At 72.8% G+C, this 43,358-nt stretch carries 38 protein-coding genes and 1 rRNA gene; 7 read left to right on the forward strand and 32 right to left on the reverse strand.

Annotation, left to right across the window (positions count from 1 at the left end; genetic code table 11):
• Positions 1 to 111: 111 nt before the first annotated feature.
• The 4 genes from ACIP2X_RS29000 to ACIP2X_RS29015 all read right to left on the reverse strand — a co-directional run bounded on the left by ACIP2X_RS29000 (position 112) and on the right by ACIP2X_RS29015 (position 4,526).
• A complete protein-coding gene (locus ACIP2X_RS29000; protein WP_401678193.1) occupies positions 112 to 321 on the reverse strand; it encodes an I78 family peptidase inhibitor in 210 nt (69 codons plus the stop codon).
• A gap of 400 nt (positions 322 to 721) precedes the next feature.
• Entirely contained in the window at positions 722 to 2,896 is a 2,175-nt protein-coding gene (locus ACIP2X_RS29005; RefSeq protein ID WP_401678196.1) for an acyltransferase family protein, read from the reverse strand.
• A gap of 245 nt (positions 2,897 to 3,141) precedes the next feature.
• The gene (locus tag ACIP2X_RS29010) at positions 3,142 to 3,744 is read right to left on the reverse strand and encodes a transglycosylase family protein (RefSeq protein WP_401678199.1); all 603 of its coding nucleotides are present in this window, start codon (positions 3,742 to 3,744) and stop codon (positions 3,142 to 3,144) included.
• A 116-nt stretch (positions 3,745 to 3,860) separates the two neighbouring features.
• Positions 3,861 to 4,526 carry a transglycosylase family protein gene (locus ACIP2X_RS29015; protein ID WP_401678202.1) on the reverse strand — a complete coding sequence of 222 codons (666 nt, stop codon included), beginning with the start codon at positions 4,524 to 4,526 and terminating at the stop codon, positions 3,861 to 3,863.
• 546 nt (positions 4,527 to 5,072) lie between these two features.
• Between ACIP2X_RS29015 and ACIP2X_RS29020 the strand changes: the two genes are divergently transcribed.
• Positions 5,073 to 5,855 carry a hypothetical protein gene (locus ACIP2X_RS29020; RefSeq protein ID WP_401678205.1) on the forward strand — a complete coding sequence of 261 codons (783 nt, stop codon included), beginning with the start codon at positions 5,073 to 5,075 and terminating at the stop codon, positions 5,853 to 5,855.
• Between the two features lie 132 nt (positions 5,856 to 5,987).
• Positions 5,988 to 6,365: a hypothetical protein gene (locus tag ACIP2X_RS29025; protein WP_401678207.1), complete on the forward strand. Its 378-nt coding sequence runs from the start codon at positions 5,988 to 5,990 to the stop codon at positions 6,363 to 6,365.
• 38 nt (positions 6,366 to 6,403) lie between these two features.
• On the opposite strand, the gene der is transcribed toward ACIP2X_RS29025, so the two are convergent.
• The 16 genes from der to ACIP2X_RS29105 all read right to left on the reverse strand — a co-directional run bounded on the left by der (position 6,404) and on the right by ACIP2X_RS29105 (position 24,295).
• Positions 6,404 to 7,888: a ribosome biogenesis GTPase Der gene (gene der, locus ACIP2X_RS29030; protein WP_401678210.1), complete on the reverse strand. Its 1,485-nt coding sequence runs from the start codon at positions 7,886 to 7,888 to the stop codon at positions 6,404 to 6,406.
• A gap of 120 nt (positions 7,889 to 8,008) precedes the next feature.
• The gene (locus ACIP2X_RS29035) at positions 8,009 to 8,620 is read right to left on the reverse strand and encodes a lysophospholipid acyltransferase family protein (protein ID WP_401678316.1); all 612 of its coding nucleotides are present in this window, start codon (positions 8,618 to 8,620) and stop codon (positions 8,009 to 8,011) included.
• A gap of 56 nt (positions 8,621 to 8,676) precedes the next feature.
• On the reverse strand, positions 8,677 to 9,357 hold the full coding sequence (gene cmk / locus ACIP2X_RS29040; protein WP_401678213.1) for a (d)CMP kinase: 681 nt from the start codon (positions 9,355 to 9,357) through the stop codon (positions 8,677 to 8,679).
• A 103-nt stretch (positions 9,358 to 9,460) separates the two neighbouring features.
• Positions 9,461 to 10,546, reverse strand: a complete 1,086-nt coding sequence (locus ACIP2X_RS29045; RefSeq protein ID WP_401678215.1) for a prephenate dehydrogenase — start codon at positions 10,544 to 10,546, stop codon at positions 9,461 to 9,463.
• A complete protein-coding gene (gene aroH, locus ACIP2X_RS29050) occupies positions 10,543 to 10,905 on the reverse strand; it encodes a chorismate mutase (RefSeq protein ID WP_401678218.1) in 363 nt (120 codons plus the stop codon). The genes ACIP2X_RS29045 and aroH overlap by 4 nt, the downstream gene beginning before the upstream one ends.
• Positions 10,906 to 11,024: 119 nt before the next feature.
• Complete coding sequence (locus ACIP2X_RS29055; RefSeq protein WP_401678221.1) at positions 11,025 to 12,047, reverse strand: ADP-ribosylglycohydrolase family protein; 1,023 nt, start codon at positions 12,045 to 12,047, stop codon at positions 11,025 to 11,027.
• On the reverse strand, positions 12,044 to 12,763 hold the full coding sequence (locus ACIP2X_RS29060) for an NUDIX hydrolase (RefSeq protein ID WP_401678224.1): 720 nt from the start codon (positions 12,761 to 12,763) through the stop codon (positions 12,044 to 12,046). The genes ACIP2X_RS29055 and ACIP2X_RS29060 overlap by 4 nt, the downstream gene beginning before the upstream one ends.
• Before the next feature lie 67 nt (positions 12,764 to 12,830).
• Positions 12,831 to 13,898 carry a pseudouridine synthase gene (locus ACIP2X_RS29065; RefSeq protein ID WP_401678227.1) on the reverse strand — a complete coding sequence of 356 codons (1,068 nt, stop codon included), beginning with the start codon at positions 13,896 to 13,898 and terminating at the stop codon, positions 12,831 to 12,833.
• Positions 13,898 to 14,554, reverse strand: a complete 657-nt coding sequence (scpB, locus tag ACIP2X_RS29070; protein ID WP_401678230.1) for an SMC-Scp complex subunit ScpB — start codon at positions 14,552 to 14,554, stop codon at positions 13,898 to 13,900. Before scpB ends, ACIP2X_RS29065 begins: the two co-directional genes overlap by 1 nt.
• Positions 14,551 to 15,438: a segregation and condensation protein A gene (locus tag ACIP2X_RS29075; RefSeq protein ID WP_401678319.1), complete on the reverse strand. Its 888-nt coding sequence runs from the start codon at positions 15,436 to 15,438 to the stop codon at positions 14,551 to 14,553. The genes scpB and ACIP2X_RS29075 overlap by 4 nt, the downstream gene beginning before the upstream one ends.
• A gap of 783 nt (positions 15,439 to 16,221) precedes the next feature.
• Positions 16,222 to 16,794 (reverse strand): hypothetical protein, encoded by a 573-nt coding sequence (locus ACIP2X_RS29080; RefSeq protein ID WP_401678233.1) that lies wholly within the window; start codon positions 16,792 to 16,794, stop codon positions 16,222 to 16,224.
• The gene (locus ACIP2X_RS29085) at positions 16,779 to 17,828 is read right to left on the reverse strand and encodes a ParA family protein (RefSeq protein ID WP_401678236.1); all 1,050 of its coding nucleotides are present in this window, start codon (positions 17,826 to 17,828) and stop codon (positions 16,779 to 16,781) included. The genes ACIP2X_RS29080 and ACIP2X_RS29085 overlap by 16 nt, the downstream gene beginning before the upstream one ends.
• 489 nt (positions 17,829 to 18,317) lie before the next feature.
• Positions 18,318 to 19,442 carry an alanine dehydrogenase gene (gene ald / locus ACIP2X_RS29090; RefSeq protein ID WP_401678239.1) on the reverse strand — a complete coding sequence of 375 codons (1,125 nt, stop codon included), beginning with the start codon at positions 19,440 to 19,442 and terminating at the stop codon, positions 18,318 to 18,320.
• Between the two features lie 131 nt (positions 19,443 to 19,573).
• Entirely contained in the window at positions 19,574 to 21,637 is a 2,064-nt protein-coding gene (locus ACIP2X_RS29095) for a tetratricopeptide repeat protein (protein WP_401678241.1), read from the reverse strand.
• Positions 21,638 to 21,923: 286 nt separating this feature from the next.
• On the reverse strand, positions 21,924 to 22,550 hold the full coding sequence (locus tag ACIP2X_RS29100; protein WP_401678244.1) for an NUDIX domain-containing protein: 627 nt from the start codon (positions 22,548 to 22,550) through the stop codon (positions 21,924 to 21,926).
• 95 nt (positions 22,551 to 22,645) lie between these two features.
• Positions 22,646 to 24,295: a CTP synthase gene (locus ACIP2X_RS29105; protein ID WP_401678247.1), complete on the reverse strand. Its 1,650-nt coding sequence runs from the start codon at positions 24,293 to 24,295 to the stop codon at positions 22,646 to 22,648.
• A gap of 504 nt (positions 24,296 to 24,799) precedes the next feature.
• On the opposite strand from ACIP2X_RS29105, the gene ACIP2X_RS29110 reads away from it, so the two are divergent.
• The 3 genes from ACIP2X_RS29110 to ACIP2X_RS29120 all read left to right on the forward strand — a co-directional run bounded on the left by ACIP2X_RS29110 (position 24,800) and on the right by ACIP2X_RS29120 (position 29,759).
• Entirely contained in the window at positions 24,800 to 26,602 is a 1,803-nt protein-coding gene (locus ACIP2X_RS29110; RefSeq protein WP_401678250.1) for a glycoside hydrolase family 15 protein, read from the forward strand.
• Positions 26,603 to 26,647: 45 nt separating this feature from the next.
• Positions 26,648 to 28,024 carry an FAD-binding oxidoreductase gene (locus tag ACIP2X_RS29115; RefSeq protein ID WP_401678253.1) on the forward strand — a complete coding sequence of 459 codons (1,377 nt, stop codon included), beginning with the start codon at positions 26,648 to 26,650 and terminating at the stop codon, positions 28,022 to 28,024.
• Positions 28,025 to 28,112: 88 nt separating this feature from the next.
• Complete coding sequence (locus ACIP2X_RS29120) at positions 28,113 to 29,759, forward strand: PucR family transcriptional regulator (RefSeq protein ID WP_401678255.1); 1,647 nt, start codon at positions 28,113 to 28,115, stop codon at positions 29,757 to 29,759.
• 12 nt (positions 29,760 to 29,771) lie between these two features.
• Here the strand turns inward: ACIP2X_RS29120 and ACIP2X_RS29125 are convergent, their stop codons facing one another.
• From ACIP2X_RS29125 to ACIP2X_RS29145, 5 genes are all read right to left on the reverse strand, one after another.
• Positions 29,772 to 30,908 carry a glycosyltransferase family 4 protein gene (locus ACIP2X_RS29125; protein WP_401678257.1) on the reverse strand — a complete coding sequence of 379 codons (1,137 nt, stop codon included), beginning with the start codon at positions 30,906 to 30,908 and terminating at the stop codon, positions 29,772 to 29,774.
• A 266-nt stretch (positions 30,909 to 31,174) separates the two neighbouring features.
• Positions 31,175 to 32,917 (reverse strand): DNA repair protein RecN, encoded by a 1,743-nt coding sequence (gene recN, locus ACIP2X_RS29130; protein ID WP_401678260.1) that lies wholly within the window; start codon positions 32,915 to 32,917, stop codon positions 31,175 to 31,177.
• A gap of 143 nt (positions 32,918 to 33,060) precedes the next feature.
• Positions 33,061 to 33,966 carry an NAD kinase gene (locus ACIP2X_RS29135; protein ID WP_401678263.1) on the reverse strand — a complete coding sequence of 302 codons (906 nt, stop codon included), beginning with the start codon at positions 33,964 to 33,966 and terminating at the stop codon, positions 33,061 to 33,063.
• Complete coding sequence (locus ACIP2X_RS29140; protein WP_401678266.1) at positions 33,963 to 34,778, reverse strand: TlyA family RNA methyltransferase; 816 nt, start codon at positions 34,776 to 34,778, stop codon at positions 33,963 to 33,965. The genes ACIP2X_RS29135 and ACIP2X_RS29140 overlap by 4 nt, the downstream gene beginning before the upstream one ends.
• Positions 34,779 to 34,785: 7 nt before the next feature.
• Complete coding sequence (locus tag ACIP2X_RS29145) at positions 34,786 to 35,064, reverse strand: hypothetical protein (protein WP_401678269.1); 279 nt, start codon at positions 35,062 to 35,064, stop codon at positions 34,786 to 34,788.
• 42 nt (positions 35,065 to 35,106) lie between these two features.
• Here ACIP2X_RS29145 and ACIP2X_RS29150 point away from each other — a divergent pair, with 42 nt between their 5' ends.
• Positions 35,107 to 35,454 carry an SCP2 sterol-binding domain-containing protein gene (locus ACIP2X_RS29150; protein WP_401678272.1) on the forward strand — a complete coding sequence of 116 codons (348 nt, stop codon included), beginning with the start codon at positions 35,107 to 35,109 and terminating at the stop codon, positions 35,452 to 35,454.
• On the opposite strand, the gene ACIP2X_RS29155 is transcribed toward ACIP2X_RS29150, so the two are convergent.
• From ACIP2X_RS29155 to ACIP2X_RS29170, 4 genes are all read right to left on the reverse strand, one after another.
• The gene (locus ACIP2X_RS29155) at positions 35,438 to 36,301 is read right to left on the reverse strand and encodes an ABC transporter ATP-binding protein (protein ID WP_401678275.1); all 864 of its coding nucleotides are present in this window, start codon (positions 36,299 to 36,301) and stop codon (positions 35,438 to 35,440) included. The genes ACIP2X_RS29150 and ACIP2X_RS29155 overlap by 17 nt on opposite strands.
• Positions 36,298 to 37,317, reverse strand: coding sequence for a FecCD family ABC transporter permease (locus tag ACIP2X_RS29160; protein ID WP_401678322.1), 1,020 nt, complete (start codon positions 37,315 to 37,317; stop codon positions 36,298 to 36,300). The genes ACIP2X_RS29155 and ACIP2X_RS29160 overlap by 4 nt, the downstream gene beginning before the upstream one ends.
• A gap of 110 nt (positions 37,318 to 37,427) precedes the next feature.
• Positions 37,428 to 38,471: a FecCD family ABC transporter permease gene (locus tag ACIP2X_RS29165; protein ID WP_401678278.1), complete on the reverse strand. Its 1,044-nt coding sequence runs from the start codon at positions 38,469 to 38,471 to the stop codon at positions 37,428 to 37,430.
• Positions 38,472 to 38,552: 81 nt separating this feature from the next.
• Positions 38,553 to 39,581 (reverse strand): HAD-IIA family hydrolase, encoded by a 1,029-nt coding sequence (locus ACIP2X_RS29170; protein WP_401678281.1) that lies wholly within the window; start codon positions 39,579 to 39,581, stop codon positions 38,553 to 38,555.
• 83 nt (positions 39,582 to 39,664) lie between these two features.
• Here ACIP2X_RS29170 and ACIP2X_RS29175 point away from each other — a divergent pair, with 83 nt between their 5' ends.
• Positions 39,665 to 40,951: a DUF1015 family protein gene (locus ACIP2X_RS29175; RefSeq protein WP_401678284.1), complete on the forward strand. Its 1,287-nt coding sequence runs from the start codon at positions 39,665 to 39,667 to the stop codon at positions 40,949 to 40,951.
• An 83-nt stretch (positions 40,952 to 41,034) separates the two neighbouring features.
• On the opposite strand, the gene ACIP2X_RS29180 is transcribed toward ACIP2X_RS29175, so the two are convergent.
• The 3 genes from ACIP2X_RS29180 to rrf form a co-directional block, all read right to left on the reverse strand.
• Positions 41,035 to 41,820 carry a hypothetical protein gene (locus tag ACIP2X_RS29180; RefSeq protein ID WP_401678287.1) on the reverse strand — a complete coding sequence of 262 codons (786 nt, stop codon included), beginning with the start codon at positions 41,818 to 41,820 and terminating at the stop codon, positions 41,035 to 41,037.
• Positions 41,742 to 43,169, reverse strand: coding sequence for a hypothetical protein (locus tag ACIP2X_RS29185; RefSeq protein WP_401678290.1), 1,428 nt, complete (start codon positions 43,167 to 43,169; stop codon positions 41,742 to 41,744). The genes ACIP2X_RS29180 and ACIP2X_RS29185 overlap by 79 nt, the downstream gene beginning before the upstream one ends.
• 84 nt (positions 43,170 to 43,253) lie before the next feature.
• Positions 43,254 to 43,358: ribosomal RNA gene (gene rrf, locus ACIP2X_RS29190) — 5S ribosomal RNA — on the reverse strand; the annotation flags it as partial.

Consider the following 43,358-nt stretch of genomic DNA (forward strand, 5'->3'; position numbering starts at 1 on the left):
CGGGGGGGGCGCCCGGCCCGGGGCCCCCCCGGGGGGGCCCCCCCCCCCGGGCCCCCGGGGGGGGGCGGGGGCCCCCCCCCCGCCCGGGGCCCGCGCCGGGATCGACGCCGCTCAGCCCTTCCAGGACCGGGCCACGGTGCCGTCCCTCACCTCGAAGTTCAGCCGGCCCACCCGGTACTCCATGGTGATGATCGCCCCCGGCGGCAGCGAGCGCACCGTCGTCCAGCCGTGCCCACGCGCGCGTTCCTCGGCGTCGGCCTGGGCGAGGCCGACGTAGGTCTCGGGATCGTCATCGGGTTCGGATGTCGAGAACGGTGCCATGCCGCCACGCTAGGGCCTGCGGGACGGGCGGGGAAGTCCGAGCCGTGCACCGTCCGTCACTGATCCCCCTCCGGTCACGCTTCTGTCACAGGATCACGACACGCGTTTCGGTGCCCCTTCTTCCCGCGGACGGGCGGTTCCGTATGCCTTGCGCACGTATTCGAACGCAATTCCCGAGAGCCGGCACGGCACTCCGAATTGTCGGCGGAAAGCGCGCGGATGACCGCTCCTGGACGGTCCGGCGACCGCCATTCCTTTCCGATACGGACCCGGTCCGCGAGACGCCGGGACGACACGGGAAACACACGCATTCCCCACAGAATCCCCGTACACCCGCCACGACACGGCGCTGCCTGGCATCAGCATCACGTGGATCACCACCACGGTCCAGGCGCGGGTATCACGCGCCCGGGCGCCGGCTCAGATCCTCTCCGTACAGCCCCAGCAGGTAGTCCTCCACGACCGGGGTGAGCGCCTCGACGTAACCGTCCGCCAGGTGTCCGAAGTCGCGGTAGACCATGGTGTTGCCGACCACGGTCGGGCAGGTGCCGGACGGGGCGCAGATCCAGTCGTAGGGGTCGAGGACGGTCACGTCCTCGGCGGCGGCCGCCTCGCGGATGGCCTGGGTGACTGCGGGCTTGCGGTCGGCCTGCGAGCGGTGCCGGGCGCAGTCGCTGAGGCTGTCCGGGTGCGCCACCGCGCAGTCCACCGCGTTGTTCTTCGGCCACGGGGTGTCCAGCACGGTGAGCACCCGCGTGCCGCCCTCCTTGAGCATCCGGTACGTCTCGGCCTGGCCCTTGCCCCAGACCTCGGCCATGTCGCCCTCGCCGTACAGCTTCGCCGAGTTGGAGCTCGACGTGATGACGAGCTCTGGCTTCATCTCGCGGATCTTCTCGATGGTGACGGCCCGCCAGTCGTCACAGGTCGAGTACGGGCCGCCGTTCCATTCGATGGTGATCTGGGAGATCTTGCACGCGTTCTTGGTGAGCGAGTACAGCTTCCAGTGGTGCTTGCGCGCGATCGCGTCGAGCGCCGGGAACCACTGCGCGACGTGCGAGTCGCCGAAGAGGACCACGGTGCGTTCGGCGTCCTTGTCGCCGTACAGGCAGGGCTGGGTCTGCTCGGTCCCGGTCATGGTCAGCGCGCAGTCGTCGGTGTAGACCGCGGACCGCTTGTAGGCCGTGTCCCGCATGCTCGGGGTGAGGTTGGACGGCAGCTTCTCCACCGGCTGCCGCAGCAGTTCGGTCAGCGCGGCGCTCGGGTCGGACGCGGTGGCGATGGTCTCCTTGGTGTCCGGCCGTGCCACGCCTTCACTCAGGGTCGGCGGGAACTGCACGGCGAGCACGGCCGCCGCGGCCGCCGCGGCCGACAGGCCGAGGCCCAGCGTCAGACCCCGGCGGGCCCGGGCCTTGAACGCGCGGTGGAAGCGCATCGGGTTCTCCACCAAATGGAGGGTGGCCCAGGCGAGGACGATGCCGCCGAGCGCGGCGATCAGCCGCAGCGGCCCCTCGTGCTCGCCGAACCCGAGCGCGGCCGGGACGATGATGATGAGCGGCCAGTGCCAGAGGTACCAGGCGTAGGAGATCCCGCCGATCCAGACGGCCGGACGCAGCGCGAGGACCGCGCCGGCGCCCCAGCGGCCGGCCGCGGCGCCCCCGGCGAGGACGGCGGCGGCACCGGCGACCGGGATCACGGCGTTGTAGCCGGGGAAGGGCGTGCTCTCGTCGAAGGAGACGGCCGCGTAGGCGATGGCGGCCAGACCGGCCCAGCTGACGACGGCCGCGACGGGGCGCGGGATGTCGTCCAGGCGGTGTGCCGCGAGGGCCAGCAGGGCGCCCACCGCGAGTTCCCAGATCCGCGTCTGCGAACCGAAGTAGGCCCAGGACGGGGAGGTTTCGGTGAGGTGGAGGCTCAGGGCGAAGGAGGCGGCGGCCAAGGTGAGCAACGGGATCGCGAGCAGCACCCGGCGCCGGAACAGTTTGAGCCCGACGATCAGGACGATGGGCCAGATCAGATAGAACTGCTCCTCCACCGCCAGCGACCAGAAGTGCTGGAACGGCGAGGGAGGCACATCGGTGTTGAAGTAGTCCGTGCCGACCTCGGCGAGCCGGAAGTTGACCACGTACCAGGCGGAGGCGATGGCGTCCTTGGCGTAGTCCGCGAAGCGCAGCGGCCCGAGGAAGAGCCAGGAACCGGCGAGCGTCGCCAGCACCACCAGGGTGGAGGCGGGCAGCAGGCGCAGCGCGCGGCGGGCGTAGAAGCGGCCGAGCGATATCCGGCCGTCGCGGCCCCACTCGCGGAGCATCAGCGAGGTGATCAGGAATCCGGATATCACGAAGAAGACGTCGACGCCGACGAACCCGCCGGCCACCGAGGACACTCCTGAGTGCCCGAGCACCACGAGGGTCACGGCCACCGCGCGCAGGCCCTGGATGTCGAGTCTGAGTCCCGCGCCACCCGCCGCCGGAGCCGACGGCTTGCCATGGTCCCCGGGAGCACCGTCCCGTGGTCGCGCTACGGAGGGGACGTCGTCGGAACTGGGCCGCGGGGGATCGGCGAGGCGGCGGACGGGCACCGTGAGGATCTCCTTGCTCGTGGGGCGTCACCCGGCCGGCGCTGGCTGTCGCCCCGGAGCCGGTCGATCGAACTTACCCTCGACCGGGTCCGCGAATGATGACGTTGCCGTCACATCAGCACAACGGGCAGGTGAACCGGGTTTGAATCGAAACCGACGGCGTGGGACACCTTAGGCCTTCCGGTCCAGGTGAGGCACGTCGGCCGTTCGCCGCACCGCGCACAAGGGGTTCGAAGTGGCGTACGTCATCGCACGGGGAGCGGCGGGCCGAACACCGCGGGGGCATCCTGCGTGCGGGCCGCGCTGCCCGGGATGATCAGGGTGAGCCCGACCTCGATGCGGCCGGGACTCGGCCCGATGGTCTCCCTGTTGGCGTCGTAGAGGGCCTTCCAGCCGCCCCCGATCCGGTACTCGCGGGCGATCGAGGCCAGCGTGTCGCCGCGCTTGACGGTGTACCAGCGCCCCTGGAGGCCGTACCGCTTCGCACAGACCGGCCAGGCGCCCCAGCCCTGCTCGGCGACCACTTCCCGTGCGACGGTGATCTGCTCCGCCCGCGTGGCGAGGTCCGCGCGCGGGGCGTACTTCAGGCCACCGAACGCCCTCCAGGTGGGCTGCGAGAACTGCAGGCCGCCGTAGTAGCCGTTCCCGGTGTTGAGCTTCCAGCGCCCGCCGCTCTCGCACTTGGCGACGCAGCCCCAGGGCCACTGGTCGTCGGCGCACGCGAGGGCGGTGCGCGGGGCGGTCCGCGCGGTCGCCGGTTCTCCCGGGGCGGCCGCCTGGGCGACGACGGGGGCGAGGACGGTGAGGAGGGCCGCGGTGAGGCCGAGCGTGAGTGATTTTCTGTTCATCGGATCACGCTAGGCAGGGTGCCGCACCGGCCGGCCGAGCCGCGCCCGGCAGGCGTGCGGGCCCCACCCGGTCGGCGGACCGGGCGGGGCCGTGCTGCGTCAGCAGGGCGCGCGGCTCAGAGGACGAGACGCTGCCCGGGCACGATCACGTCGGGATCACCGCCGATGACCGCCTTGTTGGCGGCGAAGAGCCGCTGCCAGGTGGTGCCGTTGCGGGCCGCGATGGCACTCAGCGTGTCGCCCTGGCGGACGGTGTGGTCACCGCGGGACGCGTCCCGGCCGGTGTGCCCCGCCTCGCGCGCCGGCGCCTGCGACGAGGGCGACGACTGCGACGGGGACGGCTGAGACGGCTGGGTCCGCGTCGGGGCCGTGTTCCCGGCGGGCGCCTCGGGCGCGGCCGGCGCGCCGCCGTAGGCCCCGGCGCGTGTCGAGCAGGTCGGCCAGGCGCCCCAGCCCTGGGCGCTCTGGACCTTGGTGGCGACGGCGATCTGCTGTTCCCTGGACGCCTGGTCGGCGGTGGGCGCGTAGGCGGTGCCGCCGTAGGCGCGCCAGGTGTCGGCGGAGAACTGAAGTCCGCCGTAGTAGCCGTTGCCGGTGTTGATGTGCCAGTTGCCGCCGCTCTCGCACTGGGCGATGCGGTCCCACACCCCGCCGTCCGCCGCCGTGGCGGTGCCGCTCGCGGCCAGCAGCCCCAGCGGGGCCAGCAGTGCCGCCCCGGCGAGAGCCGCCGTCGTACGGGCCCTGCGCACGGTGTCGCGGGTGGTGTCGGCACAATCGGACATGTAATTCCCTCTCCACGTACCCGGGGTCCCCCAGGCCGGGCGCGCTCCCCACGCGAGGGCGTGGTCGTCGCGCCGGCCCCGTCCGCCGGCGGTGGTGGCGTGGACCGGCCTGCTGCGGCCGGTCCGGGCCGGTGGACGTACCCGAGCGGTGCTCGATGCACACGGCGCAGGAATGTACGGAGCTTGCCGAGCCGGGTTCAACCAACTGCCCGTCCCCCCAGGCCAGTTCATGGTTACCCCGGGTAGCGGAAATTTTCGGCCACCCACTTCATTCGCCGATTTCAGGATTTGTCGACCAGCGGCCTCCGATTTCTGTGACTCACCTCACCGAGCCAAGTCCCTTACGGTGACGACCACTTGACGCAGTGTGTTCGATTTCATGCCGGTCGTGACCGTGTGCGGTGGATGGTTCGATTCCGTTCGCCCTACTGCGTGACTACCGCCACAGCTCGGCCGTTGTCTTCTTCATGAGCCGGGGACCTGCCTCGGCCCACAGGCCGGGAGCCACCCGGCCTCGCCACGCACCGCATCCCGAGGGAGCCCCCCGTGCCGCGCATGCTCGACGTCAGCGACGAGGTACGCGCCGAGATCGGCGACGAAGAAGCCGACCGGCTGCTTGCCGGAGACAACGCCCCGGGCAGTTACGACTGCACGTCCTGCCGCACCCCGGGCGACTCCGAGCACGAGCGCACCAGCACCGTCCTGTTCATCGGCGACGAGACCGCCGTGCTCGCGTTCGCCCACGCCGGCTGCCTGCCCTCGCAGGTCGTCCAGGTCACCGAGGAGCAGCTCCAGGGCGCCGTGAGGTCCATCAGCGGCAACTCCACCGACCTGGAGCCCGCGAGGGTCGTGCCCGAGCAGGCCGTGCTCGGCGTGACCAGCGGGCTCGTCCTGATCGCCGGGGAGCTGCACCCGGCGCTGGTCGTCGAGCCCACCGGCCCCATCGTGCGCCCCGGCTCCATCGCCGCCGGGGACGACTTCCTGCCGCTGCTGATCGAGCAGGGCTTCATGCCGGTCACCGAGCTGAACTCCGTGCCGCCGGTGCTGCACGGCTGGTCCGTGCTGCTCGCCATGGGCCAGCTGCACGCGGTGCTCCAGCCCGGGATGAACGGCGGGCAGCCGGTGGCGTGGTGGCAGGCGCACCAGCCGCTGCAGGTCACCGAGGGCTGGCGGGCCGCCGCGAACAAGCACCAGCAGGTGCTGATGTTCGCCGCGCCGGTCGGGTCCATCGGACGCCAGCCCCGGGAGGACCTGCTGCGGGACGCGCTGGACAAGGCGGCGGCGGGCGGCAAGCTCGTCGCCAGCGTGCTGCCGCTCGCGGGGACCTGACGGCCCACGGCGTCCGGGTGGTGAGGGGCCCGGACGCGTGCGGGTCGTCCAGGGCCCGGCGGGCCGTTCGCCGCGCACCGTGAGGCGCCGCCGCGACCGCATCCCTTCCCGCTCGGGGTCGTTTGGACATACGTGCACGCATACGACGTTTCCCGCCGCCAGTCCTTGCAGCCGATTCCGTCCGCTCGGTCCGGTCAGGATCCCACCGGCGGGTCCTCGGCCACGCCGATCTACGACGCGCTCTACGCCGAGTACGTCAAGTCCTTCCGGGCGCTGCCGGGCGACCGGCGCGGCGAGGAGAACCTGGGATTCACCGCGTTCGGGATCCTCCCGCAGGGCCCGGACTCGCACAGCGGCTCCTACAGCGCCTACAGCGCGGGCGCGCAGACCACCCGGCACACCAGCGGGCAGCAGCCGACCTGGCAGCGGGTCGGCACGCTCGGGCAGCAGCACTCCACCGGGATGCATCACATCCCCGCGCTGCCACCCGGCCCCCGCCGGGGAATCTGAGAGGGCGGCCCCCGTCGGGGGCCGCCCTCTCGCTGTCGCTACTTCTTCTTCGCGCCGCGCTTCTCGCGCACCCGCACCGAGATGTGGATCGGCGTCCCCTCGAAGCCGAACTCCTCACGCAGCCGGCGCTCGATGAAGCGCCGGTAGCCCGCCTCGATGAAGCCGGAGGCGAAGAGCACGAACCGCGGGGGCTTCGTGCCGGCCTGGGTGCCGAACAGGATGCGCGGCTGCTTGCCGCCCCGGACCGGGTGCGGATGGGCGGAGACCAGCTCGCCCAGGAAGGCGTTCAGCCGTCCCGTCGGGACCCGGGTCTCCCAGCCCGCGAGCGCCGTCTCGATCGCCGGAACCAGCTTCTCCATGTGCCGGCCGGTGTGCGCCGAGACATTGACGCGCGGCGCCCAGGCGACCTGCGCCATCTCGGTCTCGATCTCCCGCTCCAGGTAGTAGCGGCGCTCCTCGTCGAGGGTGTCCCACTTGTTGTAGGCGAGGACGAGCGCACGCCCCGCCTCCACGGCCATGGTGACGATCCGCTGGTCCTGCACGGAGATGGAGTCGGCGCCGTCGATGAGGACGACGGCCACCTCGGCCTTCTCCACGGCGGCGGCCGTGCGCAGCGAGGCGTAGTAGTCGGCGCCCTGCTGCAGGTGGACCCGCTTGCGGATGCCCGCCGTGTCGACGAACTTCCAGATCTTGCCGCCGAGTTCGATCAGCTCGTCGACCGGGTCGCGGGTGGTGCCGGCGAGTTCGTTGACGACGACGCGCTCCTCGCCCGCGACCTTGTTCAGCAGCGAGGACTTGCCGACGTTCGGGCGGCCGATCAGGGCGACGCGGCGGGGGCCGCCGACGCCCGCGCCGCCGAAGCTCGCGCGCGGGGCTTCCGGCAGCGCCTCCAGGACCGCGTCCAGCATGTCGCCGGTGCCGCGGCCGTGCAGCGCCGAGACGGGATGCGGCTCACCGAGGCCGAGGGACCACAGGTAGGACGCGTCGGCCTCGCCGCTCGGGCCGTCCACCTTGTTGGCGCACAGGACGACGGGCTTGCCGGCCTTGCGCAGCAGGCGCACGACCGCCTCGTCGGTGTCGGTGGCGCCCACCTTGGCGTCGACCACGAAGACGACGGCGTCGGCCGCCTCGATGGCGAACTCGGCCTGTGCGGCCACGGAGGCGTCGATGCCGAAGACGTCCTGCTCCCAGCCGCCCGTGTCGACGACCTTGAAGCGGCGGCCGGCCCACTCGGCCTCGTAGGTGACGCGGTCGCGGGTGACGCCCGGCTTGTCCTCGACGACGGCCTCGCGGCGGCCGATGATGCGGTTCACCAGGGTCGACTTGCCGACATTCGGACGGCCCACGACGGCGAGGACGGGCAGGGGTCCGTGCCCCGCCTCCTCGAGGGCGCCCTCGACCTCCTCCAGGTCGAAGCCCTCTTCGGCGGCGAGCTCCATGAACTCCGCGTACTCGACGTCGCCGAGCGCCCCGTGATCGTGCTCGAACGCGTCCGAGCCGTCGGGCTGGATCTGGTCGTTCATGAAGTCCGTACCTCGTCGTTCATCGTGGTGATCGGTGGAGCACCCGGTTCAGGGTGATCCACTACTCAGTGTCGCCCAGCGCCCGGCCGGGCGCCTGACGTTTTCGGCCCGCTCCGGGCCTCAGGACCGGCCCCCGGGGGCGGACATCCGGCCGGTGAGCCGTCTGGCCAGCTCCAGGTGCTCGGTGAGCTGCTTCTGGATGCGCTCGGTCGCCTCGTCCAGCGCCGTGCGCGTCCGCCGTCCGCTGCCGTCGCCCGCCTCGAAGGGTTCGCCGAAGACGACGTCGATCCGCTGCCGCAGCGCCGGCAGCGCCTTGACCAGCCGGCCCCGCCGCTCCGCGCTGCCCAGCACGGCGACCGGGACGACCGGAGCGCCGCTGCGCACGGCGAAGTAGGCGAGCCCGGCGCGCAGCGAGGCGAAGTCGCCCTCGCCCCGGGTGCCCTCGGGGAATATCCCCAGCACCCCGCCGGCCGCCAGCACGTCCAGCGCCCGGGTGATCGCCGTGCGGTCGGCGCTCTGCCGGTCGACCTTGACCTGCCCGATCCGGGTCAGGAAGGGGTCGAGCGGGCCGACGAACGCCTCTTTCTTGATCAGGAAGTGCACCGGCCGGGGCGCGACGCCCATCACCATCGGGCCGTCGACGTTGTGGGAGTGGTTGACGGCCAGGATGACCGGACCGCTCGCCGGCACCTTCCAGGCACCGAGCACCCGGGGCCGCCACAGCGCGTGCATCAGCGGGAGGCCGATCCTTCTGCCGACCTCCGCGCCCCGCAGGGACGGTGCCTCGGTCACTTCGCCGCCCGCTTCTCCTCGACGAGGGTGACCACGCGCTCGATGACCTGCTGCAGCGTGAGGTCGGTGGTGTCCACCTCGACCGCGTCGCCCGCCTTCGCGAGCGGCGAGGTCTTCCGGCTGGAGTCGGCCTGGTCCCGCTTGACCAGGGCCTCGCGGGTGGCGTGCACGTCCGCGTTCTTCAGCTCACCGCTGCGCCGGGCGGCGCGGGCCTCCGGGGAGGCGGTGAGGAAGACCTTGAGGTCGGCGTCCGGCAGCACGGTCGTACCGATGTCGCGGCCCTCGACGACGATGCCCTGCTCCGCGTCGGTGGCGATCAGGCGCTGCAGCTCGGTGATCCGGGCACGCACCTCGGGCACCGCGCTGACCGCGCTGACCTTGGCGGTGACCTCCTGGGTGCGGATCGGACCGGCGACGTCCACGCCGTCGACCGTGATCGTCGGGTCGGCCGGGTCGGTGCCGGAGACGATGTGCGGCTTGCCGGCCACGGCGGCGATCTCCGAGGGGTCGGCGACGTCGATGCCGTTGGTCACCATCCACCAGGTGATCGCCCGGTACTGGGCGCCGGTGTCCAGGTAGCTCAGGCCGAGCCGCGCGGCCACCGCCTTCGACGTGCTGGACTTGCCCGTGCCGGAGGGGCCGTCGATGGCGACAATCACTGCCGGGACGCTTTCCACTGTGGGGACCTTCCTGGGCCGGGGTGGCGAGAGGGGGGCGAGACGGTGCCCCGCACAAGGTTACTGGGTGCGGGTCACTCGTCCGGCCCACCTGCCCGGCCTCCTAGCCCCGGATGCCCCAGCCCCGCTCCCGCAGTGCCGCCGTCAGGACGGGCACCGCCTTGGGCTCGACCATGAGCTGCACGAGACCGGCCTGCTGCCCCGTCGCGTGCTCGATCCGGACGTCCTCGATGTTGACGCCGGCCTGCCCCGCGTCGGCGAAGATGCGGGCCAGCTGGCCCGGCTGGTCGTCGATGAGGACGGCGACGACCTCGTACGCGCGCGGCGCGGAGCCGTGCTTGCCGGGGACGCGGACCTGCCCGGCGTTGCCCCGCCGCAGCACGTCCTCGATGCCGTCGGTGCCCGTACGGCGCTTGGCCTCGTCGGAGGACTGCAGGGCGCGCAGCGCCTGCACGGTCTCGTCGAGGTCGGCGGCGACGTCGCCGAGCAGGTCGGCGACCGGGCCGGGGTTGGCGGAGAGGATGTCGATCCACATCCGCGGGTCGGAGGCGGCGATCCGGGTCACGTCCCGGATGCCCTGCCCGCACAGCCGTACGGCCGCCTCCTCGGCGTTCTCCAGGCGGGCGGCGACCATGCTGGAGACCAGGTGGGGCATGTGCGAGACCAGCGCGACGGCGCGGTCGTGCGCGTCGGCGTCCATGACGACCGGCACGGCAAGGCAGTGCGAGACCAGTTCGAGGGCGAGGTTCAGCACCTCGGTGTCGGTGTCCCTCGTGGGGGTGAGCACCCAGGGGCGGCCCTCGAAGAGGTCGCCGCTGGCGGCCAGGGGGCCGGACCTCTCCCGGCCGGACATGGGGTGCGTGCCGAGGTACCGGGTCAGGTCCAGCCCCAGCGCCTCCAGCTCGCGGCGCGGGCCGCCCTTGATGCTCGCCACGTCGACGTAGCCGTGGGCGAGGCCGCGCCGCATCGCGTCGGCGAGCACCGCGGCGACGTGCGCCGGCGGGGCGGCGACGATCGCGAGGTCGACGGGCCCCTCGGGCGCCTCCTCGGTGCCGGCGCCGAGCGCGGCGGCCGTGCGGGCCTGCTCGGGGTCGTGGTCGGCGAGGTGGACGACGACACCGCGCTGCACGAGGGCGAGGGCGGCGGAGGTGCCGATCAGCCCGGTGCCGATGACGAGTGCGGTTCTCACTGGGCGATGTCCTTGCGCAGAGCGGCGGCGGCGCCGAGGTAGACGTGGTTGATGTCGGCGCGCGACCGCTCGGACTCGATGTGCGCCAGCAACCGGACCACCCGGGGCATGGCGCCCTCGATGTCCAGCTCCTGGGCGCAGATCAGCGGGACGTCCAGGATGCCGAGCTTGCGGGCCGCGGCGGCCGGGAAGTCGCAGTGCAGGTCGGGCGTGGCCGTGAACCAGATGCTGATCAGGTCGTCGGACGTCAGCCCGTTCCGCTCCAGGACCGCGGTGAGCAGGGCGCCCACCTGCTCGTCCATGTGACCCGCTTCGTCCCGCTCGAGTTGGACGGCGCCCCGGACCGCTCGTACCGCCACGGCTGCTCCTTGCTGGTGTGCGTCATCGGTTCCCTGTCCGTCAAGCCTAGTCAGCCCGCCACGGACGGGTGCGGGCCGCTCGCCCGCTGAGACGGCGCGCGCGGGGGCGGACCGGCGGCTCACTGGTCCCAGAGCGCGCCGAGCGTGACCAGCTCGCTCTGGTACTCGATCCGGTCCGCCCACTCCGTCGGCCAGGCCTCGGCCCCGAGGTGCGCTCCCGCGAAGGCCCCGGCGAGGCACGCGATCGAGTCGGAGTCGCCGGAGGTGCACGCGGCCCGGCGCAGGGCGGTCAGGGGCTCGTCCACGAACTGCAGGAAGCACAGCAGCCCGGTGGCCAGCGCCTCCTCGGCGATCCAGCCCTGCCCCGTGGCGAGGCAGGGGTCGTTCTCCCGGGAGAACGACCGTACGGCGTCGCGCAGCCGGTCGAGCACGCCCAGGCACTCGTCCCAGCCACGCGCGATGAACTCCTCCGCCGAGGCGTCCTGCGCCCGCGTCCACAGATCACCCAGCCACCGCTCGTGGTACCGGTCGCGGTTCTCGTAGGCGTACGACCGCAGCAGCCCGACCAGTCCGGTCGGCTCGGCGCCCTGCGCGAGCAGCCGTACGGCGTGCGCGGTGAGGTCGGAGGCGGCCAGGGCCGTCGGGTGCCCGTGGGTGAGGGCGGCCTGCAACTGGGCGGCGCCCGCGCGCTGTTCGTCGCTCAGCTGCGGGATCAGGCCGATCGGCGCGACGCGCATGTTGGCGCCGCAGCCCTTGGAGTGGATCTGGCTGGCGTCCTGCCAGGCACGGTCCGGCTGCTCCAGCAGGTCACAGGCCCGGAGGCAGGTGTTGCCGGGGGCCCGGTTGTTCTCCGGCGAGCGGTTCCAGGCGATGAACTCCTGCCGCACGGGCCCGGCCAGTTCGGCGGGCCCGAGCACTCCGCGGTCCGTCGCCGTGCGCAGCCCGCGCGCCAGCGCCAGCGTCATCTGGGTGTCGTCGGTGACGAGGGCGGGCGTGGGCAGTTCCATCCGCTGCCAGGGACCGAACTTGGCGAGGATCGACGGCACGTCGTTGAACTCGGTCGGGAAGCCGAGCGCGTCCCCGAGGGCGAGGCCGAGCAGGGAACCGGTGGCGGCGCGCTTGCGGACGGTGGTGGAGGTCATGCGGGGCGTCCTTCCCTGGACGGGCGGAGGAGGGGCGGGTGCAGGGCGGCGGCGCCGCCCGCGCGGTAGAGGGCGGCGGGTTTGCCGCGGCCCCCGGTCAGGCGCGCGGCGCCGGGCACCGGTTCGACGAATCCGGGGGTGGCGAGCACCTTGCGCCGGAAGTTGGGCCGGTCGAGCGGGGTGCCCCACACCGCCTCGTAGACCTGCTGGAGCTCGCCGAGGGTGAACTCGGGCGGGCAGAAGGCGGTGGCGAGGCCGGTGTACTCGAACCGGGCGCCGACCCGCTCGTGCGCGTCGGCCAGGATCCGGTCGTGGTCGAAGGCCAGCGGCCGGGCCGCGTCGTACGGCATCCAGCGGGCCTGTGCCGCGTCGCCGCCGCCGAGCGGCTCGGGCAGGTCGGGCAGCAGCGCCGTGAAGGCGACGGACACGACCCGCATGCGGGGGTCGCGGTCCGGCTCGCTGTAGGTCCGCAGCTGCTCCAGACGCAGGCCGGAGACGTCGGACAGGCCGGTCTCCTCGGCGAGTTCACGCCGGGCGGCGGTCTCGGCGGACTCGTGCGGCAGCACGAAGCCGCCGGGCAGGGCCCAGCGGCCGGCGTACGGCTCCTGTCCGCGCTCGACGAGCAGCACGTGCAGCGCGCCGGTGCGGATGGTGAGGACGGCCAGGTCGACGGTGACCGCGAACGGTTCGTACGCGTACTTGTCGTAGACCGGCATACAGCACCACCCCCCTTAATAGTCGTACTGACTATAAAGGGGGTGGCCGTCCCTCACAAGGGGCCGACTACAGGTCCACTTCCTGCATCAGCATGCCGACCTCGGTGTTGCTCAGCCGCCGCAGCCAGCCCGACTTCTGGTCGCCCAGCGTGATCGGCCCGAAGGCGACGCGCACCAGCTTGTCGACCGGGAATCCGGCTTCGGCCAGCATGCGGCGCACGATGTGCTTGCGGCCCTCGTGCAGGGTGACCTCGACGAGGTAGTTCTTCCCGGTCTGCTCGACCACCCGGAAGTGGTCCGCGCGCGCGTACCCGTCCTCCAGCTGGATGCCGTCCTTGAGCTGCTTGCCCAGGTCGCGCGGGATCGGGCCGACGATGTGCGCGAGGTAGGTCTTCTTCACGCCGTACTTGGGGTGGGTCAGCCGGTGGGCCAGCTCGCCGTGATTGGTGAGCAGGATGACGCCCTCGGTCTCGGTGTCCAGCCGCCCCACGTGGAAGAGGCGCGTCTCCCGGTTGGTGACGTAGTCGCCGAGGCACTGGCGCCCCTCGGGGTCCTCCATCGTGGAGACGACACCGGCGGGCTTGTTCAGCGAGAAGAACTGGTACGACTGCGTCGCGACGGTCAGGCCGTCGACCTTGACCTCGTCCTTCTCCGGGTCGACCCGCTTGCCCTGCTCCAGCACGATCTCGCCGTTGACCTCCACCCTGGCCTGCTCGATCAGCTCCTCGCAGGCGCGTCGGGAGCCGTAGCCGGCGCGGGCGAGCACCTTCTGGAGCCGCTCGCCCTCCTGCTCGGCACCGGGGAACGTCTTGGGCAGCTTCACGTCCTTGCGGCCCGCGTACCGCTCCCGGTTGCGCTCCTCGGTGCGCGCCTCGTACTCGCGCGAGCGTGCGGGGGCCGTACGGCCGTCCTGCTGGGGCCGCTTCGGGCCGCCCTTGGCGCCGCCCCGGGCCGCGCCGCCGCGTCCCGCCTTCGGGCCGTCCTTGGTCGCCCCGGGTCCCACGTCGTAGCGGCGCTCCTCGGGACGGGGCTTGCGGGGGCGGCCCTGCCCCTGCTGGTCCCGGTTGTCACCGGCGCCGCGGTAGTTGCCGCGTCCGCCGGTCCCGCCACTCTTGCCACTGCCGCTGCTTCGCATCAAAGTTCCGTCGTCTTGTCGTCTGCGTCCTCGGAATCCGGAGCGTCCGGATCGAACGACGGCACGCCTTCCTGCGTCTCGGCCTCGATCGCCTCCGCCTCGGGGAGGAAGGGCGCGAGCTCCGGGAGCTCGTCCAGGCCGCGCAGGCCCATCCGCTCCAGGAAGTAGTTCGTCGTCGTGTACAGGATCGCACCTGTTTCGGGTTCCGTGCCCTCCTCCTGGACGAGACCGCGCTGGAGCAGGGTGCGCATGACGCCGTCACAGTTGACTCCGCGCACCGCCGAGACCCGGCTGCGGCTGACCGGCTGGCGGTACGCCACCACCGCGAGCGTCTCCAGCGCCGCCTGCGTGAGCCGGGCGGTCTGGCCCTCCAGGGCGAGCCGCTCGACGGCCGGCGCGTACTCGGGCCGGGTGTAGAAACGCCAGCCCCCGGCGACGAGCCGCAGCTCGAAGCCTCGTCCCTGCGCGGTGTACTCGTCGGCCAGCTCGCGCAGCGCACGCTGGACCGCCCGCCGCGGCCGCTCCAGTATCTTCGCGAGATGCTCCACGGTCGCGGGCTCGTCCACGACCATGAGGACGGCCTCCAGCGCGGGCCTGAGTTCCAGATCGGCGACGGCGCGCAGCCCGGCAGGCAGCTCGGTGGTCTCCTCGCTCACGCGTTCTCCTCCTGCTCCTCGGGCCGCCCGGCCCGCTCGCTCGGTTCGGGCGGCGCGGGGGGCCGGTCGAACTCGTCGGTCACCATCGGACCGGTGTCCTGCTCGCCGCCGGTCCAGCGCACCAGCAGCTCACCGAGGGCGGTCTCCTGCTCCAGCGCCACCGCCTTCTCGCGGTACAGCTCCAGCAGCGCGAGGAACCTGGCGACGACGGTGAGGGTGTCGTCGGTGTCCTCGACCAGCACGCGGAAGCTGGCCTCGCCGAGTTCCCGCAGCCGTCCGACGACGATCCCGGCCTGCTCCTGCACGCTCACCAGCGGGGCGTGGATGTGGTCGACGTACACCTGCGGCTTGGGCTTCGGCTGCATCGCCTTGATGGCGAGCTTCGCGAAGCCCTCCGGGCCGATGCTGATGACGACCTCGGGCAGCAGTTCGGCGTGCTGCGGTTCCAGGCCGACGGTACGGGGGAAGCGGCGGGCCTCCTCGTCGAGGCGGTGGGTGAAGATGTCGGCGACGTGCTTGTAAGCGCGGTACTGGAGCAGCCGCGCGAACAGCAGGTCGCGGGCCTCCAGCAGCGCGAGGTCGGCCTCGTCCTCCACCTCGGCGGCGGGCAGCAGCCGCGCTGCCTTGAGGTCCAGCAGGGTGGCGGCGACGACCAGGAACTCGGTCGTCTCGTCCAGGTCCCACTCGGGTCCCATCGCCCGGATGTGCGCCATGAACTCGTCGGTCACCTTGGACAGGGCGACCTCGGTGACGTCGAGCTTGTGCTTGGAGATCAGCTGGAGCAGCAGATCGAAGGGCCCCTCGAAGTTCGCCAGCCGCACCTTGAACCCACCGGGCTCCCCCTCCCCGCCCGCCACGGCCTCCGGCGGCTCCGCGGCCCTCAGGGCCTCCGGCGCCTGCACGGCCGACGTGACCTCCGCGGCCCTCGACGCTTTTGGCGCCTGCGCGGTCTCCCCGGCATCCGCGCCCCGCACGGCCTCTGCGACGTGCGCGGCCACTGGGGCCTCTGCGCCCCGCGTGACCTCTGCACTCCTCGGAATCTCCGGAGCTTTCGCGGCTGGCTCGGTTTCCCGGGCATCCGCGAACTGCACGCTTTCCTCGGGATCCGCGGTCTGCGCAGCGTCCACCGCTTGCACGGTCCCCGAGACCTCCGCGGCCCCCTGGGCCTGCGTGGTCCTTCCGGCATCCGCGATCTGCACGGCCTCCGCGACGTGCCCGGTCATCGGGGCCCGCGTGGCCTCCGCGATCCCCAGGACGGCCGGCGCCTGCGCTGCCTCCGCCGCCTCCGCCGCGTGCGCGGTCACTGAGGTCTCCGCGGTCCCTGCGGCCTCCGGCCCATGCGTGGCCTTCGCGGCCTGCGCGGTCTCCCCCGCATCGGCGAACTGTGCGGCCTCCGCCGCATCCGCGGCCACTGGGGGCTCCGCCCGCACGGCCTGCGTGGTCTCCCCGGCGTCTGCGAACTGCGCCGCATCCGTGGCTTGCGCGGTCACCGGGGGCTGCGTGGGGTGTGCCGGAGCAGGGGGCTCCGGTGCGGGTGTCGGGCCCTCGGGTGGCGGCGTCGGGGTGGCCGCGGTCCCTGGGCCTCTCCCCAGTGCACGCCGACGGCCGGCGGGGCCGGAGGGCGGGACAGGGGAGCCGTTCGAGGTCATAGCCCCCGCAGGCTACCGCTACCGCCCACGAAGCCGTCGTACGAGGATGCTGGCGTCCCCACGGGTCTCCAGGTCGGCCAGCACCACGGCCACCGCCTCGCGCACGATGCGTCCCCGGTCGACGGCCAGGCCGTGCTCGCCGCGGAGCACGAGGCGCGCGTGCTCCAGATCCATCAGCTCCTCGGCGGAGACGTACACCGTGATCTTCTCGTCGTGCCGCTCACGCCCGCTGGGCCGCCGCGCGGCCGCCCGGCCGCGCTTGTTGCGCGGCGCAGCGGCGGCAGAACCTTCCTGCGCCGCCGGCTGGCCCTGACGCCGCGAGGAGCGCTCCGCGCCCCGGCTGCGCGATTCGGCGTCGGCCGGCTCGGCCTCGGCCGCGACATGCTCGGCGCCGTCCCCGTCGCCGCCCTGCGCGGGCACCGCCTGCGGCGCGTCCTCACCGGACGGAACGGCCGCGTCGCCCTCCCCCGCGGGGGCGGGCACCCGCGCCTCGCCGTTGGCGCCCCGCCGGGGAGTGGATGCCTGGAGCGCCATTCCCCCTGTCGTACGGAACAGTTCGTCGGCCCCCGGCAGACTCACTCGGCGTGACACCGGGCGAGCACCTCCCTGGCGAGCTGGCGATAGGCGGCGGCACCGACGGAGTTGGACGCGTACGTGGTGATCGGCTCTCCGGCGACCGTGGTCTCCGGGAAGCGGACCGTCCGCCCGATGACCGTGTGGTAGACGTGGTCGTCGAACGCCTCGACGACCCGCGCGAGCACCTCACGACTGTGCACCGTGCGCGAGTCGTACATCGTGGCCAGGATCCCGTCGAGCTCCAGATCCGGGTTGAGCCGCTCCTGGACCTTCTCGATGGTCTCGGTCAGCAGCGCCACACCGCGCAGGGCGAAGAACTCGCACTCCAGCGGCACGATCACCTTGTGAGCGGCCGTCAGGGCGTTCACCGTGAGCAGGCCGAGCGAGGGCTGACAGTCGATCACGATGTAGTCGTAGTCGGGCAGCAGCGGCTTCAGGGCGCGCTGGAGCGTCGACTCGCGGGCCACCTCGGAGACCAGCTGCACCTCGGCCGCCGACAAGTCGATGTTGCTGGGCAGCAGGTCCATGTTGGGGACCGCCGTCTTCAGCAGCACCTCGTCGGCCGCCATCCCCCGCTCCATGAGCAGGTTGTAGACGGTGAGGTCGAGTTCCATCGGGTTGACGCCGAGGCCGACCGACAGCGCGCCCTGCGGGTCGAAGTCGACGAGCAGCACCCGGCGCCCGTACTCCGCGAGCGCGGCACCCAGGTTGATGGTCGACGTGGTCTTGCCCACGCCGCCCTTCTGGTTGCACATCGCGATGATCTTCGCGGGGCCGTGATCGGTCAGCGGTCCCGGGATCGGGAAGTACGGCAGCGGGCGACCGGTCGGGCCGACGCGCTCTCGGCGCTGGCGGGCAGCGTCGGGCGCGAGCGTGGCCGCGTACTCGGGGTCGGGCTCGTACTCGGCGTCGGGGTCGTAGAAGTGCCCCTCGGGCAGTTCGTCGTAGTCGGCGAAGTGGTTGTGGGGCGCGCCACTTCCGTCGCCGGCCATGGCGTTCACGTGATGGCCATCCATGCTCTGGTGTGCTGAGTGAGTCACGCCTGACATCTGGTGACTCTGGTGGGCTGCGAAGGTGCGCACCGCGACGGAGCCGACAGCCTCGAACCCCGCGGGAGCCTGGCCCCGCGCAGGGCTTCCTGGTTGACCACCCCCGGGAGAAAATGTCGACTCATTCACAAGTCGTCTTACCTCCTTGGTGACCAGGAAACTTCTAGACAGGTCAGCGTGGCACCATGCCGACGGTTGGCGACTCTATGGCGTGTCGGCGGTCCGCAGCAACACAATCCGCCGGACCCGGCAGGATGTGTCGGCAATGAAACATCCCTCTGTCAAGGGCGTACGGCCGTCGCACGGCAGGTTTCACCGGTGTACGAATCGGCTCAAGGGTTACGTTCGAGGCGAGTTGACCGAGCGTCGCAAAGTGACCATACACACACCCGGCCGGACCTTGTCGGGCAAGGTCCGGCCGGGCGCTGACGGTTGACGAGTCGTGTTGACGTATCGCCTTTTCGCTTGTGACGACTTGGGAGCCGGCGGTCAGCCGAGCAGCGACTCCAGCTCGACGTGGTCCAGCCCGTGCGCTTCGGCGACCTCGCGGTAAACGACCTTGCCGTCATGCGTGTTGAGGCCCCTGGCCAGCGCGGCGTCACGGCGCAGCGCCTCGGCCCAGCCCCGGTTGGCCAGCTCCACGATGTACGGGAGCGTGGCGTTGGTGAGGGCGTTGGTGGAGGTGTTCGGCACGGCGCCCGGCATGTTGGCGACGCAGTAGAAGACCGACTGGTGGACCTCGAAGGTCGGCTCGGCGTGCGTGGTCGGACGGGAGTCCTCGAAGCAGCCGCCCTGGTCGATCGCGATGTCGACAAGGACACTTCCCGGCTTCATCCGGGAGACGAGCTCGTTGGTCACGAGCTTCGGGGCCTTGGCGCCGGGGATCAGCACCGCGCCGATGACGAGGTCGGCGTCGAGGACGGCCTTCTCCAGCTCGAAGGAGTTGGACATGATGGCCTTGACCTTGGTGCCGAAGATCCGGTCGGCCTCGCGCAGCTTGTTGATGTCGCGGTCCAGCAGGGTCACCTCGAAGCCCATGCCGACGGCGATCTGGGTGGCGTTCCAGCCGGAGACGCCGCCGCCGATGACGACGGCCTTGGCCGGGGTCACGCCGGGGACGCCGCCCGGCAGCACACCGCGGCCGCCGGCCGCGCGCATCAGGTGGTAGGCGCCGACCTGCGGGGCGAGCCGGCCCGCGACCTCGGACATCGGGGCGAGCAGCGGCAGCGCGCGGCTCGGCAGCTCGACCGTCTCGTAGGCGATGGCGGTGGTCCCGGACTCCAGCAGCGCGTCCGTGCACTCCTTGGACGCGGCCAGGTGTAGGTACGTGAAGAGGGTCTGGTCCTTGCGCAGGCGGTGGTACTCCTCGGCGATGGGCTCCTTGACCTTCAGCAGCAGGTCGGTGGAGGCCCACACCTCGTCGGCCGTCTCCAGGATCTGCGCCCCGGCGGCCACGAACTCGGCGTCCGTGATCGAGGAGCCGAGACCGGCGTTGCGCTCGATGACGACCTGGTGGCCGTTGCGCACCAGCTCGTGCACGCCGGCCGGGGTGATGGCCACCCGGAACTCGTTGTTCTTGACCTCGCGGGGGATGCCGACCTTCACGTCGATCACGGTCCTTGGCTCAGAGGGGGTGTTTTGCTCGACATACCCGGATGTTCAGGGCACACCGGGAGACACCGCAGGAGAAAGTGCGGCAGAGCCAGTCTAATGAAGGTGTTCCCGCTGTCTAGCCTTTCATTGCATCAATCTTCTTCGGATGGACTACGGATTTCGCAGGCGTTAGCGGGTTGTTCCATGGCTGGATCTGGCGTTTCGGCTTTTTGGATCTCCTCCCCCAGCATGCGCTCGGCGGCGCTGCGGTGCAGCAGGGCGGCCGCGGGATCGCCGAGCCGCTCCAGGGTGTCGGCCAGCCGCAGGTGCAGGGCGGCCTGGAGCCGCGCGTCCTGTGCGCGCCGCGCCCCCTCGACCGCCTCCTGGCAGGTGCGCAGCGATTCCTCGGGCCGTCCCGCGTACTCCTGGACCCGCGCCAGCTCGCTCAACGCCCGGGCGTGGGCGGCCACATCGCCCAGCCTGCGGTACCCGGCGATGGCCGCCTTCCAGCCGCGCTGCGCCTCGCCGTAGCGGCCCGCGTAGGTGTGCGCGGTCGCGATCCGGCCGTACAGCCGGGCGGCCTCCTCGCCCTCCCCGCGGGCCAGCCGCTCGGCCAGGGCCCGGCCGAACCAGTCGGCCGCCCGGTCGTGATCCCCGAGCTCCTGGTGCGCGCCCCCTACGGATTCCATCGCGCGCCCGGTCGCGTACGGGTCGTTCGCCCGGCGTCCGGCGTCCAGCGCGGCCCGGTAGCGGACCAGGGCGTCGGCCGTGCGGCCGGTTCTGGCGTCCAGATCGCCCAGATTCAGCAGCGCCGCCGCCTGCTCCCGGGGCAGGTCCTGGCGCTCGGCCACGTCGAGCACGAGCCGGTGGATGCCGTACAGGTCGGGCGCCGCGGCCTGCATGCCGAAATGGGCCACCATCGCCCGCACCAGCTGGGACATCAGCCGCCTCGCCAGCGTGTCCAGCTCCCCGTCGGCGACCGCGAGGCGGGCCGAGGCGAGCAGGGCCGGGCGGCGCATGCTCAGCCAGTCCGCGGCCGCCCGGGGAGTGGGAAAGCGCAGGGCGCGCGGTGTGCCGGCCAGCTTCTCGCGGGCCTGCGGGTTGTCCGTCTCGGTGATCGCCCGGCAGGACTGAAGCAGCCGAACGGTCCGCTCCAGCATCCGGGCGCGGGCCAGCTGGAGCTCGGCGGGGCGGTCGTCGGTCTCGGTGACGGAGCGCAGCAGGGGGTGCAGGCACCCGGGCACCTCGTACTCCGGCAGTGAGGAGTCGATCCTGCGCAGCAGGCCGAGGGCGGCGAAGTCGTCCAGGGTGTGCCGGGCGCCGTTGACGGAGCAGCCGGCGAGCGCGGACGCCGTGTGCTGGTCGATACGGCCCGCGGGCGCCAGCGAGAGCAGGCGCAGGATGCGGGCCGCGCTGCCCGGCAGCGAGGAGTGCACCAGCCGGAAGACCCGGCTCAGGGGCGTCCCGTCGTCGCCCTCGGCGTGCAGCTGCTTGGTGAGGTCGGCGACGGCCGCCTGGGGGCGGGCGGCGAGCCAGCCGCCGGCCAGCATCAACGCGGCGGGCTGGGCCTGGCACGCCTCGACCAGCCCTTCCGCCGCCCGTGGGTCGACGGTGATCCGGACGGAGCCGGTGTGCCGGGACAGCAGTTCGACTGCGGACTTGGTGTCGAGGCCGCCGAGCGTGCACGGGCGGACGTCGGAGATGCCGGTCAGGGGGCCCCGGGCGACCGCCACGACCAGGCACTCCGGGGTGTCCGGCAGCAGGGCGTCGACCTGCTCGGCGTCGGCCGCGTCGTCCAGCAGGAGCAGGGCCCGGCGGTCGCTCAGGGCCTCACGGAGCGTCGCCGACAGGTCGTCGTCGGCGGCGCCGGGCGGGGTCGGCAGGCCCAGCGCGGTGAGCAGGTCCCCCGCGGTGCGGGCGGTCGGCACGGCGGTGCCGTCGGGTTCGCTGAGCCGGGCGCGCAGCACTCCGTCGGGGTAGCGGGCGGCGACCTGCCGTACGAGTTCCTCGGCGAGGGCGGTGCGGCCGGATCCGGGCCGGCCCGCGATCAGCAGGACGCGCGCGCGGGGGGCCTTGCGGCCGGAGAGGGTGTCCAGTCCGGCACGCTCGATGTCGGCGCGCAGTTCCTTCAACTCCCGTGTGCGGCCCAGGAACTGGCTCTGCGCAGACGCGCCCGGCACCTGCACGCCGTCTCGGTCCACCGCCTGATCCGTCACGGGCCACACTCCCGTCCCACCGCACGCGCAAAAGCCCGCCGGGACTCCGGTTCGGGCGTTCCCGAGCCTAGTTCACGCTCTGCGACGAACCCGGTCGAGCACGGCGGGGACGTCCCCCGATCGGATCAGGCGATCGTCACACCGGAGGACACCCCCTACGCCACGCAGCCCTGGACCGGCAAACGCCGCCGACCCGGCACACCCACCGCGAACAGACGCGCTCCGGCCGAAGGAACGCACGACTGCCCGCACGCGCAGGCGCCCTCACGCCCGGAGGGCGGTGTGGTCAGGCTTGGAAGGGGCGGGCCGGCCAGGGGGCCTGTGCGGGGCGCAGGGCGTCGAGTCCGTCGCCCCGTTCCGCGGCGACCAGCGCGAGAACGCCCACGACGAGGCAGGTGTTGTGCAGCTCACCGGCCAGGACGCCTCGTACCAGCTCCTCCACCGGAACCCGCGCGAGCTCCAGGTCGATCTCCTCGTCCTCCGCCGCGAACCGATCGCCCTCGGCGTCGGAAAGGCCACGGGCGAGGAAGACGCGCACGGCCTCGTCGCAGCCGCCGGGCGTGGTGTAGACGTCGGTCAGCACCCGCCAGTCCTCCGCCTTGACGTGCGCCTCCTCGTACAGCTCGCGCTGGGCGGCGTGCAGCGGGTTCTCCCCGGGCACGTCGAGCAGGCCCGCCGGGATCTCCCACAGCTTCTGGCGCACCGGGTGCCGGTACTGGCGCAGCACCAGCACCCGGCCGGCGTCGTCGAGGGCGAGGACCGCCACGGAGCCGGGGTGGACCTGGTAGTCGCGGTGCACGACCGTGCCGTCGGGCATGACCACGTCGTCGGTACGGACCGAGGTCTTGTTGCCCACGAAGGGGGTCCGCGTCGCCCGGACCTCCCACTCCTCGTGGGTGTCCTTGATCGTCATGCCCTGTCCTTCCCGACGTGCCACCGGCGTGCAAGTGCCACGCCGGGGTGCCCACCTTCGAGGCCCGGCACCCCGGCAACCGTACAACCGCGGTGCTACTTCGCGATCTTCCGCTCGACCGCGGCCTTGACCAGCCCGGCGAAGAGCGGGTGCGGACGCGTCGGCCGGGAGCGCAGCTCCGGGTGCGCCTGCGTGGCGACCAGGTAGGGGTGCACCTCGCGCGGGTACTCCACGTACTCGACGAGCTTGCCGTCCGGGGAGGTGCCCGAGAAGAGGATGCCGGCCTTCTTCTCCAGCTCCGAGCGGTAGGCGTTGTTCACCTCGTAGCGGTGCCGGTGCCGCTCCTCGACGTACTCCTTGCCGTCGTACACCTCACGCACGATGGAGCCCTCGGCCAGCTTCGCCGGGTACATGCCGAGGCGCATGGTGCCGCCCATGTCGCCCTCGCCCGCGACGATGTCGAGCTGCTCGGCCATCGTGGAGATGACCGGGTGGGCGGTGGCCGGGTCGAACTCGGTGGAGTTGGCGTCGGCGATGCCGGCCAGGTTGCGCGCGGCGTCGATCACGATGCACTGCAGGCCGAGGCAGAGGCCGAGCAGCGGGATCCGGTGCTCCCGGGCGTACTGGATGGCGCCGACCTTGCCGGAGACACCGCGGTCGCCGAAGCCGCCCGGGATGCAGATGGCGTCCACGTCGGACAGCTGCGCCTCGGCGCCGGACGGGGTCCGGCAGTCGTCGGACGTGACCCACTTGATCTTCACGCGGGTCTTGTTGGCGAAGCCGCCCGCACGCAGCGCCTCGGTGACCGAGAGGTAGGCGTCGGGCAGGTCGATGTACTTGCCGACCAGCGCGAGGGTGATCTCGTGGTCCGGGTTGTGGACGCGGTCCAGCAGGTCGTCCCAGGTCGTCCAGTCGACGTCCCGGAACGGCAGGTCGAGGCGGCGGACGGCGTAGGCGTCCAGGCCCTCGGAGTGCACGACCTTCGGGATGTCGTAGATCGACGGCGCGTCCGGGCAGGCCACGACGGCGGCCTCGTCGACGTCGCACATCAGCGAGATCTTGCGCTTGATCGCGGTCGGCACCTCGCGGTCGCAGCGCAGCACGATGGCGTCCGGCTGGATACCGATGTTGCGCAGGGCGGCGACCGAGTGCTGGGTGGGCTTGGTCTTCAGCTCGCCGGAGGGGCCGATGTACGGCAGCAGCGAGATGTGCACCACGAAGACGTTGTCGCGGCCGACCTCGTGGCGGACCTGGCGGACGGTCTCCAGGAACGGCAGGGACTCGATGTCGCCGACCGTGCCGCCGACCTCGGTGATGACGACGTCCACGTCGTCCGTGGCCATACGGCGGATGCGGTGCTTGATCTCGTTGGTGATGTGCGGGATGACCTGCACGGTGTCGCCCAGGTACTCGCCGCGCCGCTCCTTGGCGATGACCGTCGAGTAGACCTGGCCGGTGGTGACGTTGGCGGTGCCGTCGAGGTCGCGGTCCAGGAAGCGCTCGTAGTGGCCGATGTCCAGGTCGGTCTCGGCGCCGTCGTTGGTGACGAACACCTCACCGTGCTGGAAGGGGTTCATCGTGCCCGGGTCGACGTTGATGTACGGGTCGAGCTTCTGCATCACGACGCGCAGACCCCGGGCCTTGAGCAGCATTCCCAGGCTGGACGCGGTCAGGCCCTTGCCGAGAGAGGAGGCGACACCCCCGGTGACGAAGATGTGCTTGGTCGTCGAAGATTTGGGCGTCATGGCCAAGAGGAGGCTCCCGTGGTCTCGGTCTGGGGGTGCGGGGCGGCTGCCGTGCCGGGCTTCGCCGGGGGTGCCGTCGCTGCGGTTCGGGGGTTTCGAGCCCACCGGTCCACGGGCTACCAGGGTATCAGCGCCTCGGGGCGATGGTGTCCGGCCACGCTCCGCGCACGTCCCGCCACGTACGCGTACTGCTCACCTGTTTCTCACCCTGTGCTCACTCGTTCGGCGCATGTGGGTTGCCCGGAGCGGCACGCAGATCATCTACGTGCGTCGTATCCTGCTCGGACACTCGCTGCCGAGCCCGCCGGCAACACGGCACCACCCCCGCCCGTAAGCACCGGAAGCACAAGAGCTCGTCAGATCGTTGGGCGACGACGGTCGTTTTGCCTCCGGGCACAGCGGCGGTTTTACTTCACAGCTCGACGACGCATTACAACGACCCCTTGACCGCACATAGCGAAAGCCCCGTCATGGGGCTACGTGGCCGTTCGACTGGAGTTGCACGTGGCCGGGCGCATCGAAGATTACGCACTCATCGGAGACATGCAGACCGCTGCCCTGGTCTGCCGGGACGGCACAGTCGACTGGCTGTGCCTGCCCCGCTTCGACTCGCATGCCATCTTCGCCGGTCTGCTGGGCACGGAGGAACACGGTTTCTGGCGGATCGGCCCGGCGCACGCCGCCGACGCCGAGCCACCCACCGCCGCCCGGCGCACCTACCGCGGTGACTCGCTGATCCTGGAGTCGGAGTGGGACACCCCCCGCGGCACGGTCCGCGTGACCGACTTCATGCCCCCGCGTGACGGGGCCCCGCAGCTGATCCGGATCGTCGAGGGCGTCTCGGGCCGGGTGCCGATGCGGTCCGCGCTGCGGATGCGGTTCTCCTACGGCCGGATCGTCCCGTGGGTGCACAAGCACGACGGCCGCACGGTCGCCGTGGCGGGCCCTGACTCGGTGTGGTTCGACACCTCCGCCGAGACCTACGGCAAGGCGCTGACGACGTACGCGGACTTCACGGTCGCGCCCGGCGACCGGATCGCCTTCACCATCTCGTGGCAGGCCTCGCACCGTGAGCCGCCGCCGCTGCCGGAGCCGGAGCAGTCGCTGGAGGCCACGGAGGACTTCTGGCGCGAGTGGGTGGAGCACTGCACGTACCACGGCCCCTACCGTGAGGCGGTGGTCCGCTCGCTGATCACGCTGAAGGCGCTGACGTACGCGCCCACGGGTGGCATCGTCGCCGCGCCCACCACCTCGCTGCCCGAGGAGATCGGGGGCGTGCGCAACTGGGACTACCGCTACACCTGGCTGCGCGACGCCGCGATCACCCTGTCCTCGCTGCTGCGCACCGGTTACCGCGAGGAGGCCCGCGCCTGGCGCGAGTGGCTGCTGCGCGCGGTCGCCGGCGACCCGGAGAACCTGCAGATCATGTACGGCATCGCCGGTGAGCGCGAGCTGGGCGAGGCGGAGCTGGACTGGCTGCCCGGCTACGAGAACTCGGCACCGGTGCGGGTCGGCAACGGCGCGGCCCACCAGCTCCAGCTCGACGTGTACGGCGAGGTCACCGAGGCCCTGCACCTGGCCCACATGACCGGCCTGGCCCGCAGCGACTACGCCTCGCTGCTCCAGCTGAAGCTGATCCGCTACCTGGAGGACCACTGGCAGGAGCCGGACGAGGGCATCTGGGAGGTGCGCGGCCCGCGCCGCCACTTCGTGCACTCCAAGGTCATGGCCTGGGTCGCCGTCGACCGCACGATCAAGCTGCTGGAGTCCGGTGACGCGGACGGACCGCTGGAGCGGTGGCGCGAGCTGCGCGACGACATCCACCGGGACGTGTGCGAGAAGGGCTTCGACAAGGAGCGCAACACGTTCACGCAGTCGTACGGCTCGAAGGAGCTGGACGCGTCGCTGCTGCTGATCCCGCAGATGGGCTTCCTGCCGCCGGACGACAAGCGGGTCATCGGCACCATCGAGGCCATCCAGCGCGAACTGTCCACGGCGGACGGCTTCATCCTGCGGTACCCGACCTCCGGCGAGGACGCCGGCGTCGACGGCCTCCCCGGCGACGAGGGCGCCTTCCTCGCCTGCTCGTTCTGGATGGCCGACGACCTGGCGATGATCGGCCGCGTCGACGAGGCCCGCAAGCTGTTCGAGAGGCTCCTGTCGCTGCGCAACGACCTCGGTCTGCTCGCCGAGGAGTGGGACCCCCGCCTCCAGCGCCAGGTGGGCAACTTCCCGCAGGCCTTCAGCCATGTCCCGCTCATCGACACCGCCCTGCGGCTGACCGCCTCGGGGGCCTACGGCGGCTGAGTAGGCTGGAATCGCACCTGATCCCGTTACGGGAAGGGGGCGGCCATGTCCTCCAAGGCCCACACGGCCCTCGTCGAGCTCCGCGAGGACCTCGACGGCGAGGTGTTCGCCCCGTGGGACCCGGGCTACGACACGGCCCGCGCCGTCTTCGACGCCCGGGTCGACCGGCGCCCCGCGGTGATCGCGCGATGCGCGCACGAGGCCGACGTGGTCCGGGCGGTGCGGTTCGCCCGGGACCTCGACCTCGCCGTCGCAGTGCGCGGCGGGGGCCACGGCATCGACGGCTCGGGCACCAACGACGCCGGTCTCGTCATCGACCTGCGCCGGATGCGGGGCGTGAGCGTCGACCCCGTGTCCGAGGCGGTCCGCGTCGAGGGCGGGGCCACGACGGGCGTGCTGGACCGGGCCACCCAGCCCTACGGTCTGGCCACCACCGGCGCCCGGGACTCCGCCGCCGGCGTCGCCGGTTCCGTCCTGGGCGGCGGGAGCGGCTGGCTGGAGCGCTCCTGCGGCCTCGGCGCCGACAACCTGCTCGGCGCCGAGCTGGTCACCGCGAACGGCGACCGGATCCGCGCCTGCGCCGACGAGAACCCGGAGCTGTTCTGGGCGCTGCACGGCGGCGGCGGCAACTTCGGCGTCGTCACCGCCCTCACCCTCAAGCTGTACGAGGTGCCGGAGTTCTCCCTTGCCCTGCTGACCTACCTCCCGGAGCACGCCCGTGCGGCGGTCCGCACCTACCGGGAGGTGATCGGCTCCGGCCCGCTGGAGGCCGGTGGCGCCGTCGTCTGCCGGTCCGGCCCGCCGGACGCGTTCGCGGCGCCGTCGCTCGCCGGCCGGCCGCTGTGCAGTGTGCTGCTGACGTACGCGGGATCCGAGGAGGACCTGCGCAAGCTGGCCGAGCCGCTGCTGGCGCTGCCGCACGTCTCGGAGGCCGTCCGCGCGCTGCCGTACGCCGACGCGCAGCGCCTGTTCGACGAGCCGCCCGGCCTGCGCCACCACTGCTCGGCGGAGTGCCTGTCCGGTGCGCCGGACGGTTTCGTGGACGTCTTCTGCGCCCTTTCGGACTCGCGGCCCGCGAGGGCGGGCTGCGGGCACCTGCTGTTCCCGCTGGGCGGCGCGGTCGCGGACGCCCCGGACGACCACCCCGTGCCGTACCGCGACGCCTCCTGGGTCGCGCACCCGAGCGCCGTCTGGACGGACCCGGCGGACGACGGACGGTACGTGGACTGGGTCCGGGAAGCGGGCGCCGCCGTCCGGCCGTGGAGCACCGGGGCGGTCCACCCCGACTTCGTCGGCGACGAGGGACGGGACCGCGTACGGGCCGGGCTCGGCCCGCGGAACATGTGGCGGCTGGGAGTCGTGAAGCGGCGCTTCGACCCGGACAACGTCTTCCGCTTCAACCACAACATCAAGCCCGTGTAGGCCCGTGGGCGACGCCGGTGGCGCGGTGATCGTTTCCGTGACCGCCCGGAGATGTCGTCGCAGCGTGCGCGCGGGTAGCGTCCGCTGCATGGACAGCCGATTCGACAGCACGGGCGCCGGGATCACCGTTCAGCGGGCGCTGGAGCTGCCCGGCCTGCGCAGCGGCCTCCCGGAGGTGCTCGCCGGCGCGGAGCGGCTGCAGCGGACCGTGCGGTGGGTGCACGCGGGCGAGGTGCCGCACATCGCCTCGCTGCTGAAGGGCGGCGAACTGCTGCTGACCACCGGCTACGGCCTCGGCACCCGCCCGGCCGAGCAGCGCGCGTTCGTGCGCACCCTGGCCGAGCGCGGTATCGCCGCGCTGGTCGTCGAACTCGGCCCGCGCTTCGCACGGCTGCCCTCGGCCCTCGTGGAGACGGCCCGCACGGCCGGGCTGCCGCTGGTCCAACTGCACCGCGAGGTGGCCTTCGTGACCGTCACGGAGGAGATCCACACCGAGATCGTCAACGGGCACTACGCGCTGCTCCAGCGCGCCGAGGAGGTGCACCGCCGCTGCACGGAGGCGCTGCTGGGCGGCGGCGGCATCCCGCAGGTCCTGTGCATCCTGGCCGACTTCAGCGGCAACCCGGTCTTCCTGGAGACCACCGACGGCCGGCTCCTCTACGCCGCCGGGGCCGGACCCGAGGGGGCGGACCCGCTCCAGGTCTGGGAGGGGCTGCGCGGCCAGCACAAGGACGCCCCGCCGGCGGGGTCGGTGCTGGTGGACGTGCCGGGAGGCGGGCCGGGAAAGGGCTCGGTGCGGGCGCGGCTGGCGCTGCTGCCGGTGCGCGCGCCGCTGGCGCCGGTGCACCGCATCGCCGCGGAGCGGACCGCGGGCGTCCTGGCGGTGGTGCTGATGCAGGCCCGCCAGGAGGAGGAGCTGGCGGCGCGCGGGCGCGGCGACTTCCTGACCGACCTCGCCGAGGGCCGGATCACGGCGGAGGACGCTCCGGCGCAGGCCCGCGTCCTGGGCTTCCGGCCGGGCGGCACACCGCTGCTGCCGGTGGTGATGCGGCTGGGCGACGCGCTGTCACCGGGCGGGGGCTGGGCGGTGCTGGCGCGTGCGGTCTCGGAGGAACTGGCCTCGGTGGGCATGCCGGTCCTGCTCGGCGTGCGGCCGGTGGAGGGCCGCGTCCTGGTGCTGCTCGGCCTGCGCTCGGAGTCGGAGCGCTCGGCGGTCGCCGACCGGGTCGCGGCGGCGCTGCGGGCCGGTGTGGAGCGTGCCGGGATGCAGCGCCCGGGGGCGCAGCCGCCGGTGGTGGTCGTGGGGGTGGCCGGCGGCTGGGCGGCGGCGTCGGCGGGGCTGCGGCACGCGGCGGAGACGGCGACCGCCGCGCAGGGGCTCACGGACCGGCCCTGGTACGACGCCCGGCGCCTGGACATCGACCTGCTGCTGTGGCGGCTGCGCGACCATCCCGACCTGGCCGCCTTCGTCGAGCGGGCGATCGGGCCGGTCCGGGACCACGACAGCCGTGCCAAGCCCCCGCTCCTGCCGACCCTGGAGACGTATCTCGCGCACGCGGGACGCAAGGCCGAGACGGCCCGCGAACTGCATCTCAACCGTCAGACGCTCTACAACCGGCTGGCCCGGATCGGCGAGTTGCTGGGCACCGACCTCGACGATCCGCAGACGGTGCTGGCGTTGAGCCTCGCGCTGCGGGCCCGCCGGCACACCGGGCGCAGCGGCGGTACGAGTTAGCGGGCGGCGGGTTCAGATCAGTGGCCGGGGCTGCGTCAACTCGTCGTACACGCTGAGCACTTGGGCGACCGTCTCGTCCTCGGTCGGCCAGGTCGCCGCCTGTCGCAGGCCCTTCTCCTGGAGCAGCTCCCGCTGCTCGGGGTCGTCCAGCAACCGGACGACGGCGGCGGCGAAGGCCCGCGCGTCCTCGGCGGGGACGAGTGCGGCCGCGTCGCCGACGAGTTCGGGGACGCCGCCGACGGACGTGGCGACCAGCGGCACGCGCGCGTGCAGGGCCTCCTGCGCCAGCACGGACCGCGACTCCGCGCGGCTCGGCAGCAGCGCCAGATCGGCGGCGGCGAGCAGGTCGCGCACGTCCTCGCGCCGACCGATGAGCCGCACCGGGAGTTCCTCGTCCTCGATCCGGCGTTGCAGCGCCGCCCGCAGCGGCCCCTCCCCCGCGATGGCGACCAGCGGCACCGGGTCGAGCCGGCGCCAGGCGCGGGCGGCGTCGAGCAGCATGTCGTAGCCGCGCTGGGGGTCGAGGGAGCCGACGGCCATCAGCAAGGGCCGTCCGATGGCGCCGAGTTCGGCGCGGACCTTGGGACTCTCGAGGTCGGTCTCGTCGCTCTCGACGGGCGGGCGGCGGCCGGGCAGGGTGACGGCGGCCAGCCGCGCGTCCCGGGCGCCCGCCTTCCGCGCCCGGTCGACGAGGTCGGAGGTGGTGCCGAGCACCACGGCGGCCGCCCGCACCACCCGGCGTTCCAGCATCCGCAGGAAGTGGGCGCGTGCGCCCTCGGAGGGGGTGTGGTTGTGCCAGGTGACGATCAGCGGGGTGCTCCGCCCGGCCAGGGCGAGCACGGCACGGAAGGAGGCGTGCAGCCCGTGCGCGTGTACCAGGTCGGCGCCGGTGCAGGCGGCCCGCAGCGCCGCCACCGACCCCGGATCGCTGCTGCGGGGCACGTGGACGTGCTCGGCGCCGGCCCCGCCGAAGTCGTAGGAGCGTTCGGCCTCGACCGGGGCGCACACCGTGACCCGCACGCCCCGCGCGACGAGCCCCGCGGCCAGCGAGCGCACGTGCGCGCTGCTGCCGGCGTTGCCTCCGCCCAGCACCTGCACGGTGCGCAGCGTCGACCGGCCGTGCGGAGAGTGGCTGCTCGCGGGGGTCACGTGGCCCGGGCTCCTGGGTTCGGCGTGGGACGGTCACGGCCGTCACGACGGTCTCGGAGAAACGTACAGAAGACGCCGCGGTGGGGGTGTACCGCGTGACGTCCTCCGCGTACACGCTCAAGGATGCCAGGACGTACGGCCGTTCCGGCAACGCCGGAGATCACACGCTCCCACACGCCGGGGCAACGCGCCGCTCCGCGTCACTCTCCCGGGTGACGACCGGGGTGATCCCGTGTGACGTGACCGGCCCCGGGCGGGGGCGGACGCTAGCCGTCCGCCCGCGCCGTCGCCAGCAGTTCCTCCGCGTGCGCCCGGGCCGTCTCCGAGTCCTCCTGGCCGGCCAGCATCCGGGACAGCTCGCGGATCCGGTCCTCGCCCTCCAGCACCTTGACCCCGGACCGGGTCACCGAGCCGTCGTTCGTCTTCTCGACCAGCAACTGCCGGTCGGCGAAGGCCGCGACCTGCGGCAGGTGCGTCACCACGACCACCTGCGCGCTCTTCGCCAGCCGGGCCAGCCGCCGCCCGATCTCCACCGCGGCCTTGCCGCCCACTCCGGCGTCCACCTCGTCGAAGAGGTACGTCGGCACCGGATCCGTCCCCGCGAACACGACCTCGACGGCCAGCATCACGCGCGACAGCTCACCGCCGGAGGCGCCCTTGGCGATCGGCCGGGGCGGCGCGCCCGGGTGGGGCGCCAGCAGCAGCTCGACCTCGTCGGCGCCGGACGGCCCGTACGCCACCGGCCGGCCGCCCACCTCGACGCCCTCGGGGTCCTCGGTCTGCCGGAGCGCGAACGACACACGCGCGTGCGGCATGGCGAGCGAGGCCAGCTCCGCCGTCACGGCCGCAGCGAACCGCTCGGCCGCCTCCGTCCGCGCGTCCGTCAGGGCCTGCGCAAGTCCGCCCAGTTCGGCCCGCAGCGCGTCCCGCTCGGCGGTCAGCTCGCCGATCCGCTCGTCGTCGCCGTCGAGTTCGGTGAGCCGTGCGGCGCTCTGCTCGGCCCAGGCGAGCACGGCGCCCACGTCCTCGCCGTACTTGCGGGTCAGCGCGGTCAGCGCGGCCCGCCGTTCCTCGACCGCCGCCAGCCGCAGCGGATCGGCGTCCAGATCGTCGGCGTACCCCGCCAGCTCGCCCGCCACATCGCCCAGCAGGATGCCGATCTCCCCGATCCGGTCGGCGAGCGCGGCCAGCGCGGGGTCGTGCGACCGTACGGCCTCCAGGGCCCGGTGCGCCCCCGCGACGAGCGTCGAGGCGTCGACGCCCTCGGGGTCCTCGGGATTGCCGGCCAGTGCGCCGTGCCCGGCCGTGGCGGCGGACGCGAGCGCTTCCGCGTGCCCGAGCCGCTCGGCCTCCTCGGCCAGCTCGACGTCCTCCCCGGCCCGCGGTTCCACGGCGGCGATCTCGTCGAGCCCGTACCGCAGCATGTCGGCTTCCTGGGCCCGCTCACGCGCGCGCGTGGTGATCTCGTCGAGCTCGGTGGAGACCGCCCGCAGCCGCCGGTAGGCCCCGGAGTACTTGGCGAGCGGCCCGGCGACGGCGTCTCCGGCGTACCGGTCGAGTGCCTGCCGCTGCCGCGTGAGCTTCAGGAGCCCCTGTTGGTCGGTCTGCCCGTGCACGGCCACCAGCTCGTCCGCGAGCTCGGCCAGTACCCCCACGGGCACGGACCGCCCGCCGACGTGCGCCCGGGACCGCCCCTCGGCGGAAACGGTACGGCTGATCAGCAGGGCCCCGTCGTCGAGCTCGGCGCCCGCCTCCTCGGCGCGTACGGCGACCGAGGCGTCCGCGGGCACGGTGATCCGCCCCTCCACGACCGCCTTGTCGGCGCCGATCCGCACGAGCGCGGGGTCCGCCCTGCCTCCGAGCAGCAGCCCCAGGCTGGTGACCACCATGGTCTTGCCCGCACCGGTCTCACCGGTGACGGCGGTGAACCCCGGCGACAACTCGACGACGGCATCGTCGATGACCCCGAGCGACCGTATCCGCATCTCCTCCAACACGGACACGACCATACGAGGTCCCGCCCCGAAAGCGCGACGCCGGTCCCCCTTGTCACCCAGCCGAGTGCAGCGCACACGAAGGGGCGCGGGGAACCGCGCGATCGACCACGACGGCCCAGCAGCCGCCCCCGCACCCGGACCCGAACGGCGAACCGCTAATGCGGAGCCCCCCGCCACCCGGACACGGGCAACGCGAACTTCGCCACCAGCCGGTCCGTGAACGAGGCGTGATGCAACCGAGCCAGCCGCACCGGCACCGCCCCCCGCCGCACCTCGACCCGCGCCCCCGGCGGCAGCTCCACGGTCCGCCGCCCGTCGCACCACAGCACTCCCGGCGGAATGTGCGGCAGCACCTCCACCGCCAGCACGGAGTCCGGCGAGGTCACCAACGGCTTGGCGAACAGCGCGTGGGCGGAGATCGGCACCATCAGCAGCGCCTCCACCTCGGGCCACACCACCGGCCCGCCGGCGGAGAACGCGTACGCCGTCGACCCGGTCGGCGTCGACAGCACGATCCCGTCGCACCCGAACCCGGTCACCGGCCGCCCGTCGATCTCCAGGACGACCTCCAGCAGCTTCTCGGCGCCCGCCTTCTGCACCGCCGCCTCGTTCAGCGCCCAGTCGGTGTGCACGATGTCGCCGTTGCTGTGCACGACGACGTCGACCGTCATCCGCTCCTCGACCTCGTACGCCCGGGTCACCACGCGGTCGACGACCTTGTCGAGGTCGTCGCGCTCGGCCTCGGCGAGGAACCCGACCCGCCCGAGGTTGACGCCGAGCATCGGCACCCCGGACGCCCGCGCGAACTCCGCGCCCCGCAGCAACGTCCCGTCACCGCCGAGCACGATCAGCAGCTCGCACCCGTCGAGGCACTGCGGGGTCGCCTCCTTGACCAGCTGCACCTCGCCGGGCAGCGGCAGGTCGGGCGCCTCCGCCTCCAGCACCCGCACGCCGATCCCGGACCGCAGCAGTCCCTTGACCACCAGCTCGGCGCTGCGCACGGCGGCGGGCCGTCCGGTGTGGGCGAGCAGGAAAACAGTACGAGCTCGGTTCGCTGTCAACGCGGCCCCTCCGCAACTGCACGGTCGACGTCGGCCGGGTCCAGTCGGGGAGCCCCGGCCCGAAGCCACAGAAAGTACTCGACATTGCCCGAGGGCCCGGGCAACGGGCTGGCCGTCACGCCCTTCACCCCGAGCCCCAGTTCCCCGGCGCGCCCGGCCACCGCGCACACGGCCTCGGCCCGCAGCTGCGGGCTGCGCACCACTCCCCCGCTGCCCAGCCGTTCCTTGCCCACCTCGAACTGCGGCTTGACCATCATCACCAGATCGGCGTCCGGTCGCGCACAGCGCACGAGGGCGGGCAGGACCAGCCCGAGCGGGATGAAGGACAGATCCCCCACGACAAGATCCACAGGCTCCCCATCGATCGCTTCAAGCGTCAACTCCCGTACGTTCGTACGGTCCTTGACGGTGACGCGTTCATCGCTCCGCAGGGTCCAGGCGAGTTGGCCGTATCCCACGTCGACGGCGACGACATGGGCGGCTCCCGACCGCAGCAGCACGTCGGTGAAGCCGCCGGTCGAGGCCCCGGCGTCCAGCGCCCGCCGGCCCTCGACGGCCAGCCCCTGCGGCACGAAGACCTCCAGGGCGCCGGCGAGCTTGTGCCCGCCGCGCGAGACGTACTCGGGATCGCCCTCGTCCGCCGTGACGACGATCGGCGCCGCGGTCTCCACCTGGGTGGCCGGCTTGGTCGCGACCGTCCTGCCGACGCTGACGCGTCCGGCGGCGATCAGCTGGCTGGCGTGCTCGCGCGAGCGCGCGAGCTTGCGGCGGACCAGCTCCGCGTCGAGACGGCGGCGTGCGACTCCTGCCACGTTCGGTTCAGCTCCCCTGTCGGTGCGGCGAAGGGGGCGCCGGAGGTCCCGGTCGGGCGTCGAGCGCGGTGAGCGCGTCGCGCAGCCCCCGGTGTACATCCTCGTACACCTCGACGTGTCCGTCGGTGTCCAGGTGGTCTGCGTCGGCCAGCCGCTCCAGCCGGGCGTCCACCTCCGCGTCACCCGTGGGGATGCGGGGCACGCCGAGCGGGGCCGGTGCGGCGGGGTCGTGATCGGGCGGCGCGGCCTGCTGGGGGGCCTGCGCCGGGGGAACCGCGTCGTTCATGCCCCGACGCTACCTCGTGAGCCTGCGGTACCGTCGACCGCGATGGCAACGATCGAGGAGTGCCGCGCCGCGCTCGAACAGTTCTCCCGGAACCTGCGGGACGCCGACGGCGACGCCCGTGCGGCCGCCGCCATGGACCGCTCCGTGAGCTGCCACGTCACCGATCTGGACGTCACCTTCGCGGGCCGCCTCCAGGACGGCCGGATCACGGTGCACGAGACGCTCCAGGGGCCGCCGCGCGAGAAGGCGGAGCTCCGGCTCGCGCTGACCGGCGACGACCTGCTGGCCCTCGTGGCCGGCGATCTGCACTTCGCCAAGGCCTGGGGGTCGGGGCGGGTGAAGCTGGAGGCGGGGCTGCGGGACCTGTTCCGCCTCAGGAAACTTCTGTAGCGGCGACCTTCCGGGCGTCCGCCCGCGCCCTGCGCGCCGCCGGCACCACCAGGGGCGTCCCCGTCTCCGGGTCCTCGACGACCTGGCAGCGCAGTCCGAAGACCTCCTCCACCAGCTCGGCGGTGACGATCTCGCCCGGGGCCCCCTCGGCGATCACCGAGCCGTCGCGCAGCGCGATGAGATGCGTGGCGTAGCGCGCGGCGTGGTTGAGGTCGTGCAGGACGGCGACGAGCGTCCGCCCCTGCTCCTCGTGCAGCTCCGCGCACAGGTCCAGCACGTCGATCTGGTGCTGGATGTCCAGGAACGTCGTGGGCTCGTCGAGCAGCAGCAACGGTGTCTGCTGCGCCAGCGCCATCGCGATCCACACCCGCTGCCGCTGGCCTCCGGACAGCTCGTCGACATAGCGGTCGGCGAGTTCGGCGACGCCGGTCTGCGCCATGGACTCGCGCACGACCCGCTCGTCCTCGGCCGACCACTGCCGCAGGATCCCCTGGTGCGGATACCGTCCGCGGCCCACCAGGTCGCCGACGGTGATCCCGTCGGGCGCGATCGAGGACTGGGGCAGCAGGCCGAGGGTGCGGGCGACCTTCTTGGCCGGCATCGACTGGATGACCTGCCCGTCCAGCAGCACCCGGCCCTCGTTCGGCCTGAGCATCCGTGACAGCGCGCGCAGCAGCGTCGACTTGCCGCAGGCGTTCGGGCCGACGATCACGGTGAACGAGTTGTCGGGTATCTCCACCGACAGCCGCTCGGCGATGACGCGCTGGTCGTAGGCGAGGGTGACGTTCTCGGCGGACAGGCGGTTCACGGTGCTCCTTTGGATGTTCCGGTGGGCGGCGGCGCTCATATCCGCCCCGCCCTGCGCTCGGCGACCAGCAGCCACAGCAGGTAGGCCCCGCCGAGCACACCGGTGACCACCCCCACCGGCAGCTGGTCGGCACCGAAGACGCGCTGCGAGACCCAGTCGGCGGTGACCAGCAGGGCCGCGCCCATGCACAGCGACGGCAGCAGGTTGGGGCCGGGCGAGCGGGTCAGCCGGCGGGCCAGCTGCGGGGCGGTGAGCGCCACGAAACTGACGGGACCGGCGGCGGCGGTGGCGGCGGCGGTCAGCAGCACCGCGGACACCAGCAGCACCAGCCGTACCCGCTCGACCCGCACCCCCAGGGAGTACGACACGTCGTCGCCCATCTCCAGCATCCGCAGCCCGCGCGCGTTGGCCAGGACGAGCGGCACGAGGACGGCGCACAGCGCGAGCAGCGGCCAGACCTGCGCCCAGTCACGGCCGCTGAGCGAGCCGGTCATCCAGACGACGGCCCGGGCCGCGTCGACGAGGTCGGCCTTGGTCAGCAGATAGCCGTTGACGGCGGTGACGACGGCGGAGACACCGATGCCGACCAGCACCAGCCGGTATCCGTGGACACCTTGCTTCCAGGCCAGCACGTAGATGGCGAGCCCCGTGCCCAGGCCGCCCACCAGCGCGCCGAGGGTGACGGCGCCCGCGTCGCCGGAGAACAGCACGATCACCACGAGCGCGCCGGCGGTCGCGCCCTGCCCGAGGCCCAGCACGTCCGGACTGCCCAGCGGGTTGCGGGAGATGGACTGGAACAGGGCGCCGCCGAGCCCCAGCGAGGCGCCGACCAGCAGCCCCACCAGGACCCGCGGCAGCCGCAGCTCCGTGACGATGAACTCCTGCCCGGGGTCCCCTTCGCCGAACAGCGTCCGCAGCACGTCGCCCGCGGGGATCGGGAAGTCGCCGGTGCCGATCAGCACCACGCTCGCGGCGAGCGCGGCGAGCAGCAGCAGGACGACGACGGTCAGGGCCCGGACGTCCAGGCGGACGGAGAGCCCGCCCGGCGTCCGCACGGCGCGGTTGGCGAGGTCGGTGCGGCTGGTGCGGCTGGTGCGATCGGCGCGGTCGGCGCGGTCGGTGGTCACGGCCGCCGGGCCGTCGGCTCGCCGGGCACGGTTGGTGGTCACAGCTGGGCCGTCCTCCGCCGTCGTACGAGAAAGATGAAGACCGGGCCGCCGAGGATCGCCGTCACGATGCCGACCTGGAGCTCCGCGGGCCGCGCGACGATCCGGCCGAGCACGTCGGCGCCGAGCAGCAGCACCGGCGACAGCACGGCCGCGTACGGCAGGATCCAGCGCAGGTCGGGCCCGGTGAAGGACCGCACGACGTGCGGCACCATCAGCCCGACGAACACGATCGGCCCACAGGCGGCGGTCGCCGCCCCGCACAGCACGGTGGCGGCCAGCATGGACAGCGCCCGGGTGCGGTTGAGGTGGGCGCCCAGGGCCTTGGCGGTGTCGTCGCCCATGGCCATCGCGTTCAGCGGGCGGGCCAGCGCGAGCGCGAGGAGCGAGCCGGCCACCAGGAACGGCAGCACCTGGGTGATGGTGCGGTCGGTCGCCGCGCTCAGCGAACCGACCGTCCAGAAGCGCATCCGGTCCAGTGCCGCGTCGTCCAGGATCATCAGGGCCTGGAGATAGCCGTAGAGCGCGGCGCTGATCGCCGTACCGGCGAGGGCGAGCCGTACCGGCGTCGCGCCCCGGCTGCCGCCGAGGAACCACACGAGCGCGCCGACCGCGGCGGCGCCGAAGAACGCGAACCACACGTAGCCGCTGACGCCGGTGACGCCGAAGAAGGTGATGGCGGTGACGACCGCCGCGGACGCGCCCGCGTTGATGCCGAGCAGCCCGGGGTCCGCCAGCGGGTTGCGGGTGAGCGCCTGGAGCACGGCTCCGGACAGGCCGAGCGCGGCGCCGGCGAGCAGCCCGAGCAGGGTCCGGGACAGACGCTCGCCGACCACGACGTCGCTGTACGTGCCCGATTCCTGGAACAGGCCGTGCCAGACCTCCCCGAGGGACAGCTCCTTCGCGCCGACGGCGATACTCGTCAACGCGACCAGCACCATGAGCGACACGGCGAGGAGCAGACCAAAGGCGCGTATCGCCCGACGGGTCGGGGGCGCGGGGACCGCGCCCGCGCGCTCTTCTGGGGGACTCTCGACCAACACGCAGTTAGGTTAGCCTACCCTCGCATCGGATCAAGATCCTGCTCCGCGGCCACGGCCCCACCCTCCGGCCGGGCGCCACCGCTACAGCGCCAGCCGCGTCAGCGCCTTCCCGCCGTCCAGCTCGCAAACCCCTTCTCCGGCCGCCGTCCAGGCAGCCGCGCACAAGGCCCGCAACCCGTCCAGGGCGTCGCCCTCGCCGTCCAGTTCCAGCCGCTCCTCCCCGGCCGTCGCCGTCCAGCCGCCGCAACGGAAGCCCGCACCGGCCTCGACGACCTCCGGCTGACCCGTGAGCATCCCCCGCAGATCCGCGTCCACATACGTCGGCCGGTGCCGCGGCGGCGCCGCCAGCAACTGGGGTCCGTCGGTCACTCCGGTCAGCACCAGGAGCGAATCGACTCCGCCGTTGAACGCGCCCTCGATGTCCGTGTCCAGCCGGTCGCCCACCACCAGCGGCCGCTCCGCGCCCGTCCGCAGGATCGTCTCCCGGTGCATCGGCGGCAACGGCTTGCCCGCCACCCGCGGCTCGGCGCCGGTCGCGATCCGCACCACCTCCACCGCCGCCCCGTTGCCCGGCGCGATACCGCGCGCGCTGGGAATCGTCAGATCCGTGTTGGACGCGAACCAGGGCACCCCGCGCGCGATCGCGTAACACGCCTCGGCGAACCGCGCCCACCGCAACTCCGGCCCGCCGTACCCCTGTACGACCGCCGCCGGGTCGTCTTCCGCGGACTCCACCGGCTCGAGCCCCCGCTCCCGCAGCGCGACCCGCAGCCCCTCACCGCCCACGACCAGCACCCGCGCCCCCGCGGGCACCTCCTCGGCGATCAGCCGCGCGACCGCCTGCGCCGAGGTGATGACGTCATCTGCCCGCGCCGGTATCCCCAGCTCCGTCAGGTGCGCGGCCACGGCGTCCGGAGTCCGCAACGCGTTGTTCGTGACGTACGCCAGGTGCATGCCGCCCGCGCGGGCGGTGCCCAGCGAGTCGACCGCGTGCGCGATCGCCTCCCCGCCCGCGTACACCACCCCGTCGAGGTCGAGCAGCGCCGTGTCGTACGCCTCGCTCAGCGCCCGCCCACTGGCGTCGGGCCTGGTCCTGACCTGCTGGCTCATTTGGCACCGCTCCTCGGTCCACCGGCTTTCCCCCCGATCATGCCCCATGCCACCGACAGGCGCGGCGCACGTACGATGCCGAGATGAACACAGCAGGTCACCCGGAAGCAACGAGGCGCCGAGGCCTGGAACTCACCCCGTTCCGAGGCCTTCGCTACGACCCCGACCGGGTCGGCAGCCTGGCGGCCGTGACGTCCCCTCCGTACGACGTCGTCGTACGGCCCGACGGCGTGCACCACCTGCAGTCCGCGGACCCGCACAACATCGTCCGGCTGATCCTCCCCGAGGCCGCCACGCCCACCGCGCGCAACGCCCAGGCCGCCGACACGCTGCACGACTGGCTCACCGAGGGCGTGCTGGCCGCCGACGCCGAACCCGGCCTGTACGTCTACGAGCAGCGCCACGGCGACGGCATGCTCCAGCGCGGCATCATCGGCGCCCTGCGGGTCTCGGATCCCTCCGACGGCGTGGTCCTGCCGCACGAGGACGTCATGCCGCACATCGTCGCCGACCGCGCCGGCCTGATGCGGGCCACCTCCGCGAACCTCGAACCCCTGCTGCTGACCTACCGCGGCGACGGCCATGCCTGTGCCGAGGTCGTGGAACGCACCGCCGAGAAGCCGCCGCTGCTCGCCACCACCACCGAGGACGGCTACCGCCACCGCCTGTGGTCCGTCACCGACCCGGACGACGTGGCCCGCGTCCAGTCCGGCCTGGCCCACCAGGTGGCCCTCATCGCCGACGGCCACCACCGCTGGGCGACCTACCGCCGGCTGCGCGCCGAGCACCCCTCTCCCAGCCCCTGGGACTACGGCCTGGTCCTCCTCGTCGACACCGCGCGCTACCCCCTGCGGGTCCGCGCCATCCACCGCCTCCTGCACGGCCTCGCGGTGCCCGACGCGCTGAGCGCGCTCGACGGCCGCTTCCGCGTACGCCGCCTGGACGCCCCGCTCCCCGAGGCCCTCACGGCCCTCGCCGAGGCCGCGGCCGCCGGCAACGCCTTCCTGCTCGCCGGTGACGGCGGGTTCCACCTGGTCGACCGTCCCGACCCCGACCTGCTGGCCCGCACGGTCCCCACCGACCGCCCCGAGGCATGGCGCACCCTCGACGCCACGGTCCTGCACGCCACCCTGCTCGACCACGTCTGGCACGTGCCCGAGGACTCCCCCGCCCACATCGCCTACATCCACGACGCGGCGGCCACGGTCCGCAAGGCGGAACGGCAGGGCGGTACGGCGGTCCTGCTGCACCCGGTCCACGAGGACGTCGTCCGCGACCTCGCCCGCCAAGGCGTCACCATGCCCCGCAAGTCGACGTCGTTCGGGCCCAAGCCGGCCTCGGGGCTGGTGCTCCGCGCGCTGGACCTCTGACGCACAAGGTCACGCGGACAGGAACACGAAGTGGGCGGGACCCTTGATCTCAGGTCCCGCCCACCACTGGTCACTCCCGGACGTCAGTTCCGGTCGTCGTCCTCGTCGTCCTCGTCGTCCTCGTCGAACTCGTCGAACTCGTCGATGCCGTCGATCTCGTCGTCCTCGTGGGCCTTCGAGTCGGCCTTGGGCTCGGCGACGTGGGTCGCCACGACGGCGTCGTCCGCCCGGGTCTCGTCGAGGGCGTCGACGAACTCCACGCCGTCCAGCTCGGCCAGCCGGTCCGAGGCGTCCGTGCTGCCGTCCCGGTCGGCCTCCACGGCCTTGGCGAACCACTCGCGGGCCTCACCGTCCCGCCCGGCCGCGAGCAGCGCGTCGGCGTACGCGTAGCGCAGCCGCGCGGTCCACGGCTGGACCGAACTGGAGGCCAGCTCCGGGCTCTGCAGCGTCACGATGGCCGCGTCCAGCTGCTCCATGTCACGCCGGGCGCCTGCCGCGACGAGCCGCATCTCCACCTGACCGGCCTTGTCGAGCTTCTGGACCTCCGGTGCCCCGGCCATGTCCAGCGCCTTCTCGGGCCGCCCGAGTCCCCGCTCGCAGTCCGCCATGACGGGCCACAGTTCCACGCCGCCGGTCATCCGACGCGCCGCACGGAACTCGGCGAGCGCCTCCGCGTACTTCTGGTTCGCGTAGGCCGCGAACCCGGCCGCCTCGCGCACGGCGGCGACCCGCGACGCCAGCCGCAGCGCCACCCGGGAGTAGCCGTAGGCGCCCTCGGGGTCCTCGTCGATCAGGCGCGCGACCATGACGAGGTTCTTGGCCACGTCCTCCGCGAGCGTCTTCGGCAGGCTCTGCAGCTCCTGCCGCACGTCCTTGTCGATCTCGTCGCCGGTGACGTCCTCCGGAATCGGCAGCCGCTTGATCGGCTCACGGTCGCGCTCCCGCTCCTCGCGGAAACGGCCGCCGCCGGCGCCGCGCCGGTCGTCGCGTCCACGGTAGCCACCGTCGCGGCCGCCACGGTCGTCCCGACGCGGACCGCGGTCGTCCCGGCCCCGGAACCCGCCACGCTCACCCCGGTCGTCCCGCCGCACGAAGCCACCACGGTCCCCGCGATCGTCCCGCCGGAAGCCCCGGTCGCGGTCGTCCCGGCGGTCGTCACGCCGGTCGTCCCTACGGACATAGGCGCCACGGTCCCCGTCACGCCGGTCGTCGCGCCGGTCATCACGGCGGAAACCACCGCGGTCGTCGCCGCGGAAGCCACCACGGTCGTCGCGGCGGTAACCGCCCCGGTCGTCACCGCGCTGGTCGTCGCGACGGAATCCACCACGGTCATCACCACGACGGTCGTCCCGGCGGTCGTCGCGACGGAACCCGCCGCGGTCATCACCACGACGGTCGTCACGACGGAACCCACCACGGTCGTCACCACGACGCTCGTCACGGCGGTCATCCCGACGGAACCCACCACGGTCATCACCACGACGGTCATCCCGACGGTCGTCGCGACGGAACCCACCACGGTCGTCACCACGGCGGTCATCTCGACGGAACCCACCGCGGTCGTCACCACGGCGCTCGTCACGGCGGTCGTCACGGCGGAAGCCACCGCGGTCGTCACCACGACGATCATCGCGGCGGTCGTCACGGCGGAAGCCACCGCGGTCGTCACCACGGCGGTCGTCGCGGCGGTAACCGCCACGGTCGTCACCGCGCTGGTCGTCACGGCGGAAGCCACCCCGGTCATCGCCACGGCGGTCGTCACGACGGAACCCACCACGGTCGTCACCACGACGGTCGTCCCGGCGGTCATCACGGCGGAAGCCACCACGGTCATCACCGCGACGGTCGTCGCGACGGAACCCGCCACGGTCATCCCCACGGCGGTCGTCACGCCGGTCCCCGCGGTCGTCACGGCGGAAGGCGGGGCGGTCGCCGCGGTCGTCCCTGCGGAACCCGCCGCCGGGCCGGCCACCATCCCGTCCCTCGCGGTCGTCGCGACGCGGCCCACGATCACGGTCGTCGCGCTGAAACGACGGCCGCGACCCGCGCTCGCCGTCCCGACGGCCGGAGCCACCACGGCTGTTGTCACGCCGGAAGCCGCCGCGTTCGCCGCGTTCCCCACCGTCCCGTCGCCGCTGGTCGCGCTCCGGTCGGTCCTCGGGAGAGTTGGTGGACATCGGTGACTCCTGTCTTTGCTACCGCAGTCATTCTCGCGCACCCGGCAACCCGGCGCGCTCCGTAAAAACAAAAAAGGACCTCTGGTCCCAGCTGAACGCTGGGACCAGAGGTCCTTCCAAAGATTGTTCGGCGGCGTCCTACTCTCCCACAGGGTCCCCCCTGCAGTACCATCGGCGCTGAAAGGCTTAGCTTCCGGGTTCGGAATGTAACCGGGCGTTTCCCTCACGCT

The organism is Streptomyces sp. NPDC089424, from assembly GCF_044749345.1.
Classification (GTDB): Bacteria; Actinomycetota; Actinomycetes; order Streptomycetales; family Streptomycetaceae; genus Streptomyces.

Excerpts from the sequence above, each read along its gene's own strand:
- ACIP2X_RS29000 (WP_401678193.1), bottom strand. The coding sequence starts at position 321 with ATGGCACCGTTCTCGACATCCGAACCCGATGACGATCCCGAGACCTAC.
- ACIP2X_RS29010 (WP_401678199.1), bottom strand. The coding sequence starts at position 3,744 with ATGAACAGAAAATCACTCACGCTCGGCCTCACCGCGGCCCTCCTCACC.
- ACIP2X_RS29015 (WP_401678202.1), bottom strand. The coding sequence starts at position 4,526 with ATGTCCGATTGTGCCGACACCACCCGCGACACCGTGCGCAGGGCCCGT.
- der (WP_401678210.1), bottom strand. The coding sequence starts at position 7,888 with ATGAACGACCAGATCCAGCCCGACGGCTCGGACGCGTTCGAGCACGAT.
- ACIP2X_RS29035 (WP_401678316.1), bottom strand. The coding sequence starts at position 8,620 with ATGCACGCGCTGTGGCGGCCCCGGGTGCTCGGTGCCTGGAAGGTGCCG.
- ACIP2X_RS29055 (WP_401678221.1), bottom strand. The coding sequence starts at position 12,047 with ATGACCTCCACCACCGTCCGCAAGCGCGCCGCCACCGGTTCCCTGCTC.
- ACIP2X_RS29060 (WP_401678224.1), bottom strand. The coding sequence starts at position 12,763 with ATGCCGGTCTACGACAAGTACGCGTACGAACCGTTCGCGGTCACCGTC.
- ACIP2X_RS29065 (WP_401678227.1), bottom strand. The coding sequence starts at position 13,898 with ATGCGAAGCAGCGGCAGTGGCAAGAGTGGCGGGACCGGCGGACGCGGC.
- ACIP2X_RS29085 (WP_401678236.1), bottom strand. The coding sequence starts at position 17,828 with ATGTCAGGCGTGACTCACTCAGCACACCAGAGCATGGATGGCCATCAC.
- ACIP2X_RS29100 (WP_401678244.1), bottom strand. The coding sequence starts at position 22,550 with ATGACGATCAAGGACACCCACGAGGAGTGGGAGGTCCGGGCGACGCGG.
- ACIP2X_RS29105 (WP_401678247.1), bottom strand. The coding sequence starts at position 24,295 with ATGACGCCCAAATCTTCGACGACCAAGCACATCTTCGTCACCGGGGGT.
- ACIP2X_RS29115 (WP_401678253.1), top strand. The coding sequence starts at position 26,648 with ATGTCCTCCAAGGCCCACACGGCCCTCGTCGAGCTCCGCGAGGACCTC.
- ACIP2X_RS29120 (WP_401678255.1), top strand. The coding sequence starts at position 28,113 with ATGGACAGCCGATTCGACAGCACGGGCGCCGGGATCACCGTTCAGCGG.
- recN (WP_401678260.1), bottom strand. The coding sequence starts at position 32,917 with ATGGTCGTGTCCGTGTTGGAGGAGATGCGGATACGGTCGCTCGGGGTC.
- ACIP2X_RS29145 (WP_401678269.1), bottom strand. The coding sequence starts at position 35,064 with ATGAACGACGCGGTTCCCCCGGCGCAGGCCCCCCAGCAGGCCGCGCCG.
- ACIP2X_RS29150 (WP_401678272.1), top strand. The coding sequence starts at position 35,107 with ATGGCAACGATCGAGGAGTGCCGCGCCGCGCTCGAACAGTTCTCCCGG.
- ACIP2X_RS29155 (WP_401678275.1), bottom strand. The coding sequence starts at position 36,301 with ATGAGCGCCGCCGCCCACCGGAACATCCAAAGGAGCACCGTGAACCGC.
- ACIP2X_RS29170 (WP_401678281.1), bottom strand. The coding sequence starts at position 39,581 with ATGAGCCAGCAGGTCAGGACCAGGCCCGACGCCAGTGGGCGGGCGCTG.
- ACIP2X_RS29175 (WP_401678284.1), top strand. The coding sequence starts at position 39,665 with ATGAACACAGCAGGTCACCCGGAAGCAACGAGGCGCCGAGGCCTGGAA.